The 52,700-nt window shown below is 35.8% G+C and carries 46 protein-coding genes; 23 read left to right on the top strand and 23 right to left on the bottom strand.

The window, feature by feature from the left end; genetic code table 11:
- Positions 1 to 253: 253 nt before the first annotated feature.
- Positions 254 to 814, top strand: coding sequence for a DUF2808 domain-containing protein (locus QNJ66_RS09720; protein ID WP_300505763.1), 561 nt, complete (start codon positions 254 to 256; stop codon positions 812 to 814).
- 106 nt (positions 815 to 920) lie between these two features.
- Here the strand turns inward: QNJ66_RS09720 and QNJ66_RS09715 are convergent, their stop codons facing one another.
- Positions 921 to 6,860, bottom strand: coding sequence for a translocation/assembly module TamB domain-containing protein (locus QNJ66_RS09715; RefSeq protein ID WP_300505760.1), 5,940 nt, complete (start codon positions 6,858 to 6,860; stop codon positions 921 to 923).
- Positions 6,861 to 7,213: 353 nt separating this feature from the next.
- On the opposite strand from QNJ66_RS09715, the gene QNJ66_RS09710 reads away from it, so the two are divergent.
- From QNJ66_RS09710 to QNJ66_RS09700, 3 genes are all read left to right on the top strand, one after another.
- Positions 7,214 to 8,029: an inositol monophosphatase family protein gene (locus tag QNJ66_RS09710; protein WP_300505758.1), complete on the top strand. Its 816-nt coding sequence runs from the start codon at positions 7,214 to 7,216 to the stop codon at positions 8,027 to 8,029.
- Complete coding sequence (locus QNJ66_RS09705) at positions 8,030 to 8,869, top strand: alpha/beta hydrolase (RefSeq protein ID WP_300505755.1); 840 nt, start codon at positions 8,030 to 8,032, stop codon at positions 8,867 to 8,869.
- Positions 8,870 to 8,972: 103 nt separating this feature from the next.
- On the top strand, positions 8,973 to 9,380 hold the full coding sequence (locus tag QNJ66_RS09700; RefSeq protein WP_300505752.1) for a response regulator: 408 nt from the start codon (positions 8,973 to 8,975) through the stop codon (positions 9,378 to 9,380).
- 2 nt (positions 9,381 to 9,382) lie between these two features.
- Here the strand turns inward: QNJ66_RS09700 and QNJ66_RS09695 are convergent, their stop codons facing one another.
- Positions 9,383 to 10,309 (bottom strand): tetratricopeptide repeat protein, encoded by a 927-nt coding sequence (locus tag QNJ66_RS09695; RefSeq protein WP_300505768.1) that lies wholly within the window; start codon positions 10,307 to 10,309, stop codon positions 9,383 to 9,385.
- Positions 10,310 to 10,559: 250 nt separating this feature from the next.
- Here QNJ66_RS09695 and QNJ66_RS09690 point away from each other — a divergent pair, with 250 nt between their 5' ends.
- Complete coding sequence (locus QNJ66_RS09690; protein ID WP_300505749.1) at positions 10,560 to 11,072, top strand: DUF1269 domain-containing protein; 513 nt, start codon at positions 10,560 to 10,562, stop codon at positions 11,070 to 11,072.
- A 51-nt stretch (positions 11,073 to 11,123) separates the two neighbouring features.
- Here the strand turns inward: QNJ66_RS09690 and QNJ66_RS09685 are convergent, their stop codons facing one another.
- The 4 genes from QNJ66_RS09685 to QNJ66_RS09670 form a co-directional block, all read right to left on the bottom strand.
- Positions 11,124 to 12,173 carry a leucine-rich repeat domain-containing protein gene (locus QNJ66_RS09685; RefSeq protein ID WP_300505746.1) on the bottom strand — a complete coding sequence of 350 codons (1,050 nt, stop codon included), beginning with the start codon at positions 12,171 to 12,173 and terminating at the stop codon, positions 11,124 to 11,126.
- A gap of 132 nt (positions 12,174 to 12,305) precedes the next feature.
- Positions 12,306 to 13,670 (bottom strand): mechanosensitive ion channel domain-containing protein, encoded by a 1,365-nt coding sequence (locus tag QNJ66_RS09680; RefSeq protein WP_300505743.1) that lies wholly within the window; start codon positions 13,668 to 13,670, stop codon positions 12,306 to 12,308.
- A gap of 18 nt (positions 13,671 to 13,688) precedes the next feature.
- Positions 13,689 to 14,939, bottom strand: a complete 1,251-nt coding sequence (locus QNJ66_RS09675; RefSeq protein WP_300505741.1) for an ABC transporter substrate-binding protein — start codon at positions 14,937 to 14,939, stop codon at positions 13,689 to 13,691.
- A 273-nt stretch (positions 14,940 to 15,212) separates the two neighbouring features.
- Positions 15,213 to 16,985, bottom strand: a complete 1,773-nt coding sequence (locus QNJ66_RS09670; protein ID WP_300505738.1) for a hypothetical protein — start codon at positions 16,983 to 16,985, stop codon at positions 15,213 to 15,215.
- A gap of 158 nt (positions 16,986 to 17,143) precedes the next feature.
- On the opposite strand from QNJ66_RS09670, the gene QNJ66_RS09665 reads away from it, so the two are divergent.
- Both QNJ66_RS09665 and QNJ66_RS09660 read left to right on the top strand, forming a co-directional pair.
- Complete coding sequence (locus QNJ66_RS09665) at positions 17,144 to 17,740, top strand: heme-binding protein (RefSeq protein ID WP_300505735.1); 597 nt, start codon at positions 17,144 to 17,146, stop codon at positions 17,738 to 17,740.
- 13 nt (positions 17,741 to 17,753) lie between these two features.
- A complete protein-coding gene (locus QNJ66_RS09660) occupies positions 17,754 to 18,704 on the top strand; it encodes an aldo/keto reductase (protein ID WP_300505732.1) in 951 nt (316 codons plus the stop codon).
- A gap of 154 nt (positions 18,705 to 18,858) precedes the next feature.
- On the opposite strand, the gene QNJ66_RS09655 is transcribed toward QNJ66_RS09660, so the two are convergent.
- On the bottom strand, positions 18,859 to 20,877 hold the full coding sequence (locus QNJ66_RS09655; RefSeq protein ID WP_300505730.1) for a mechanosensitive ion channel domain-containing protein: 2,019 nt from the start codon (positions 20,875 to 20,877) through the stop codon (positions 18,859 to 18,861).
- Positions 20,878 to 21,036: 159 nt separating this feature from the next.
- On the opposite strand from QNJ66_RS09655, the gene QNJ66_RS09650 reads away from it, so the two are divergent.
- On the top strand, positions 21,037 to 22,677 hold the full coding sequence (locus tag QNJ66_RS09650; RefSeq protein ID WP_300505727.1) for an amidase family protein: 1,641 nt from the start codon (positions 21,037 to 21,039) through the stop codon (positions 22,675 to 22,677).
- Between the two features lie 21 nt (positions 22,678 to 22,698).
- Here QNJ66_RS09650 and QNJ66_RS09645 read toward each other — a convergent pair whose 3' ends face one another.
- Together QNJ66_RS09645 and QNJ66_RS09640 are read right to left on the bottom strand one after the other, a co-directional pair.
- Entirely contained in the window at positions 22,699 to 23,040 is a 342-nt protein-coding gene (locus QNJ66_RS09645; protein WP_300505724.1) for a type II toxin-antitoxin system PemK/MazF family toxin, read from the bottom strand.
- A 4-nt stretch (positions 23,041 to 23,044) separates the two neighbouring features.
- Positions 23,045 to 23,296 (bottom strand): AbrB/MazE/SpoVT family DNA-binding domain-containing protein, encoded by a 252-nt coding sequence (locus QNJ66_RS09640; protein ID WP_300505721.1) that lies wholly within the window; start codon positions 23,294 to 23,296, stop codon positions 23,045 to 23,047.
- Between the two features lie 589 nt (positions 23,297 to 23,885).
- Here QNJ66_RS09640 and QNJ66_RS09635 point away from each other — a divergent pair.
- Together QNJ66_RS09635 and QNJ66_RS09630 are read left to right on the top strand one after the other, a co-directional pair.
- The gene (locus tag QNJ66_RS09635) at positions 23,886 to 24,212 is read left to right on the top strand and encodes a DUF433 domain-containing protein (protein WP_300505718.1); all 327 of its coding nucleotides are present in this window, start codon (positions 23,886 to 23,888) and stop codon (positions 24,210 to 24,212) included.
- The gene (locus QNJ66_RS09630; protein ID WP_300505716.1) at positions 24,209 to 24,568 is read left to right on the top strand and encodes a DUF5615 family PIN-like protein; all 360 of its coding nucleotides are present in this window, start codon (positions 24,209 to 24,211) and stop codon (positions 24,566 to 24,568) included. Before QNJ66_RS09635 ends, QNJ66_RS09630 begins: the two co-directional genes overlap by 4 nt.
- A gap of 251 nt (positions 24,569 to 24,819) precedes the next feature.
- Here QNJ66_RS09630 and QNJ66_RS09625 read toward each other — a convergent pair whose 3' ends face one another.
- The 3 genes from QNJ66_RS09625 to QNJ66_RS09615 all read right to left on the bottom strand — a co-directional run bounded on the left by QNJ66_RS09625 (position 24,820) and on the right by QNJ66_RS09615 (position 26,114).
- Positions 24,820 to 25,389 carry a hypothetical protein gene (locus QNJ66_RS09625; protein ID WP_300505714.1) on the bottom strand — a complete coding sequence of 190 codons (570 nt, stop codon included), beginning with the start codon at positions 25,387 to 25,389 and terminating at the stop codon, positions 24,820 to 24,822.
- Between the two features lie 223 nt (positions 25,390 to 25,612).
- Entirely contained in the window at positions 25,613 to 25,891 is a 279-nt protein-coding gene (locus tag QNJ66_RS09620) for a putative toxin-antitoxin system toxin component, PIN family (protein WP_300505711.1), read from the bottom strand.
- Positions 25,872 to 26,114, bottom strand: a complete 243-nt coding sequence (locus QNJ66_RS09615; protein WP_300505708.1) for a ribbon-helix-helix domain-containing protein — start codon at positions 26,112 to 26,114, stop codon at positions 25,872 to 25,874. Before QNJ66_RS09615 ends, QNJ66_RS09620 begins: the two co-directional genes overlap by 20 nt.
- Before the next feature lie 315 nt (positions 26,115 to 26,429).
- Here QNJ66_RS09615 and trmFO point away from each other — a divergent pair, with 315 nt between their 5' ends.
- The 3 genes from trmFO to QNJ66_RS09600 are packed head-to-tail and all read left to right on the top strand — an operon-like array spanning position 26,430 to position 29,235.
- A complete protein-coding gene (gene trmFO / locus QNJ66_RS09610) occupies positions 26,430 to 27,803 on the top strand; it encodes an FADH(2)-oxidizing methylenetetrahydrofolate--tRNA-(uracil(54)-C(5))-methyltransferase TrmFO (RefSeq protein ID WP_300505705.1) in 1,374 nt (457 codons plus the stop codon).
- 16 nt (positions 27,804 to 27,819) lie between these two features.
- Positions 27,820 to 28,398: a Uma2 family endonuclease gene (locus tag QNJ66_RS09605; protein ID WP_300505702.1), complete on the top strand. Its 579-nt coding sequence runs from the start codon at positions 27,820 to 27,822 to the stop codon at positions 28,396 to 28,398.
- A gap of 42 nt (positions 28,399 to 28,440) precedes the next feature.
- On the top strand, positions 28,441 to 29,235 hold the full coding sequence (locus tag QNJ66_RS09600; RefSeq protein WP_300505700.1) for a DUF4058 family protein: 795 nt from the start codon (positions 28,441 to 28,443) through the stop codon (positions 29,233 to 29,235).
- Positions 29,236 to 29,248: 13 nt separating this feature from the next.
- Here the strand turns inward: QNJ66_RS09600 and QNJ66_RS09595 are convergent, their stop codons facing one another.
- Both QNJ66_RS09595 and QNJ66_RS09590 read right to left on the bottom strand, forming a co-directional pair.
- Positions 29,249 to 30,175 (bottom strand): hypothetical protein, encoded by a 927-nt coding sequence (locus QNJ66_RS09595; protein ID WP_300505697.1) that lies wholly within the window; start codon positions 30,173 to 30,175, stop codon positions 29,249 to 29,251.
- 12 nt (positions 30,176 to 30,187) lie between these two features.
- Positions 30,188 to 30,640, bottom strand: coding sequence for a DUF29 domain-containing protein (locus tag QNJ66_RS09590; RefSeq protein ID WP_300505694.1), 453 nt, complete (start codon positions 30,638 to 30,640; stop codon positions 30,188 to 30,190).
- A gap of 144 nt (positions 30,641 to 30,784) precedes the next feature.
- Between QNJ66_RS09590 and QNJ66_RS09585 the strand changes: the two genes are divergently transcribed.
- Entirely contained in the window at positions 30,785 to 32,386 is a 1,602-nt protein-coding gene (locus QNJ66_RS09585) for a S8 family serine peptidase (RefSeq protein ID WP_300505691.1), read from the top strand.
- A gap of 112 nt (positions 32,387 to 32,498) precedes the next feature.
- On the opposite strand, the gene QNJ66_RS09580 is transcribed toward QNJ66_RS09585, so the two are convergent.
- On the bottom strand, positions 32,499 to 33,590 hold the full coding sequence (locus QNJ66_RS09580; RefSeq protein ID WP_300505765.1) for a metallophosphoesterase: 1,092 nt from the start codon (positions 33,588 to 33,590) through the stop codon (positions 32,499 to 32,501).
- Positions 33,591 to 33,652: 62 nt separating this feature from the next.
- Between QNJ66_RS09580 and trmB the strand changes: the two genes are divergently transcribed.
- The gene (gene trmB, locus QNJ66_RS09575) at positions 33,653 to 34,297 is read left to right on the top strand and encodes a tRNA (guanosine(46)-N7)-methyltransferase TrmB (protein ID WP_300505688.1); all 645 of its coding nucleotides are present in this window, start codon (positions 33,653 to 33,655) and stop codon (positions 34,295 to 34,297) included.
- A gap of 244 nt (positions 34,298 to 34,541) precedes the next feature.
- Entirely contained in the window at positions 34,542 to 36,773 is a 2,232-nt protein-coding gene (locus QNJ66_RS09570; RefSeq protein ID WP_300505685.1) for a SulP family inorganic anion transporter, read from the top strand.
- A 419-nt stretch (positions 36,774 to 37,192) separates the two neighbouring features.
- Here the strand turns inward: QNJ66_RS09570 and QNJ66_RS09565 are convergent, their stop codons facing one another.
- From QNJ66_RS09565 to QNJ66_RS09550, 4 genes are all read right to left on the bottom strand, one after another.
- Positions 37,193 to 37,534, bottom strand: coding sequence for a hypothetical protein (locus QNJ66_RS09565; protein WP_300505682.1), 342 nt, complete (start codon positions 37,532 to 37,534; stop codon positions 37,193 to 37,195).
- 287 nt (positions 37,535 to 37,821) lie between these two features.
- Complete coding sequence (locus tag QNJ66_RS09560) at positions 37,822 to 38,853, bottom strand: CHAD domain-containing protein (protein WP_300505679.1); 1,032 nt, start codon at positions 38,851 to 38,853, stop codon at positions 37,822 to 37,824.
- Between the two features lie 155 nt (positions 38,854 to 39,008).
- Entirely contained in the window at positions 39,009 to 40,736 is a 1,728-nt protein-coding gene (locus QNJ66_RS09555) for a succinate dehydrogenase/fumarate reductase flavoprotein subunit (protein ID WP_300505676.1), read from the bottom strand.
- A 90-nt stretch (positions 40,737 to 40,826) separates the two neighbouring features.
- Positions 40,827 to 41,468, bottom strand: a complete 642-nt coding sequence (locus tag QNJ66_RS09550) for a hypothetical protein (protein WP_300505673.1) — start codon at positions 41,466 to 41,468, stop codon at positions 40,827 to 40,829.
- Positions 41,469 to 42,058: 590 nt separating this feature from the next.
- Between QNJ66_RS09550 and QNJ66_RS09545 the strand changes: the two genes are divergently transcribed.
- Positions 42,059 to 43,645, top strand: a complete 1,587-nt coding sequence (locus QNJ66_RS09545; protein WP_300505670.1) for a glucose-6-phosphate isomerase — start codon at positions 42,059 to 42,061, stop codon at positions 43,643 to 43,645.
- An 85-nt stretch (positions 43,646 to 43,730) separates the two neighbouring features.
- On the top strand, positions 43,731 to 44,315 hold the full coding sequence (locus QNJ66_RS09540) for a Uma2 family endonuclease (RefSeq protein WP_300505667.1): 585 nt from the start codon (positions 43,731 to 43,733) through the stop codon (positions 44,313 to 44,315).
- Between the two features lie 160 nt (positions 44,316 to 44,475).
- Here QNJ66_RS09540 and secG read toward each other — a convergent pair whose 3' ends face one another.
- Positions 44,476 to 44,715: a preprotein translocase subunit SecG gene (secG, locus tag QNJ66_RS09535; protein WP_300505665.1), complete on the bottom strand. Its 240-nt coding sequence runs from the start codon at positions 44,713 to 44,715 to the stop codon at positions 44,476 to 44,478.
- 38 nt (positions 44,716 to 44,753) lie between these two features.
- Positions 44,754 to 46,352: a 2,3-bisphosphoglycerate-independent phosphoglycerate mutase gene (gpmI, locus tag QNJ66_RS09530; RefSeq protein WP_300505662.1), complete on the bottom strand. Its 1,599-nt coding sequence runs from the start codon at positions 46,350 to 46,352 to the stop codon at positions 44,754 to 44,756.
- A gap of 291 nt (positions 46,353 to 46,643) precedes the next feature.
- Here gpmI and recQ point away from each other — a divergent pair, with 291 nt between their 5' ends.
- The 5 genes from recQ (at position 46,644) to QNJ66_RS09505 (ending at position 51,871) form a co-directional block, all read left to right on the top strand.
- The gene (recQ, locus tag QNJ66_RS09525; protein ID WP_300505659.1) at positions 46,644 to 48,776 is read left to right on the top strand and encodes a DNA helicase RecQ; all 2,133 of its coding nucleotides are present in this window, start codon (positions 46,644 to 46,646) and stop codon (positions 48,774 to 48,776) included.
- Between the two features lie 261 nt (positions 48,777 to 49,037).
- Entirely contained in the window at positions 49,038 to 49,943 is a 906-nt protein-coding gene (locus QNJ66_RS09520) for a hypothetical protein (protein WP_300505656.1), read from the top strand.
- Positions 49,944 to 49,987: 44 nt separating this feature from the next.
- Positions 49,988 to 50,173 carry a helix-turn-helix domain-containing protein gene (locus tag QNJ66_RS09515; protein ID WP_300505654.1) on the top strand — a complete coding sequence of 62 codons (186 nt, stop codon included), beginning with the start codon at positions 49,988 to 49,990 and terminating at the stop codon, positions 50,171 to 50,173.
- A gap of 205 nt (positions 50,174 to 50,378) precedes the next feature.
- Positions 50,379 to 51,347, top strand: a complete 969-nt coding sequence (locus QNJ66_RS09510) for an acyltransferase domain-containing protein (protein WP_300505651.1) — start codon at positions 50,379 to 50,381, stop codon at positions 51,345 to 51,347.
- A gap of 74 nt (positions 51,348 to 51,421) precedes the next feature.
- Positions 51,422 to 51,871 carry a hypothetical protein gene (locus tag QNJ66_RS09505; protein WP_300505649.1) on the top strand — a complete coding sequence of 150 codons (450 nt, stop codon included), beginning with the start codon at positions 51,422 to 51,424 and terminating at the stop codon, positions 51,869 to 51,871.
- A gap of 86 nt (positions 51,872 to 51,957) precedes the next feature.
- Here QNJ66_RS09505 and QNJ66_RS09500 read toward each other — a convergent pair whose 3' ends face one another.
- Complete coding sequence (locus QNJ66_RS09500; protein ID WP_300505646.1) at positions 51,958 to 52,233, bottom strand: photosystem I assembly protein; 276 nt, start codon at positions 52,231 to 52,233, stop codon at positions 51,958 to 51,960.
- A gap of 210 nt (positions 52,234 to 52,443) precedes the next feature.
- On the bottom strand, positions 52,444 to 52,584 hold the full coding sequence (locus QNJ66_RS09495) for a hypothetical protein (RefSeq protein ID WP_300505643.1): 141 nt from the start codon (positions 52,582 to 52,584) through the stop codon (positions 52,444 to 52,446).
- Between the last annotated feature and the right edge of the window lie 116 nt (positions 52,585 to 52,700).

The raw sequence follows: 52,700 nt of genomic DNA, 5'->3' as shown, positions 1-52,700 counted from the left end.
CAGAGTGTAAGGCTGCCTGGAGGTTCGAGTTTGTTGGCTTGTCCCATAGACTCAGGGCTACAGAAAGCCCACGCTATAGCGACAGCTTAGCGTGGGAACCTTACACAAAATTAGGATTTTATTTGAAGGTGCAAGATGTCAGTTAAGCATTTTTTTGTTCTGCTATAGTTGCCAATGATTTGCTATGCTTGAGTTCAGGAGTGAACAACCATTGCTCTATCATAAAAACGAGTGGTTCTAAAACAAAGTTAATATGAATAAAATCAAAACCTTAGCAACCGGACTATCTAAACGGTTTATGGCTACTCTAGCCCTATCTGGATGTTTATTAAGCGGTGTGCAAACTTTGTCTCTGGCGAATGGTAACCCCGGACTGGTTATTTTTAGTGGTGTTGAAGAACGTAGTGACATCCTTAACTATAAATTAGATTTTAATGGACGACCCAGATTTTATGGGGAACGGATGAGACTGCGTATCTCCAAGAAGAAGTTAACTCAAGGGGTGAGTAAATTTTTTATTTCTTATCTCAAAGATCCCGAATTTGATGGTAAGTTTAACACTAATTCCGTAGAAGTACGGGTTGATGGTGAGTCTCTTCCTTTAAGAGAAGTTTTTTGGGATAAAGAGAGTCGTGTGGTGGAAATTGACTTAGAAGAACCTCTGGAAGCTGGAAATTCGGCTGAAATCGTCTTTTCTAACATCAAAAATCCCAGCGCGGGAACTTATTACTTAATTGGTGATGTTCTAACCTCCGGACAAATTCCTTTACGGGTTTATGTGGGTACTTGGATTATTTCTTTCTCTCGTACGTAGAAGGTTAGATTTCGTGGGGCTTAATATTATTAAGCCGCCACATTATATTAATACATTCGGTGTAGGGGTCAACGGTTGTTGACCCCTATAAAGATCAAAAATACTATTAAAATCGTTTCTCATAACGAACACGGAACTCATTGAAAGCATAATCATAAGACAGACGAACAAAACCTTTATCTTCCACTTCATAAATGGTTTCTAGGAAAGGAACGATTCGGAAATCTGTACTATTTATGGTCTCACTGACTGCGGTTTCTGCATCGTAGATGATGGTTTGAAATACCATCGGTAAAGCTAGTTGAACAATTCCAAATTGGATTAATTGTTCTGTACTTTGTCCTTGCAAAGCTTCTGCTAATACCAGAACTTGTTCACCCAGTAAACGGACTATTTGTCCTTGACTTCTGGGAGGACTACTGGTTAAGTTAATCAAGGAATTACTTAATAGTTGTTCGTCGGTATTTCCTTGGTTAGCTAGGGTTTGTAAACAGGTACTTACCTTATCTAAATCATCTTGGGATAAACGAGTTGTGGTTTGAATTGGTTTCAGTGGATCTTGTAGTTGACATATTTCGTATCCCTCTCTTCCTAAGTTGGGAAGCAGTTGAGAAAGAGGCCCATTCAGACCTAAGTTAATATCGACCCGTTGCACCTTATTAAGACTATCATCAGGAATTTCGGTTGTTTCTACTGCACGGAATTTTTTGCTACTATCAGGAACTTCTGAAACAATTGTTCTCATCGCTAGATTAAGGGTAGGATTTAATAAGCCTTGATCTGGAGTAAATGTTATAGTATTTGGGCTACGTCTTTCGATAAAAAAGCGAGTTTCTAAGAAGTTTATTAATCCTCTTGTTACGACAATTTCACCATCGGGTTGAAGGGCAGTTAAATCGTTTAAAGTACCGTTAACAGCAACATCTCCCCCAAAATCGAACCTAAAGAAAGGTAATACTTCTATATATAGGTTTTCTAAGCTAACGGCAAAGTTGTCTAGTTTTGGCATAAAAGGTATGGGTTCATTACTAGCAACTTGTCCACGATTTGCTGGTAAAACCCAGTCGTTAATTTCGCTAACAATTTCCTCTCTACTTTGTACTTTAACGGGAATAAATACTTGACCATTGGCTAATTTTACATCTCCTCCTACCACTGGCTGAATAGCAGAACCAGTGACTTTAATTGTACCATCGACTAAACCTCGATATAATCCTTCTAGGTTAATTTTACCTCTTTCTATGGCAACGGTTAGGGGATTTTCTAAACTATTTTCTGGTTTAAATAAGGGTAAAATTCCAGCAATGTTGATGGTACTATCAGCAAAGTTTCCTTGTATTTGTTCGACATTGATAGCTTGATCGTTAATAGCAACGGTTCCAGTGACGGTTAACGGTTGTGGTAAGGCTGCACTTTGGAAAATTGTTTCATTTAAGGTTATTTTTCCTCCAGCATTTAAGTTAGAAACTACTAACCCTTCTGATAGGTCTAAATTTCCACTAACCTGACCATTAATTTCTCCTTCTCCACCGGTTAAGAAAATCTGTTCACCTGTGAAGACACTGACTAATTGTAAGGCTTCTGTATTTAGGTTAATATTGATATCAAAGTTATCATTTTCAGTGTAGATGGGAAAGGGAAGATCAACAGCAGCAGCAACTAGAGAATTTTCATTTGTGGCCAGTTGAAAACGTTGCTCTTGATAACTAAATTGTCCGGCAAGATTGGCTGCAAAAGGTCTTCCTTGAAATGTGGTATCTATTAAAGCGAACTGTCCTTGTATTTGTGGTTCTAAGGGACTACCACTGATGCTTCCTGATGTGTTTAATGCACCGGTCGCATCTAAAGGAACTTTGACAAAGTTATTAATAGTTGCCAGTGATAAATAGTCAACTTGCCAATTCAGGGCAATTTCTTCTAAAGAAGCGTTTCCTTCTAATGCCATTCGAGTTCTATTAATTTGTAGTGCAGCCTTATCTATGGTCAAAGTATTATTATTTACAGCAGCATTCAAGGTAACTTCATTAATAGGAATGAAAGACACATCTCTGATTACTAAACCCACGGGTTCTATGATATCGGCGTATGGTTTTTGGGGATGCCATTCCCAATTTTTCCCACTTAAAGCAACACTAATATTGGGTTTATAAATAGTACCGCCTAAAATAACTTCTGTGTCAAAACTACCTCTTAGGTCAAGTTCCGTCGGTAATCCTCCTTGTTCCCGTTCTTTGGCTAATTTTCGGATTTCTTGGTCAATAACAGCTAATAAATTAACTTGATCGGCAATGTTTCCGTTGGCATCTCCTACGGACTGAGGGGGTATAGAGGCAGCGTTTTGGTAGTCGATGGGTTTAATCTTCAATAAGTCTAGTAACCGTTCTATATTGGACAGTTTCAGGGCAATGAAGAGATCCTGTAAGCGACCTTCTTCGATGTTTAATCGTCCGGTCACTTCCCCAGAGTCTAGGTTGAGTGATCCTTGCACTGCATATAAGCTTTGTCCTAAGCTGAGGGTGGCGTTTTCTAATCTGGCAATATTGTCTCGATAAAGGACATCGGCGGTTAATTGGGTAGCTTCCACAAAACCAATACTGGGTTTATCTATGACCAGTCTTCCTCTTCCTTCTAGGGTGAAGGGGTTGATAACTACTTCGGTTTGTACGTCCCCTGACAAAAAGCCAGGAATACCAAAGTTGCCTCCTGGGGCAATTTTGAGGATATCTAAGGGGATTTGCTCGATTTTAGCGACTAATTCTTCTCCTTTTAGGCTACCACTGATAGCAATGGGGGGCTGATCTCCTGCTTGTTGTCGCAACTCAAAGGCCACGGGTAGATACGGGGCCAGACAGTCTGGACGGGTACAGGGTTGCAAGGATGCAGCAATGACATCTTGTTTACCTCGTAAGTCTATGGCTATGGTTTCTCCTAATGTGGCGTTAACTTTGCCGGTTAATAGGGGTTCAAAGGTGCGATCGTTAAAGGCGAAGTTACGTAGGGTTAAGTCTCCTAGTAGTTTGATATTGCCTGGAAGAGTGGGGTTAGTCAGCAGGTTTTGTCCGATCACTGTTCCGATGAAGGTTCCTACTCCTTGTAGTTTTAGTTCTTCGGGGAGAAGGTCTCGTTGTAGAGGTACTAGGGTAATGAGTTGGGTTAGGGGTAAGTCATCTAGGGTAGACGTTGCTTCAACTGATAGGTTAACTTCGGCATCGGGGAGGGTGAGGGGGTTGGAAACAATAATATTGCCTTTGGCTTTTAGGCTTTGTCCATCGGCCTCAACTGTGATATTATTGGCATTGATAGGTAGAATGGCATTCTCGTCGAAAAGGCTGGATATAGTACCTGAAAGAGAAATTTCGGCGTTTATGTCATCGATCTCTATTTTCGGCACTTCTGGAGCGATTTGGGCGAGAATCAGATTAGGTTTGAGGTTGGATGCAGTGACTTCGGTTGTCCATTGATTATTTTGCAGACGGGTTTGGGTGTCGATGGTGCCATCTGCTGTTGCTAGTTGCAGGTTAACGGTTGCTTTTGCGGTACTGAGATCGGGTTTGGGGGAAAGTAGGGGCAGTACATCACTGGAGACGATGGCTTGTCCATCGACTAATTGGGCGTTAATGGGCAAGTTTGGCACTATCTTGTCTAAGGATAGGGTGGATAGGTCTACTACACCGCGAACTTGACCACTGCCTAAGTCGCCGACTACTCTCACGGGACTGTCATCTACACTCAATTTTACATCAGCGTTGCCCCGAAAGCTACTAATATCCGGGGTGTTTCCTAAGGAGGAGATAAGGGAGTTGAGGTTTCCTGTTAAAACTAGATCGCTACTAACTAAGGTAGATTGTACGGGTAGGTTAGGAATGATAGGGTTAAGGGCAATGGTTCCTACTTGGGCTATGGTGGTTAGGATACCGTTACCCACTTCTATGTTGGCGTTGATGGGACTACCATTAACGATTAATTGTGCATTACCATTGACGTTGAGACGATTAATATTTAACTGTCCCCCTTGAAAAATATTGTTGAGGGAACCGGAGAGATTGATATTGCTTCTACTGAGTTGAACTGGAACTGCTAGGTTAGGTATGTAGGGATCGAGGGGTAAACCAGATACTCCGGCCGTTGCTGTAATATTGCCTCGAGATAAGGCTGTTTCTAGAGCGATCGCACCTTGTCCTATTTGCAGTTGTAGGTTACTTTGACTTTGAATGCTATCTAGGGCAAAGTCATCTAGTTTTCCACTAACACGAATGTTGCCACCTCTGAGGGTAACAGCTTGGCTAAATATTTCCTGGGGACAAGTTGTTAAGGAACAGGCTAAGTTAACAAAGGGATCGAGAGAAAACTGGTTAGCTGTGATTAGGGTTTGCCATTGTTTCTTTTCGATATTACCTAATCCTTGAATAGTAATATTACCTTCAGTGGAGGTTAAAATAGTGTCTTGAATTAAGATATTTTTGCCACCGACAAGAATTGTACCTTTACCTGAAATATCTTCTCCGGAAACGCTTATAATACCTGGGGCAGACCATTCTATTTTTCCTCTGGGATCTGCTAATTTTCCGCCTATTTTTCCTTGTGCTGTTATGGTTCCGATACTAACATTTTGCGGAGATCGATAATAGGGTTGAGCTAATTTCTCTCCTGGCAAGTTGGCCGCAAATTCTAAATTAACTGGCATTTCTTGCCAGTCTATTGTTTTGTTTTCTTTTAAGGCTTTTAAGATACCTAATTCAACTTTTCCTGTAGCAGTAATATTGCCTCCTGCTATTGGTTTAAGCTGAAATTCTTTGAGTTCAATCTTATCTAAGTCTGCTTGAAAAACTGTTTTTAATTCTTGGATTCTTGTTTTGTCAATTAATAATGGCCTACTGTTGTTAATAGTCCCAGTTACAACAGGATTTATTATGTCTCCTGTTAACCTAATTTTCCCTTCTATTTCCCCTGCTAAATTAATGGGTATTTTAACCGCTAAAATCTTAGATATATCCCTCAGTAAAAAAGGATTAATATTAACATCAACATTATAGCCATCTTGCCAATTAATCGAACCCTCAACATCAGTTGAAAACTCACCTAAACTTAAACGAGTATTTTGAAAGTTTAAACTTTGACCTGCAAAATTAAGACCTACATCAAGCTTAATTGGAACTTGCAAAGGTTTTAAACCTGCTTCGATATTTGAGATTTGAAATTCTCCGTTTCCTTCCGTTCCTTCTATATCCTCTAATGAAGGGAAATTAATGTTTAAATCACTCTCAATTAAACCACTCTTTAAAGTGACAGGTAAATTAGGAATTAATCCAGCTAACTCAGGTAAAGCTAATTGAGATATCATAAATTGTGCTTCAGTTTGGAAAGATTTTATATCAGTTTTCCCTTCAACTGTAATCTCACTGTTTAATAAAGCAACATCTAAATCATAATTAACCTCTTGCTCATCATTAGACTTATAACTATACCCTGCTGTTCCTCCTGCTTCTACTTTTATCAGTTCCTTAAACCCATTAGGTAATACAGAAACTTGAGCATTATTTAAGTTAATTTTGGCCTTAATATCAATAGGCAAATTTAACTCTCCTCCTTCTTCAAACTTCGGTAATGTTACCCACTCACCCGACGTATCTTGTTCAATATATAAATCAGGATCATCGATAGTTACATTAACGTCCAACGGTTGACCAATCAATACAGGTAAAACATTAAACTCAACCTTTATCTCCTCAACATCAACCCGATCACTATCCGTTTCTGTCGTAGGAATAGAAGATGTACCAATAACAATATGATTAAAAGAAAAACTTTCAACCTCCCCAACCCTAACCTCTCTTTCTAACGCTTTACTCAACTCTCTCGACAACAAAGGAGATAACCTTTCATAGACAAAATAATTAACTCCTACATAACTTCCTATCCCTAAAGATACTAATACTCCACCTGCGATCAAAGTCGAGGGTTTCTTGAGAAAGTTAACTAATTTTGTCAATACGGAAGAACTACCAGGCGAGGGGCCTGGAGGTGGGTTAGGAGGTAGACTCGTCATAATTCCCTCTAAATATACATATTAACTTAATTAGTGTGTGAGTAAGTAGTTGCGTACTAATTGAAGATCCTTAACTACGATGGTAAACGATCCAAGATAAATTCTTCAACGTATGAAAGTTTCTGTCTTCTTTAACGCCAAAATTAAGTTATTTATGCCCTATTTTTCGTTTAAAATGACTTTTTTATAGACTAAAATGAATTTTAGTCCACATAAATTAAACATTTATCAAAAATACTCCCTGTGTCCCCCTCTCCCCGTCTCCCCCTCTCACCAAACTTCCCACAATCAATTGAAAATTGCTGTAATCCCGTCTATGCTTGAGAAGATAATATGAATAGGGGGTTTTTCTCTTGGATAACAGAGAAAAGTTTTGGTCTGAAGTTTTAGCCTTCTGTCAAAATACAACCAAGGCGATCGCAGAGACTTTAATGGAAAAAGCAGGGAATGTTTCCCCCACCAGCAAAGAAGACGGATCTCTAGTAACAGAGTCCGATCGCTGGGCCGATCAAACCATCCGAGAAGCGATCGCCGCACAATTTCCGGAGCATGGTATTCTAACAGAAGAAACCAGTCACGTTTTTCCCGAACAAGACTGGTGTTGGATCGTCGATCCCATCGATGGAACCACCAACTTTACCCGAGGAGTTCCGATCTGGGCCATTTCTCTGGGTTTAACCTATGGAGGAACCCCCGTCTTTGGTTTTGTTTATCTCCCCCCCCTAAAACAGTCTTTCTACGGTTATTGGTACGGGGAAACGGGACTAAGCGGACCCACTGGGGCCTATCGCGATGGTCAACCCATTACCACCTCCGATCATACCCCTAGCAAAAGTCATTTATTCAATCTTTGCGCCCGTAGTATAAAAATATTACAAAGACCCTTTCCCTGTAAAATTCGCATGATCGGCGTAGCCAGTTATAATTTATTGTTAGTAGCTTCTGGTGTTGCCGTGGGCGGAGTCGAAGCAACCCCGAAAGTGTGGGACATTGCCGCAGTTTGGGTCATTGTTCAAGCGGCTGGAGGAACGTTTATTTTCTTAAAAGATCCTCAACTTTTTCCCTTGACAATTGGCACAAATTATGGTAAAAAATCCATTCCTTCTTTAGTAGTTAATCAGGAAAAATTTGTCCTATTATTGAAACCCTTAGTTGAATGTATTTTGTAGATGCTTGAACGAAAAAGTATTAAATTATCAACAGTAGAATTGTCCTATTTAGAATGGAATCAAGGCACAGAACCTTTATTGTTATTACATGGGTTGGTTGATCATGCTCTTGTTTGGTCAAATTTAGGGGATTATTTAGCCCAAGATTATCATATTATTGCCCCGGATCTACGAGGACATGGAGACAGTAGTAAACCAGAAAACGGTTATAAATTCACAGATTATATCACTGATTTAAACGAATTTATGGATCACTTGGGCTGGAAATCTGCTCATATTGTATCCCACTCTTGGTCAGCAAAACTAGCAGCTATTTGGGCAACGCAGCAACCAGAAAGATTCAAAGATTTAGTATTAATTGATCCATTTTTTATCGATAAAATGCCAGGATGGTTTAAACTAACTTTTCCCATTCTCTACAAAACCTTACCTTTTTTAAAAGTAATTGGACCATTTAATAGCTACGAAGAAGCAGAAAACTTAGCCCGTGGGTTGAAACAATATCAAGGATGGAGTTCCTTACAAGAACAAGTATTTAAGTTAGGGATGGAAGAAAAAGAAGACGGAAAATGGGGCAGTAAATTTATTAAACAAGCGAGGGATGAAATTTTTGAAGAAGTAATGAAATATGCAGGACTCACCCAAGATATTAATATTCCCACCTTATTCGTTAAACCAGAAAAAGGACTGAATCGAACCGCTTGGCAACTTAAACCCTATAAAACCTATTTAAGACAGTTAGAAATTGCCGAAGTACCTGGAAATCATTGGGCTTTTTTAGTCGAACCAAACCCTTTTAATGAAAAAATTAAAGGTTTTTTAGCAATGAATGATGGATAATTAATTAATATTGTTATGTTTGGGAACTAATCAGGGTAAAATAGGTATGAAAATGAGAGTTTTTCGTAACTAATAATAATAACAAGAGGTTAAATAAATACCTATGGCAACAGTTTTGATTGTAGAAGATGATCCCATTAATCTCCGTGTCTTCTCGAAAATTCTTACTAAACGAGGGGGTTTAACCGTCAAAGGGACAGAAGACGTAGACGAAGTCATGAAAATTGCTCAACAGGGAGAAGTTGATATTATTCTCATGGATGTTTCTCTCTCCCATAGTGTATATCAAGGAGAAGCGGTTGATGGCATCAAAATAACTCAATTCCTCAAAAATGACCCAAAAACGGCTAATTTACCCGTTATTTTAGTCACGGCCCACGCTATGGAAGGTGATCGCGAACACTTCCTAGAAAAAAGTGGAGCTGATGGTTACATTTCTAAACCAGTTGTAGATCATGAAAAATTTGTTAATCAGGTTTTAACTACTATCAGTAACCATCAGAAAAATTAAAGTTAATTATCTCTTGTTTGTTGCTGATCTTCTGCCATACTAGAAGAGTCTATTTCTAGTTTAGTAAGAACAGCTTGCATTTGAGGGGTAGCAAAGAAAGTCTGTGTATCTTTGACTAACTTTTCTCCCCAAAGATTGTCTATAAGGTGTTGTATTTCTCCATAACTACTATCTAATTGCAGGGCTGTTTCTCCTAGTTTAATACCCTCTTCTTTTTTTCCTTGAACATATAAAGCAACCCCTAAAGCAAGTATAGGTTCTGCTTGTTCTTCATCAATTTCTAGGGCTTTTTGCCAATGCTCGATCGCTGAGGAAATATTGCCTTGTTCATATTTAATTAAACCAATATTATTCACCGCCGGCCAAAACTCTGCTTGTTGATCAATAGCTTTTTGATAAACAGCGATAGCTTCTGCCATACGTTCTAATTTAAAATAAGCATTTCCTAAGTCAAACTTAGCAGAAGGAACATCGGGTTTAATTTCTAATCCTTCTTCTAATTCCTTAGCTGCTTGTTGATACTTTCCTTGTTGAAAATAGGCATTACCCAAGGTAAATTTAATACCGACTTCTTCTGGTTCTAGAATCAACGCTTTTTCCAAAGCCTCAACCCCAGGTTCTAACTCCTGTTTAATGATATATAAAGTTCCTAAAATAAACCAAGGTTGATATTGATTAGGAGCTAACTGAGCAGCTAGTTTTGCCCGTGATAAAGCTAAATCATGTTGTTGAAAGCGAATAAGTTGGGCTGCTTCTTGAGCCACTTCTAAGCCTTGTTGTTCCAGTTGTTCGCTATTGAGTTGAGGGCTATAAGGTAGAAGCATTTGTGCCATCACAGGAACACTAAACTGCCAAACTCCCACACTCACCAATAAAGAAAGTAACCAATTACCTTTAAACACAGTTTGTTCTCTAAATTTGTTTAATATTATCCATCTTTCCTAGTGTAGTGGAAAAAGATACCTTTCGTGGTAGTTATCAGTTATCAGTTATCGGTTTTTTAATCTCCCCAAACTCCCCCATCTCCCCACACTCCCAGTCTCCCAGTCTCCCAGTCTCCCCACACTACCGAAGGGATGTTATATTTTTCTTAACTTAAGGACTAACCACTCTTTGCTACAGTTAATTAAATGTCGCGAGAAGTCTAACCTAGCAGTTAACGCCGAGGTGTTATGAATTATGAGTGAATTAATTGCGATCGCTTACGACGATGAATTTAAAGCCGAAGAAGTGCGTCTTACCTTAGCTAAAATGCAAAAACAGCATCTCATTGAACTCGAAGATGCTGCCATTGTTATCAAAAATGCTGAGGGTAAAGTTAAACTCAACCAAGCTATTAATTTAACTGCTGCTGGTGCTGCTAGTGGTAGTTTTTGGGGACTTTTAATCGGGACTTTATTTCTTTGCCCTATCGCCGGTGTTGCTGTGGGGGCAGCTAGTGGTGCTTTAAGTGGTGCTATTAGTGATATTGGGGTTGATGATGATTTTATGAAAGAGTTGGGAGAAACCCTAACTCCGGGTACTTCTGCTTTGTTTGTTTTAATTAGAAAAGTAACTCCAGATAAAGTTCTTCAAGAAATTGCACCTTTTGGGGGCAAAGTGTTAAGAACTTCACTGAGTAAAGATGATGAAAATCAATTACAAGAGGTTCTCGATAATAGAGGAATTAAACCAGAAGAAATTACTGCTTAGTATTTGAGTTAATTTCTAATTTAAACCCCGTCTTTAAGGACGGGGTCTTATTTAAAATTTACAAATTGAATCGGGTTCAACGGGACAATTTAAGTTATTAAGTGGATTATTGGCAATATTGAGATGGGTTACTTGGGTTAACAAATGGAGTGAGGAAGGATCTTTTATTTGGTTATCCCTGAGTTGAATATAGGATAATTTAGGGAGAAAAGATAAAGGAGTAATATCGACAATATTATTATGAGATAAATAAATTTTCTCTAAATCAAAAAGGTTAGATAAGGGACTAATATCCTCGAGTAAATTATTGTCGAGAATTAATAAATTTAATTTTGATAATTTGTGTAAAGGACTTAGATCGTTAATGCGATTATCAGCAGCAAGAAAAGTTTTCAAGTTTTGTAGATTTTCTAAGCTACTGATATCTTCAACTTTATTTTTTATTAGAGATATACCTATTAACTTATTTAGACGAGATAAAGGAGAAATATCAGAAATTCTATTATTATCAAATATAATAACTTCTAGGTTTTTTGAGAAAGCAATGGGACGAAGATTAACAATATTATTATTAGGAAGATAAAGATGGGTAATATTATTTAATTTGGCTAGAGGTTTCAGACTACTTACTTGATTATTCCACATCCAGAATGTTTCTAATTTTTTCATATTAGCTAGAGGACTAAGATCACTAATACTATTATTAGATAATTCTAATTTTTCAATTCTTTTTAATGATGAAAGGGGAGTAATATCTACTATTTGATTATCAGCTATGTATAGTTCAGAGAGGTTTTGAAATGAAGATAATGGGGTTAAGTCTTTAATTTGTGTAGCTGATAAATCTAATTGATCTAATTGTGATAGATTACGGCCTGCTATTTCACAGTCAGTATTTTTAACTTTTTCTAATAAAATTGATACTGTGTATTGCACTTCTTCTGACAGTCTTTCTTGATTTAAACATAATTCTGTAAAGGTTGTGGTTGCATTTAAAGATGTATGATTTAACCAAGTTTCGCTTAATAAAACAAATAATAATAAACCGAATAAAAATTGAACAACACGAGAAGAAAGAATAATTTTTTTAAAACCTAACATGATATAAATATCCTTAAGTACCAGCAAAAATAGCAAATAGCAACCGTACAATCCCTACTATAACACAGGGGTTATATCAGCAAATAATTTATATTATGCAGTGATCTAGGTACTCAATTTTGTTGTTCTTGATCACAATTTTGCGATATTAATTTCTTGATGATTGTTATTTTCAAGACCATTAATAATATGTAAATCTCTTTGAGGATAAGGAATTTCAATACTATTCTTTTTAAATGCTTTCCAGATATCGCAAATTAAACTACTGGTTACTCGTTTACCAATTAATGGATTATCCAACCAATATTTTAGTTCAAAATCAATACTAGAATCGCCAAAATTAAGGGCAAAAGCAACAGGTCTAGGATAGTCTAAAATATTGGGATTGTTATCAGCAACCTCTAGTAACACTTTGATAACTTCTTGTGGATCACAATCATAGTTTGCCCCGACAACAACAGAACGATAGACTAATGGATCACTCCCCGTAAAAGTGGTTACTTCTTGTGTAAAAAAGGTCTGGTTAGGAATAATTTTTTCGGAATTATCTCTAATTACTTGTACAGTTGTTGCCCGAATACCAAATTTTTTAACCTGACTCATCTCGTTATTAATACTAATGACATCATCGGGTTTTAATGCACCTTCAAATAATAAAAATAAACCACTAATAAAGTTACTAATAACTTCTTTTAAACCGAAACCAATACCCACAGATAAACCTCCTGTAATGGCAGCTAAGGCAGTGGGACTAATACCAACGTAACCAAAAATTAGGGTAATTCCTAAGCCAATTAAAAAGTAACGAAGAATCAGAGAAATTGATTGCACAGCCCTTTGATCTGTTCGTATCTCTTTAGAAAAAAGATAAATTAATACCTTTTCAAAGAGAGAGCATCCTGTGATCCAAAAATACAGTCCACCCACGGTGACAACAATATCTCCCAAGGTTACAGACTGATCAAATAATTGGAAAAAGGAAACACGAAATATGGTATCAAAATCAGTAAAAATATTGATAATGTGTAAAACAATAAAGGTAGAAAACAAGGGAGCAAAAAAGCGATAATGATAGTGTTCAACTCTTTTATGGCTCAACGAAGCATAAAGGCAAACTAAAAATACACGATAAAAAATATAGAGCCATAAAAGATTAATTGTATCAGTTAAATAACCAGCAAATAAGCCTTGCTGTAAGAATATTAATCGTAGTAAACCAATAGTAATTAAACTTAAAATTGGAAATGTAAGATAGCAAAATAAAGCCGCACAGCACTGCTGATAATATCGTTCTTCATTTTTTTCTTCAAATTGACTGATATCAGGAAATCGCTGTTTAAATTTACCCCATATCCATTGTGAAATGAGAAACATAACAATAAGAGATACAGCAATCGTAAACAGTTGAAGTTGAACAGCAGGACGTTGTAAAATAATCATAGTTTTTAACCATTCTTCCCAAAAAACACTGGGAGCAAGTACAATTTTTTGATTCATCAATACTCCTCACAATTTTTAATTAAATTGATTATTAACCGCTTGTTTTATTTTTGAAGCAGCTTTTTCTGGTGTCATTTCTCCAGCCATAACTTCGTGATAAAGAAGATCACCATATTCAAAGATAGCTTTATTTTTCTCCAGTTGATCTAAAGAGACAATAATCCCATTTTTAGATTGTTCAAATAATACCGCTTGCTTGGGAAATAAACTAGCATCAACCTTAGAATTTTTATTGACAGGAATGAGAAAGGCTGCTTTAACCTGTAATTGCTGTTGATATTGAGCATTGGTAGAAAACTGGGCAAATTTTAAGGATAATTGATGTTGATTTTCACTAGAAGCACGATTAAAAATAAAACCAACTGTCCATAAAGGAGGAGTAGCCGGTTGATTTTTTCGACCAGGTAATAAAGCAACCCCTAAATTCTTGCTTCCTAATGCTTCGCTGAGCAAAGGTATCCAACCGGATGAACAAGGCATATAGGTTAACCGACCTTGGATAAACGCTTCTTGTAGGGTTTCCACATCCTCAATGAGATAAAAGTTAGGTTCATTCTGAGCATTTTTCAGCCATTTCATCCACTCTATCCAACCTTGATTATCCCCTAAAATAACGCGCCCCGACTGATCTAATAATTTTCCTCCAAAAGCCCCAGTTCCCCAAATGGTAGCACGAAAATTAGATTGCATTCCCACCGAATAACCCCGACGCGCTTGTAGAATTAACTCATCTAACGTTTTGGGTTTGGGGGTTTGTTTGACCTTCTTTTTGTTGTAACAAAGCACTTGGGTTGCTAAACGGACAGGAATGGCATACAGTTTATCGTTATAGCGAACTTGTTCCAGGGTTTCTGGTCGAAACTGGGATAAGTCAACATCGTCTTCATTGATACTGTCTAAGTACCCTAAACGAATCAGTGAGGCAATTTTATTGTTGGTTAAAGAAACGGCAAAAACATCTGGACCGGCACCTCTGGCAATCTCTCGGCTAAAGTTTGATAAATTTTCATCAGGTAAAACAAATTTCAGGGATAGTGTCACATCAGGATTGAGTTTATCAAACTGGATTGTGGCATCATTAACAATTTCTTGATAATAAGCACTTTGTTTTTCTGTTAGTCCTATAGGAACTTCTGCCCAAACTAAAATTTCTCCTTTTAGAGGTGTTTTTGTAGTCTGAAAAGTTTCGATTTCATTACTAGCACAACCGTTGATTAGTAATAGACTGATTAAGAGGATATTTAAGAACCAATTTTTAATCTTCATTGTTAATGATTTCAGTGGATAAGAACTCAGCCTTATGGGCTATAAAAATTATAGTAATAAGTTATGATATCTGAGAATTAACAAACTATAATTACATAATATATAGATTAGCAAAATTTAGAACTATAGCAATTAGTAATGATATGTGAGAAGCGAGAATATATAAGGACATAATACTATTATGTACCTAGGAATGCTTACTTGTAGGGGTTTAACACTTTGTTGTACCCAGAAAGCTGATGTTCTCACAACTGAAAGCTGATTGCTATAGATTCAGTTGGCTTTTTTCTCAGCTACTTTAAAAATATATAGCTCAAACCATTTATCAGGTAGAGGATGTAAATATTCTAGTATCTTAATCATCCATTGCAAATCAGATGAGTAAGGATCGTAATGATATATTAGTTGATAATTATCTTTAAACTGTTGAATATCTTCTGATAATAATCCATTTGGTAGTTGAGGTAAAATAACAATGCGATCGTTTATCTGTAAGGAAGGGCTATAGTAACACTTTAAATAAGATATATAAGGAACACAATTGTCTTTTGGATTCTTTTGTTGTATTTTTATCATTGCAATTGAGCTAGACATAGAAGATTGAGAAGGATACTTTTTGTGAGGAAATAAAGGGATATTTTTATAATTCATAAAAGCAGAAAATTCCATCACATCATAATTACGATTACCAGGAAAAACTAAGTTAGTATAATCGAGATATTTTTCTGCTTTTAATTCCTTTTGAATAAATTCAACTGCTTTAATTCTTCCATCTGCAAATAGTTTTTTTGTAACTATTATATAGGAGCTATTATATATTTGGTAAGAACTTAAAAGGGTTATTAAAAATAATAAAATCAGAGAATTATACTTATTGATATTCAAAAATTTATCAGCTATTATAGAACAATATAAAATAGCGATAAAATCCACTGGTGCTAGATAATACGTGGCGTAAAGGTTAAGCACAATATAAGCTAAAAAGTAAAATAATGCTCCTATTGCTAAGGAATCCCATAATAAATCAAATTTGATCTTTGATTGAGATACTAAAATTATTCTTGAACTTATAGTTAATAAGAAAATGCTTAGTAATGGGCTAAAAGATAAGTATTTTGTTAAAACCATTAATCTTGTTAGTTCATTTCTCTGTTCTACATAGGATGAAGTTATATTGGGTAAAATAGTTATTATATAAAGAAGCACAAATAAAGCGGATAAGAGTAATAATGATATTTCTAACCAATTCTGATGAATAAAATTTATAATATTTTTTATTGATTTTACAGTTTGTTGCCTCTCGATAAACTTAATTAGCAAACGACTGAGAGCAAATCCACTGATGAATAAAAATGAAGGTTCTTTATAGTAGATAATAAATTGAGATATAGTAACTATGAAAATAAAATTATAAAGAGATTTTTTAGAGTCAAATCTTTGTATAAATAATATAAAAAGTGTTAGCCAGAAAATAAGGTTTCTTTCAGGAATAATTAAAGAAAAATAAGATTGAACAAAGCTGGGAGTCATCAAGATCAGGATAATAACTAATACTTTATTATTTATTTTTTCTTTTGTAAATATGTAAAAAACACTAAAAACAACAACTATAATTTGAAAAATTGGGAATAAATGATAACCAAAAGAAGTTTTTGTGAATAAACTAATTAAGTTAAATTCTTGATGACCTAACGGAAAAAATCGACCTTCATGGGACCAAATTGGGAGACCAAACAATCTACCTCTCAAAGAAAATAAGGTAATTTGAGAATAGTCATTACCAACAAAATCTTCTTTGTAAAGAATCAGTAAACTATATGAGAAAATCAGCAATAAAAGAAATATTATCTGAAAAATAATAAGGTTTTTATTATTCAAATTACCTTTATTTTGATCCAGCTTTATCGGGGAAGATGATGGATAAAGTTGATTAGAAATTGAATTGAAATTAATTAATTTTATCCCATAGATAATTAAAAAACACGGTGCTAAGACCCAAATAAGCCAAAAATCCCAATAACTGTTAACGTAAGTTGACCATGTCATGTTAAAAGTTTCCTATTGATAGTAATATCAAAAATAATGTTATCAATAATTATAACTGGGTTCTGTAAAATAGTAGAACATTTATCTGTTACTTCTTACCTGAGTTTGCTCTACAATATCTATGTTACAGTTAATGAGTATAATTGGTATTTGTAACAATGAAACCTCACTATTTATTCTTACCTATAGGTATTATAGCGATCGCTTGGTTTGCTTTTGGTATTTATCAGGCCAATAGTGCGCCTTTACCTGTTGGTTTTCCTGCTCCCACAGCCCCTGATAAAATCGAAATTAAGCAATATCCTGCCTATCGTGCTGCTACTTATAATTATTCGGGAAATCTCTCTGAAGCTGGCAATCAGGCATTTTCTTCCTTATTCCAACATATTAGCAGCAATAACATTTCTATGACAGCACCGGTAGAAACTCGTTATCCCTTGAGTACCCTAGAAAGTAATGAAAAAACAGGATCAGCAACGGTGTCTTTTCTTTATCGGAATACGGATATTTATCCCCAAGAAATAGCTAATAATATTACGGTTGAGGACATTCCTGCTATGACAGTGATAAGCTTAGGATTACAGGGTGGTTATTCCTACGAAAGTTATCAACAAGGGTTAGAAAAACTGAAAAATTGGCTATCAAAAAATCCTGGTTATCAAATGGTAGGTAAACCTCGTCGTTTGTTCTACGATGGCCCTTATAAACCTGATGCTGCTAAACGTAGTGAAATTCAAATCCCCGTCACACAATAAAGGTTAATTACAGATGAAAACTTTAACATTAAATAACGGAAACACGATTCCTCAGTTTGGATTAGGAACCTGGAAGTCTGAACCAGGACAAGTTAAAAATGCAGTTAAATCTGCTTTAATTCTAGATTATAAACATATTGATTGTGCGTCGATATATGGTAATGAAAAAGAAGTTGGAGAAGGTTTAATCGAGTCTTTTACTAACAATGTTGTGAAACGCAAAGATATTTTTATAACATCTAAACTCTGGAATAATCGACATTACAAAAATGACGTTGTTCCAGCTTTAAAACAAACTTTAAAAGACTTACAAATAGATTATCTTGATTTATATCTTATTCACTGGCCAGTTGCTTTTAAACCAGAGATAAATTTTCCTGAAGATGCTTCTGGTTTATTATCTTTATCCGAAGTTCCTTTAATAGAAACATGGCAAGGAATGGAACAAGCAGTTAATGAAGGATTAGTTAAAAATATTGGTGTTTCTAACTTCAGTATCAAAAAAATTGATAATATTTTGTCCAGTTGTAGCATAAAACCTGCCATGAATCAAGTAGAATGTCATCCTTATTTACAACAAGATGAATTACTTGCTTACTGTCAAAAAAATGACATAGCATTAACAGCATATTCTCCCTTGGGTTCCAAAGATCGTCCTGATTTTCTTAAACAAAAAAATGAACCTATATTGTTAGAAAATGAAGTCATTAAGAACATAGCGAAAAAGTATCAAGTTACCACAGCACAAATTTTAATTCAATGGGCGATCGAAAGGGGAACTGTAGTTATTCCTAAGTCCGTTTCTCCTGAAAGAATTAAGCAAAATTTTGCGGCACAAAACATTAATTTAGACGCAGAGGATATGGAACAAATTAAAACCCTTAATTGCAATTATCGTTATGTTGATGGGTCATTTTTTGCCATTCCTAATAGTAGTTATACCGTAGAAAGTATCTGGGGGTGATGGGGAGACGGGGAGTGTGGGGAGACGGGGTGAGGGGGAGTGTGGGAGAGTTGGATGTCTCGTTCAAAAAATCATAACTCCGAACTCCGAACTCCGAACTCCGAACTCCTAAAACTAGAAAATACCGTACCTCACAAGTATGAGTTAATAATTATTAGTTATCCATTGATAAATCTGAACTGTTTTCTATTGATTTATCTTTCATTGCAAAGGTTCCTAAATCATAGCTAGAGGGACTTTGAAACACTCTTAAATCAAATTGAGGAACCATACAAAGAAGATGATCAAAAATGCCTGACTGTACTTCTTCGTAATGGGACCAAGCCGTGTCATTACTATAAACATAAATTTCCAGTGGTAAACCCTGTGCAGTAGGATGTAATTGACGGACTAAAAAATAAGGGCCTGGACTAACTTTAGGATGTGCGTGTAAATAGGCCATTACATAAGCACGAAATACCCCAATATTGGTTAAAAACTTATCATCAATAGGTTCTAAATTATTACTACTCAAATGTTGTTTAATATCTTCTCCAATATATTTCATTTTAGAAAATTTTTCTAACATTTCTTGATCACAAAATTTAATCGAAGTCATATCAATATAAATCGCACGTTGAATTTTTCTACCCCCAGATTCAAACATAATACGCCAATTTTTAAAAGAATTGGATATTAAAGCATAGGTAGGAATAGAGGTAATTGTATTATCCCAGTTTAACACTTTTACCGTGAATAAATTGATTTCATTAACAAAGCCATCAACACCATAACTAGGCATTTCAATCCAATCTCCTAAGGCCACCATCCCATTAGCGGCTAACTGTAAACCTGCGGTAAAACCCATAATAGAATCTTTAAAAATAAGCATTAAAATAGCACTACCAGCACCTACTGTGGCTAAAATATTAGTGAGGGGTTGATTAATAGAATTAGCAACAATAATTAAGATAAATAAACTAGCTAATAAAATATAAAAAAGTTGTACAAAAACTCGAATTGGAACTGCTTTTAATCTTTCTTGGGACTCTCCAAATCTAACAATAAGATCGAGAATTCGACTTATTAGTAGAAAAGAAATAATTGCTATAGAAATAGTAAAAGTATTATCTAATAACCAACGACCAATTTCATAAGAATCAGGAAAACCTTTCAAAATAAAACCCATACCAGGGAACCAAATAATTGCGTGTCCTATTAACAGTAATTTTCGATTCCAAAACATAGATATTTTGGAGTTTTTGCGTGGAACTAAATATTTTTGTGAGGCTAATAATAACCAACTAGCTATGATCATTAAAAGAAAAATAGCAAAAGAAATAACCCCTTTTTGTAAAAGGGAATGGGGTTGACGAGATTGCCATGCTACCTCTAAAGCTTCATGAACTATGTGAGAACTAATTGTAGCCAAGACAGGAATGGGAATACCATAAAGTCGAGAATCTGCTGCTGTAATGGTCATTAATAACCATGTTTGTTTGATCCCAGTATCAGATATTCCTAATTGATTTTTAGGAGAAATAACTATTACTGTTTCCTGATTAAGAATAGAAGGATAAACAATAATTTCATTAGGGTTGATATTTCTTTTTACAATTTCATCAAGGGTATTTTCAATAGTTTTAACACGAAGTTTTAATATATTTTTATCCTCTTCAATATTAACAGCAACCGGCATCACAATACGTCCATCCAGTTTAACAGCTTGATATTGAAGATTACCTAATTGTCCTGATGATAAACTAAATAAACCAAGACTATCTAATTCTTTCTTTTTATCTTTAAGTTTAATAGCTTCTTCTACTCCAATATTAAAGCGTTCCATTAATTCTTTAATTTCGGGATCTGTTTCAGCTTCTTTTAAGCGAGAATTAACAGGAGGAATACTATTACTCGGTTCAACTTCTTGGGGTTCCTCAAGATTAGGACTAGGAGAAATAACAGGGGTTTGTGCTAGGGTTAAAGACGATAAACTAACTGATAAAAAACAAGTAGTTAAACTAATAATGATACACAATATTAAAGAGGAAATAGAAGATAATTGCAGCGTAACTATTTTTCTTAATCGGTACATCATCGAATTAATTAGGTAAAAAATTAATAAGTTTACAATGTTAACACCATCTTCACTAGCTTGTTGTTTATTTTTGTTCAACCAACTATAATCACTCATAGTGTTTACATTTGAGCCTTAAATAGTCTAACACAAGCATACTTCGACACGCTCAGCATAATTCTTCCTGCTTACAGCCTAGAAGTCCATGTTACTGCTTGCAGATTCAATGTAAATTCTATAAATTAAAGTATTCTTAAAATGGTGAAAAATGAGGAGATGAATCAAAAAAAATTAAAGCTATCTAACCTGATTAAACAAACCTTTGCTTCTCTGTCAGCTATTAGTATTAACTTCCTTCCTGCTGCAAGTGTGGCCCAAACTTTACGCCTCACAGAAACAACACTGACAGAAGTTAACCAAGCCTTAGAAAAAGGTGCTGTGACTTCCGAACAATTGGTTAAACTTTATCTCAAACGCATTGAAACCTACGAAGATCAAGGACCGAAAATTAATGCGATTATCTCCGTTAACCCCAATGCTGTTGCAGAAGCAATCGCTTTAGACAAAGAACGTCAAGAGAGCGGTCCACGGGGTCCCCTACACGGCATCCCTATTATCGTTAAAGATAACTATAATACAAAAGATATCCCCACCACAGCAGGTTCTATCCTCTTAGATAACTCTTTACCCCCTGATGATGCCTTTACCATCAAAAAACTGCGCGATGCAGGGGCAATTATCATCGCTAAAGCCAATATGAGTGAGTTTGCTGAGTCCTATGGTTGGCTAGGCTATAGTTCTCTGGGAGGCTTAACCCTCAACCCCTATAAATTGACCCGTGACCCCTCCGGTTCAAGTGGAGGCAGTGGGGCAGCGATCGCAGCGAGTTTTGCCCTTTTAGCCACAGGTACAGATACGTCCGGTTCTATCCGTGGACCTGCTTCCGTAGCTGGTATCGTCGGTATTAAACCTACTCAAGGGTTAGTCAGTCGGGATGGTATTGTTCCTCTGACCCTCTCCTTTGATTCCGCAGGGCCTATGACCAACACAGTCAGAGATGGAGCGATCGCTTTAGGGATTATGGCTGGAATCGATCGCAACGATCCTCGCACTTTAGATAGTCAAGGAAAATCCTATCAAGATTATACTCAATTCCTCGATAAAGACGCTCTGAAAGGGGCTAAAATTGGCGTTGTCATCGATTTCAACGGAGGTAATGAGGAGGTTGACGCTTTAACCCAACAAGCCGTTGCCAAGCTCAAAGAATTGGGGGCAGAGATGGTGATAGTGGACTTACCGACACAATTAGAAAATCTCTGGCCTTTGATGGAAGAAGTCACAGAGGCTGAGTTTGAACCCCAACTGGAAAATTACCTACAGACTTTAACTGCTTCTGTCCCGAAAAGTCTGGAACGGTTGATTAACTTAGCTTTATCTAATAATATTGCTCAATCTTCAAATGCGTTAAATCCTGGGCGTATTCGAGGGGCGCAAGCTTCTGTTGAGCATAAAGGACTGGCAGACCCTCGTTATCTCTATATTACTCAATACGAGTTTCCGAGAGTGCGTCAAGTTCTGACTTCTATTATGGAGTCTCAGGAGCTTGATGCCATGATTTTTCCTACTATGAGGTGTCCTGCTGGCCCCCTTTATACCATCGAAAACGATCGCACTTATGAATGCAACATCGATGATCCTTATACTCCAGGATACTTGGCCAATGTTTCTGGTTTTCCAGGAATTTCCGTTCCTATGGGTTTTACTAAGCAAGGATTACCGGTTGGTTTAACTTTCTTCGGTTTGGCTTACAGTGAACCTACTTTATTAGGCTTTGCTTACGCTTACGAACAAGCGACCCAATTTCGGCGATCGCCTGCTTCTACTCCTCCCTTACCAGGAGAAACTATTAATTATTGATGCCAACTGTCGAGGACAAAATTAGTTAATAATAACTAAAAAAGTTTCTGCAACATAATCAACAAAGTCCTTGGGCAGAATTTCTCCTGTGGTTTTCCACCAACGAGTATTCAAATCAACTGTTCTAATTTGTTCTGCAATAACTGAACCGTTGATTTTGAATCCATCGGGAATCTCAATCATCATTTTAACTTCTGGTTTGATGGTACTTGTAATGGGAGTTACCACTACTATTCCTTGACGAGCTAAATTGTATTCAGTATGACTGAGAACTAAACAAGGACGTGCATTTCCTGATTGTTCTCTTCCTTGGGTTGGGTTGAGATTAATTCTAATAATTTCTCCTCTGGAAATATTTAGCATTTTTCTAAATTAATTCCCTTCCTTCAGTTTCACTTTCAACAAAGTCAAGAACATCATCAGGGTAGGCAAAATTAGGGGGAATACTAGCTAATAATTCGTCAAGATTACTCACTTTTCTTTTCTTGGTAATTATCAGAGCATTGTCTGATTCGGTTAACTCAATGACAGAGTTTTCTTCAACGCCAAAACTTTCAGCCACTTTATAGGGTATTCTTAAGCCTAGACTATTTCCCCATTTTTTCAGTTCTATTTCCATCGTTTAACACTCTTTATTACAAGATATTATACATTGTATAACTTTTGACCCGTCATTAGTAGGGTGGGTTATACAGCAAAAATCTAGGTAATTATTAAAATCTTATTATCCGTCTTAACAAACCATTTTCGTGTATTAATTAGTTTAATTTTTTTAAAATATCTATTTTGCTAACATTAACTTCAATTTTCCCCTTAATTAATCATAAATCACTGTGACTATATAGTTTGTGTCAAGTTTTCCTGACATTTACTAAAAAAGAGCAAAAATCTTAATGTTTTCTTTATGTGTACGCCTTTTTGGTCCACAAAACCCAGTGGGGTATACCCTCGAAAAAAAATACAAAAATGTGTTATTATAAATTTGGAGAGTAAAATAGAGATAGAGTGCGCATATATAGAGTCACATAGATCCAAGTCTATGGACAACATAGAAACAGTAGTCTTAACACAACTTATAGACAGTACATCTTAACTCAAATCGTAGGGTGGGTTAGACGGCTAAAATATAGTCAATTATTCCAATCCTATTATCCGTCGTAACCCACCAGAATAAATATTTTATTGAATTAACAAGGAGACAATCAGTCATGCAATTAGAAGATTATTTTATCTTCATTTCTGAAGATGATATCAGAATTAAAGGTCATCGAATTGGAATAGATAACGTATTATTCTATTTCTTGGAAGGATATAGCCCAGAAGAAATTAAAGCAAATTATCCTGATTTAAGTTTAGAGAAAATTTACGCTACAATTACCTATTATCTCCAAAATAAAAAGGAAATTGATGCTTATCTCTTACGGATAAAACAGTGGAAAGAATCTCATTATCAAGAATCTCTTGAAAACCCATCTCCTCAAAGACAAAAAATGCAACGAATCAAACAGCAAAGACAAAATTCATTAACGGTATGAAAATTAAATTCTTACTAGATGAAAACTTGTCTCCACGTTTAAAAAATGCTGTGATAAGATTAAATCCAGACATAGATATTTTACGCATTGGAGATACCAATACTCCCCCGTTGGGAACTCTTGATCCCGATGTTTTGCAATATTTAGGTTCATCTCAACGATTATTAGTTACTGATAATCGTACCAGTATGCCTGACCATTTAGAAGAGTATTGGCAGAATAATCAACAAATGTGGGGTTTATTTTGGGTACGTCCCCTAACAACGATGGGAGAATTAGCTAAAGAATTAATTATGATTTGGGAAACAAGCGAAGCAGAAGAATGGATTAATGTTGTTGATTGGATTGCGTTTTAAGATATCGTAGGGTGGGTTAGACTGCTAAAATTTAGGTAATTATTAGAATCTAATTATCCGTCGTAACCCACCATTTTAGTGAAATAGTACACTTAGAAAGGTTTTTAAAAACGAATGAATGACAAGGTTTTGAGGTTGGATATTAGTATCTAGAAAATAGTCCATCGGTTCGTCATACATAGTATCTATGTGTAAAGCTTTGTCTGTTTTCATTGTTTATACTCCTTTAATATAACATACAGTAAAGTTTTTTATTTACAGTTACCGTTGTCATCTATAGCACTTATAACAATTGTAATAGTTTGTACCCATTCACCTGTCTTCGGATCTTTGAAAGGTTTGTTATCAGGTTGAAACTCAAGTTTCAGTCCAGGTTTAGTTACCTTGTTTGTTAATAGCTCTTGTAGTTTCTCGGCTGCGCTTGTTTCATCAAAAGGTGCTTTTTGATAGACAATTAGGTTACTTTTTTTCTTCAATAAAGACTGTAGCTCTTGACTTTTTTGTATTCTTTTCTCTCTGTAGAGTACAATATTATAAGGAATAGAAGTTTCTTTTTTTAACTCTTCTTTTAAATAATCTTTAATATCTTGTGCTTTATTTGAACAGCTATTACTATAAGCAATATCTATTTTAAATCGTGACCAAGGTATCTTCTGGAATAGCGTAATTTTACAATCTAGTAGATTGCAGATAATTTGAACAGTTGTTATACAACCGAATATGATTGTAAAGATAACCCCTATAGCCTCCCAATTAATTTTTCTTTTTCGTGATTGACTATTTGATTGTTGATTATTAGGATTTTGATTAGAAGAAGTCATGATCTTATCTCCTTTTAATATTTAACCCTTGACAACTGATTACCACTGTCATTGATCATCTTGACAGGAATTTGTTGATGTTATAGTCCCTGAAAATATGTACTCTATAATCAATTTAGCGTATCTAAAAATATTTTGTTGTCGTTGCTTAACAAAACTAAACTGTCACTAAATAATTTTCAGCAATGATCCTATACAAAAGTTTAACTTGATTGAAGAATTATCAAAGCTTGACGTGCGGTAATGATAGGAATATTCTCAACCCTATTGAGTTTGAGTAAATCAGATTTATCCCTACTAACATTTTCCTTGCTTCTTCAGGGGTAAAGTAACGCTTTAGCTTAGGATAAGACATAACTCTCTGTAATTCTTCGAGTTGTTTATCCGAAGTAACTAGATCAAATTGACCCTCACGCCATTGTTGATAAAGTAAATACGGGGGTGTATTTTTTCGTAACAATGCTGAAATAAGAATATTAGTATCAAGAACGAGACGGATCACGAGTTTTTCTAATAGCCTCCTCTATATCTGTTTCAATTTCTTCTTGAGAGTAACGTAAATTACGTTCTTGAACATAATCAACAGTTTCCTCAAAATCTAATCTTTGTTTAACTGCTTCTTCAACATATCGAGATAAGTTATCTTCAGCGATTCCTTTTTGTTCTAAAAAAGCTCTTAACCGTTGATCAATTTCTGAAGATACACTTAATGACCAATTTGCCATAATATGACTACCCTTAGTATTTCAAATGTTATGTACTAATTTATCTTATCAAAGATAAGTAGTTTTCATTTTTAGACTAAACCGAGAACAATCAATTAAACTATACTAAAATAAAAGTATTCAAACTAAACAAACACGGAATCTCCTGAGATTGTGGTGGAAAATGGACAAAAATACACAAAAAACCTGTGATGGGTTACGGCGCAAATCAAAAGTTATAAGGTTTCCCGAAAAATCATCCCTGCGCCTAACCCATCCTACGAATCTAAAATAAAAGTATTCAAACGAAACAAAAACGAAACTAAAACCTAATTAATGACAGAATCAACCGCAAAAGTTCAAGTAATTGGTGGAGGGTTAGCTGGAACCGAAGCAGCCTGGCAAGTAGCACAAGCAGGTATTCCCGTGATACTGCACGAAATGCGCCCTATTCGTACCAGTCCCGCCCATCATAGCCAAGAATTAGCCGAATTAGTCTGTAGTAACTCCTTCGGGGCCATGTCAAGCGATCGCGCAGCCGGCCTACTCCATGAAGAATTACGTCGCCTCAACTCGATAATCATCCAAACCGCCGATAAACACTCTGTACCAGCCGGTGGTGCTTTAGCGGTGGATAGAGGTGTGTTCAGCCAACAATTAACCCAAACTTTAGCAACACATCCTTTAATCGAATTAAGACGCTCAGAAGTCCAGGAAATACCCTCAGAAGGTATGGTTATTTTAGCCACTGGCCCCCTTACCTCCCCCATTTTGGCCGAAAAGTTACAACAGTTCACCGGCATGGCTTATATGAGCTTTTTTGACGCAGCCAGCCCTATTATTGTTGGGGACTCCATCAACCGAGACATCGCCTTTTTAGCCTCCCGATACGACAAAGGAGAAGCAGCTTATCTCAACTGTCCCTTTACTAAAGCGCAATACTTACAGTTTCGTGAGGAACTTTGTGCAGCACAACAAGCGGAATTAAAAGATTTTGAGAGAGAAACAGCCAAATTTTTCGAGGGATGTTTACCTATCGAAGAATTAGGCCAACGGGGAGAAGATACCATGCGTTATGGTCCCCTGAAACCTGTGGGGTTATTTGATGCAAGGTTAGGAGACTTTCGTGATCCTGAAAACAAAGAAAAACGTCCCTACGCTGTTGTCCAACTGCGACAAGAAGATAAACAGGGTAAACTCTGGAATATGGTTGGTTTTCAAACTAATTTAAAATGGGGTGAACAAAAACGGGTATTTCGTCTCATTCCTGGTTTAGAAAATGCCGAGTTTGTGCGCATGGGTGTTATGCACCGCAACACTTTTATTAACTCTCCCCAGTTACTCAACCCGACTTTACAGTTCAAAAGCCGTCCCAATGTGTTGGCCGCAGGACAATTAATCGGCACAGAAGGTTATACCGCAGCAGCAGCCGGAGGATGGTTAGCAGGAACCAACTCTGCACGCATAGCACTAGGGTTAGACCCCATTACTCTGCCTTCTACCATGATGATGGGTGCATTATTTGATTTCATAAGTAGTGCTTCCCCGAAACATTTTCAACCCATGCCACCGAACTTTGGTATTTTACCCGATTTACCCGTCAGAATTCGTAATAAACGGGAAAGATACGGAAAATATCGCGATCGCGCTTTAGAAGCATTAGATTCAATTGTTTCAGTTACCAGCGATCGGTTATCAGTTGTTAGTTAATACATGAGGTTTAAATATGGTTGCTGCAAAAGAAAATTTCGATATGACTCCCGAAGAATATCTCGAATGGGAAGACAAACAACCCCTGAAATATGAATATATGGATGGGGAAGTTTATGTTATTTCTGATAATACACTCCCCCATAATACTCTTGCTTTAAATTTAGCTTGTATGCTTAAAAATCATCTAAAAATGAAGCAGGGAAAAGTATTAATATGTGGTGCTAAAGTACAGGTATTAGAAACAGGGCCTTATCATTATCCTGATGTGGTTGTCAGTTGTGACGAAAGGGATCAAAAAGCATTCAAGTTTCTGCAATATCCTTGTTTAATTATTGAAGTGCTTTCTCCCAGTACAGAAGGATTTGATCGAGGTAAAAAATTCAGAAATTATCGACAGATTGAAACACTAAAAGAATATGTTTTAGTTAGTGCAGATCAAAAATTAGTTGAATGTTTTCGTCTTAATGATCAACAAGTTTGGGAGTTACACAGTTTTAGCGAAAATGAACAATCAAAATTAGAATCACTCCATTTTAATTTTCCTGTAGAATTGATTTATGAAGATGTTATATTAACCGACGAAAACGAATAGTATTATAATGTCAGATTAATCTTTAAATTAAGGAGATAATTTATGCCTTCCCCCTTTCCTGGAATGAACCCCTATTTAGAACTTCCTCAATTTTGGTCACAAGTTCATAACCGTTTAATTGTTGAAATAGCTGACGTAATGAATCCTATCTTGCGTCCTAAATATCGTATGGAACTTGAACAAAGAGTTTATACTCAAAATGATAATGATGATAGTTTAGGATTAGTAGGTATTCCCGATAATGTTGTTTTTTCTCCTAGTTCAAACCCTAGTGAAACTTCATCTAATGTTGCTATTGCACCCCCAAAAGTTGAACCCTTAACTGTCTCCATTCCCCAACCGAAAACCGTTAAAGAATGGTATTTACAAGTAAAAAATGTAGAAACCAAAGAAGTAGTAACAGTGATTGAAATTTTATCACCTAAAAATAAAAAAGTAGGAGAAGGAAGAAACAAATATCTAAAAAAAAGAGAACAGGTATTAATGAGTTTAACCCATTTAATAGAAATAGATTTATTAAGAAAAGGTGAGATAATGCCGATGAATATTGATCAAAAAATACAATCAGATTATCGTATTATAATTAGTCGTAGCGATCGCCGTCCACAAGCAGAATTATATGCTTTTAATTTAGTACAAGAAATTCCCTCTATTCCTTTACCATTAAAACCAGAAGATCAACAACCTTTAATCCCATTACAAGACTTATTACACAGTATTTATGAAAAAGGAAGCTATGATCTAGCTATTAATTATCAAAAACAAACCTTAGAAGATTTATCCGAAAATGAACAACTTTGGATTAATAATTTATTACAAGAACAAGAGTTAATCTAAATTCAATCTAGTTTTATTTTTCTACTATTTCATTAGTAATAAATTGACGGGAATAAGGGATTAAGTGACGATATCTCTTTTCTAACTGTTTACGACGCTTTATATAATCAAAACACTTTGAGATATCAATCCTGAGATCCTCATCATACTTATTTAAGTTTTTAGTTACCAATAAGCTTTCATTCTCTGTAAATTGTTTGTATTTTATATAATCATTATCAATAGTATCCATCATAATTTTCTCCCATTTCTCTAAATTTAATTTTAATACTTTTCGTATTTCTTCATGGATTTTACCAATTGACTCAAGATATTTTCTTATGAGAAACATTAAGTCAATCTTTTCCGAAAAAGTGTTTTTAATATCATTTAATAGTTCTTTTGAAACGTTTCTATTGTTTTCTAGAGAAGCAACTGTAATACAAAATTGGAGGTTATATTTATATTTTTTACCATCATTAGTTTCAACTGATTTATAATTGAATTTTGTTATCTCAATTGGTAAATCATAATGCTGAGTATGATTTCTAATAATAGATATAGTACGATAAAATAAATCAGGATTATTATATTCTGATGAAAATTTATTTTCAATAATTTTATATTCACCAGAATGCCTTCCGTAAATTGATTTTAATGTCGATTTTACCGTATCTTCATAAAATTTATGAATTGATAGAAACTGAAAAACTTTCAACTTTAAACTATTACTGACATGAAGATATTCATACCCTTTATTATGTGTCATCATATAATCTAAAGTTAAACTAAAAGCTTCTTTTTCTACCTCTGCATAATTCATTAAAAGGAATTCTAATTTTTCTTCTAAAACAAAAGCAAGAACTAACTTATTTTTTGCTTCTTGTAATTGTTGAAATTCATCTTCATTAATTTCTTTACAGTAATTTTTTTTAAAATTATGAATAAAATATTGATCCATAGTTAAACCGCTTTAATTTCCCCAAAACTTAGTTAATAAAATATCTTCAATAGTTTGACTATAAGGCCAAACTTCAGGGAAACTAACCTCAGTGTATTCTAAAGAAACCAACTCAAAAGCATCCTGATAAACTTCAGAAAAAACAGAAATAAAGTAATTATGTAAACTAGGAGATTGTTTAAGTAAACGTTGTAAACGGTTACGTTGTTCTTTAATTGTTAATTCCCATCCTCGATAATCATTAGGACTTGGCACAAATAAACGCTTAAGAATGTGAGATAACAAAACTTCTAAACGACTTTCTAACTCTCTTCTATCCCTTCCAGCCAAACCTTCCAACTCCTCAATTAAATGTTCAATATCCAATTGCTTTAAATCACCTTGTTTCAATTGTTCAATGGTGTTGAGTAACCATAAATTCAAGTCTTGTTCATACAAAAGTTTTGAGGTAATTATTGAAGCCATAATCTGTTACCTTCTAACAAGTATCCCTGCCATTATAACCATAATTATCAATTATTCATTATCTTTAGAAAAATTTTACAGCTAGAATCTAATTTTTCATGTATAAGATAGAGAGCAGTCAAAAAAAACAATTAATATCTTTATATGAAAAAAACCGTTGCTTGGGTTATCAGTAGTTTAACAACCATCACAGGCATTATCACCCCTAGCCTAGCCCTAAATACCTCCACAGGAGAAACAGGCATTTATGCAAATCGCTTACATCAACAACCCCTCAATTTAACAGGGCGAAAAATAGCCATTGGACAAGTAGAAATTGGTCGGCCCGGGGTCTTTGGTTTTGATAAAATAGCAGCATGGAGTCCCACCTTTAAACTAGCAGGAGTCTACTATCAAAATCGGGCCGTCAAATCCAACGGCAACCTGGATAACCATGCAGCTATGGTAGCAAGCGTCATGGTTAGCAAAGATAAAAGATTGCCAGGAGTTGCCCCAGACGCAAGATTATACGCTTCTGCCATCGGTGCTATCAAAGGCGGTGGCCAACCCCAAGAATGTCTGGCCAGTCAACATATTGCCCAACAAAATAGCGGAGATGTCAGAGCGATTAACTTTAGTTTTGGAGAATCCCTCTCCCAAGATCGTCGCATGGATGCAACGCTAGACGGTAACGCACATTTAACCCGATGTATTGATTGGTCATCACGGGTTCACAATACCTTATATGTCATTGCCGGGAACCAAGGAAGAGGAGGTATTCCCATCCCCACAGACCACTATAACGGCATTACAACAGCCTACAGCACCAAACAGGAAGGAATTTATAGTAAAGTGGACTTTGCCAACCTTAGCGCGCGTCCTGTGGGCATTGGCCGCAGTTTAATTAAACGAGAAATCAACGTTGGACCCAGACGGGCCATTACTTTAGTGGCCCCAGGTAGTAAAGTAGCGGTTTATGACTTAGCCGGAACCATGCAAAAAGTCAGTGGCACCAGCTTTGCTGCCCCCCACATTACCGCATCTGTAGCCCTACTCCAAGAATTCGGCGATCGCCAACTGCGTAACCAAGAACCCAACTGGAGTCTAGACTCTCGCCGTCATCAAGTCAATAAAGCTGTTCTGCTCAATTCTGCTGATAAAATGGAAGATCGGGGCAACGGTTTATTACTGGGGATGATGCGCACTATTTTTAGTAAGTCCCATTATACATGGTTCGATTCTGAGGCTTATCGTAACCCCGAGATCCCTGTAGACATAGAAATGGGGGCCGGCCATCTCAATGTCCTGCGAGCTTATCAACAGTTTAGCGCGGGTCAGTGGAAACCTGGAAACCCAGTTCCGGAGATGGGTTGGGACTATGAAACCGTGAGCAAAGATAATTATAAAGAGTATGTTCTTGCCGAACCTTTAAAGGCCAACAGTTTTGTGGCTATCACCTTAGTTTGGGATAGATTGGTAGAACTGAATGATAACAATAAGAATGAACAATACGACGTGGGGGAAACTTTTGAGGATAAGGGTCTCAATAACCTTGATCTTTATTTAATGTCCACCGATACCAATAACACCTCAGAAAGTACCTGTCGTTCTATTAGTAAGGTGGATAATACAGAACATATTTTTTGTCCTGTTCGGGCCACTGGTAACTATAAAATACGGGTGCAATATCAACAACAAATCAATGAGGAGACTCAACCTTATGGGTTAGCTTGGTGGACTGCTAGTGGAACTTCTAATCAACCCTAGTGCCGCTACGCAAAAGTCAAAAGGCAAACTTATAAGTAATTATATTTAAAAACAGAAAGATTTGCTTCTTTCTGTTTATTTATGTTTATTTAAAGGATAAAAAAATTTAATTTTATAAGTTAAGGATGGCTTGATTATCAATTTTAGACACTGTACCGTCAGCTTTGACGGCACTAAATCTCTGAAAATAATCACGAATTTCTACAGGGAAATCAGGAAAATAAAAAATACCATCTCCTGCGGCAACATCTGACCAAAAATATCGTAAAGATGGAGCCAATTTTTCTGCTTCAGCTAAGGATAATTTTAGGGGTGATGCTGTTAATAATTTCACCATAAAAGGAAAAGATCGCTCGGCTAACCATTGACGAGAAATGTCCTCTAAATCATCCCATCCTGGTACATTTTTAACCCGATGAGAGGTTATATTGAGGCTCAATGAACCGTTAACTGGTCGTTGCACTTCAATAATACGATAAGGATGAGGATAACTAACTAATGAACCCGTTGTAATTTCATAAATTCCTTGCTGTTCGGCAATATCCTGTACATGAAGATGTCCAGTAAAAATTAATTTACAGTTAGCAGAACTCAACATTTTCAGTAACAGAGAAGCATTATCCAACATATATCTTTTCCCTAATTCATGGTTACTTTGGTTGGGTAAATGTTCGATTACATTATGATGAATCATTACTAACAGTAGTTGATCTTTCACTTGGGGTAATAAGTTTTCTAACCAAGTTAATTGTTCATTATCTAAACAACCTAACTGTCTTCCTTCTTCATTAAATTGAGTGGAATTTAAACCAATAATTCTCACCCCTGGTAAAATTTCTTGAGTATAATACAATTGTTGACTGTTGTAACCACAATGACCGTAATAACTCGGAAATTGATGCAGGCCAATCTTAGTTGTTGTGGGGTTAATACTGGTAAGATCATGATTACCCGGAACCACAAAAACGGGGAAAGGTAGCGATCGCAAGCGTTTCCCTAACCAATCATGGTTATCTGTTTCTCCATCTTGGGTTAAATCCCCTGGCAAAAGAAGAAAATCTAAGTTAAGCTGTTGTAAGTGGTTTAATACTTTTTCTAGGGCAAGAATACTGACTTCAACTAAATGGAAACGGTTAGTATGATCGGGAAGGGTCTGAGGAACCGCTACATGGGGATCACTAATAATAGCAAAGCGAAAATTCATCATAAAAAATTCTTTAACTCAAGCACATCTTTATCATTGAGCATAGATAGGAGAGAGTCATTTTGGCAAGAGTCCGTGTCCGTCAACACGTTAACCCTTTAAGTAGAAAATACCGTCAACCTTTGATTTTACCTGAGTGGGACACTGTTTATTCTCATCTCGATAGACCCCTTCATTTAGACATTGGTTGTGGTAGGGGCAAATTTTTGTTGAAGATGGCTCCATTATATCCTGAAATTAATTTTTTGGGCATAGAAATTAGAGAACCTTTGGTGATTGAAGCGAATGAACAACGGGATAATTTACAGTTATCTAACCTCCATTTTCTTTTTTGTAATATTAATCTCTATATTGATTCAATATTAGAGTCTTTTCCCCCTCAAGTTTTAGATTGTGTTACCATTCAATTTCCTGATCCTTGGTTCAAACGGAGTCACCAAAAAAGACGAGTTGTCCAACCGGGTTTAGTTAATGCGATCGCTACTTATTTAGTGAGGGATGGATCGGTTTTTTTACAATCAGATATTAAAGAAGTTGCTGAAGAAATGGCAGATAATTTTTTGGCTAATACTTGTTTTCAAAAGCAACATTCAGAAACTTGGTTAAAGGAAAATACTTTTCCTATTCCTACAGAAAGAGAAATTGCTACGTTGAATAAAAATCAACCTGTTTATCGGGTTTCTCTTCAACTTACTGCTGTTAGTTAAAGTTACACATTATCGTAGGGGTCAACGGCCGTTGACCCCTACAGCGTTAAAATTTCTAGTCTCCGTTGATGAAAGTAGTATAATTCTAAAAATAGCAAGCAAGATGCTTGCACTACTTATACTTCATCAAATCTAATATAACCCCAAAATCCAAAATTATCCATTGTCCATTATCCATTGTCCATTATCCATTGTTTAGGTTATAATAATGCACCAAAGTTTATAAAATTTATATTTAAAAATTGTGTCCGATTCTTCTTACTTTTCAAAAGTTTCTACTTTTATCGAAAAAGAGTTTCATCCTCTACGTTTTTTTTCTAGTTTTACTGCTAGTTTAATAGGGGCAACTCTTTCTATTATTTGGGCAGTTTCTTGTAGTAATTTAATTTTCTCTGGTTCTTTGTCTCCTTATATTTCTATTGGTATTGCTTTAATTTTAATTAGTAATATTGTTACAGGATTATTTATTGCTTCTAGAACCTCATTACCTGGTATTATTCCTTCTATTCAAGAACCTCCTGTAGCTATTTTAAGTGTTATTGCTAGTACCATTGTTGCCCCATCCTCTCTTGATAATATCGAGACGACTTTATTAACTCTTATTGTTATCATTATTCTTACGGGAATTCTCAGCGGAATTGTTTTTTTTACTCTCGGTTTTTTTCGTTTAGGTAGTTTAGTTCGCTATGTTCCTTATCCAGTTATTGGGGGATTTTTAGCGGGAACAGGTTGGTTATTAGTATCAGGTATTATTAGAAATTATGCAGGAATTGAACTTAGTTTAAATGATTTTAGTCAATTATTTTCTTGGGAGATTTTATCCCATTGGTTGCCTGAGTTTATATTTGCTTTTCTATTATTGATAACCTTACGTTTTGTTAGACATTGTTTAGTGTTACCAGCTATTATGTTTCTGACAGTAGTTGCTTTCTATTTATTCTTAGGAATAACAGGAATTTCTATCGATGAAGCGAGAGTGATGGGATTACTAATGCAACCAATACAACAAAATACTTCTTTACCAGCCTTAACATTTGATACTTTAAAAAATGCTGATTTATCTCTTATTGTTCATCACCTACCCAAAATGTTTTCTATTATTCTTTTGGGGGTGATAGGACTGCTTTTAAATATTAGTGGTATCGAGGTGGCTTTACAAAAAGATATCGCCCTCAATCATGAGTTAAAAATAACAGGAATTGCTAATATTTTATCTGGCTTAATGGGTGGAGGTTTAACCAGTTATGTATCATTAAGTCGTTCTGTTCTTAATCATCGTTTAGGAGCTTCTAGTCGTATTGTTGGGTGGTTATTGAGTGGATTTTGTGCTTTAGCTTTGTTTGGAGGAATGTCAATTTTATCTTTATTACCTGAAGTTTTAATCGGAGGATTGACTTTATTTTTAGGCTTAAATTTTTTAGTAGAATGGCTTTATGATGGTTGGTGGAATTTGTCAAAACCTGATTATTTTTTAGTTTTATTGATTGTAGTTTGTATCGGTTTTTGGGGATTATTACAGGGACTTATTGTAGGAGCAATTGTGGCAATGATTCTCTTTGTTTTTAAATCTAGTCGTCTTAGTATTATCAAAAATAGTGCGTCTTTATTTCACTCGCTTTCCCATGTACAACGTTCATCTTTAGAAACTAAAATTATCAAAAAATATGGTAAAAATGTTTATATTTTAGACTTACAAGGTTGGTTGTTTTTTGGAACTGCTAATCAATTATTTAATACGATTCGCAACCGTTTATATGATGGGAATAAAACTTCTATTAACTTTGTATTATTAGATTTTCGTGTGGTTAATGGTTTAGATTCTTCTGCCTTGATTAACTTTATTAAAATCAAACAATTACTGCAAAAGTACTCCGTTAATTTAATCCTCACTAACTTAACTAAAAAAGCTCAAGAAAAGTTAGAAAAACAAGTTGGTTTAGAAGATAATTTTATTCATGTTTTTGAAGAAAAAAATATTGGTTTAGCTTGGTGTGAAGAACAATTACTTGAACAATATTATCCTAGTCATAAAAGTTGTCAATTATTGGAAACACAGTTAAGTAACTATTTTCCTCCTTCTGTAGATATTACTAAACTGATTAGTTATCTTAAACCGTTTAAATTATTACCAGGAGAAGTTTTATTTAGTCAGGGACAATTAAATTTAGGAATGTATTTTTTAGAGTCAGGACAACTACGTGTTATCAAAGAAATAACCCCCGATCAAACTAAATGTTTGCGAACCTATAAAAGCGAGACAATTATCGGAGAAATGGGGTTTTATAGTCAGTCTAATCACTCTGCTTCTGTTATAGCTGATGAACATAGTTCTGTCTATTTTTTCTCAAGTCATGCTTTTAAACGCATGGAAAGAGAAGAACCTAAACTAGCATCAGCGTTCCACAAATTTATTGTTAAACTATTAATAGAAAGATTGCACTATCGAGAACAAGATATGCAAAATATTCTTTCTTAACCTGCTTTTTAGTTCTGAAAAAATTACTACAAAATTATTCATTTGAATTACCTCCCATTAACGATTTAAGAGTTTCCTCAATCTCTAAATATTTCTTCCAAATAGCTTCATTTTTATCCTCTTCCTTTTGTTTACATCTTTTTATAGCTTCATAAAGACGCTTAATTTCTTTTTAGCTAATATCAACTCTTGAACCTCTTCTTAGAATGGAATTTGCGGTCCGGAAAAGTTCTATATTTCCAATATTCAACTTTGAAACAGTGCTAAATATTATACAAATTGTTACAATTGAATATCTAAAAAACTCCAATTTAGACATAACCAAGATTCCATAGAAAAAGTTTATATTAGTCCTCTAGTTACCAACTAGAGGACTAACAAGCATTATGGCAAACAATAGCACACAATCCCAAAACCTATTAAAAATCAACCACAGGAGAACGATAAGTTGGACGTTGATAGTCTCCTAACTGATTATCAACATCTTGATAAGCTTCATTGAGATTTCTACGTTTAATTTCGTCAAGACTGATAGTAGGATCAGGTCTAAGAGGATAAGGTGTAAGACCAGGTATGGGTTCAATACTTGGTCCAAATGCCCATGGCCAATCTTCTATGCTTCTGGATTCAACTCTTCCTAAATCTTCGCTAGATGTGGTTGCTAATGTGTTAAAATCAGAAGAACGACGAACTTGACCAACGGCGTTAGGTGCAACCAAAAGAACACTAACAGTAATCAAAACCGAGGGTATAATTTTCATGGCATTCCTCAGAACTAGAATATGATTTCTCTCTCCTCATGCCACACTTTGCTAATTAATAACAAAGACATTAAGGGAACACTCCCTTGATAAATATTATAATTTGATTTTCAAGCCATTAGAAAAAAATAACATCTTATTTGATAATTATTTGGTTTTCGTTACACATTAGTAAACTTTTGTTGTTATTACGAAATATTTGTAGACATAGCATTCGCCAAAGCTATTAGGACATTTTTCTGTTCCCTTAAAATATAATTTATGTGTCCTAATTAGCCTGTCTATTGCTATACTATTTCCTCTACAACCTTGTGAGAGTTCCCTTGACTATCCTCTATTTTATGCTCAATAATAGAAGGTTCTAAAATAGTAAGATGCAGGTTTTTTCGAGTTTGATGATTGAGAAATTTTCGCTGTAATTTTTCCCATTCTTGCCACTTCTTATAACGACTATCTTGTAAAATTTTGCAAAAAGTTGGCATATTACTGAGAATATTATCATCAAAAATCTGATCAAGATACTCTACTAAAACAAAGCTATCTTGAATATCTCCTAAGATACTTTGAATCTTTTTAATATCCTTGACATAACTTTGATAAGTATCGCCATAAAACTGGGTAAATAACTCCATATTATAACGAGTTCGTTTCGCTGCTTTCCTTAAATCGTGTAATATTAATCCTTGTTTATCTAATAAAAATTCTACTGATTTTTTAGATAAATTATCAGGAAAATTGATGATTCCTGATTTAAACTTAACCCCAATCACCCACCCTGGATGTAACATTAATTGACTAACTTCTGGTAAGAGAAGATCAGCCAAAATTATCTCAATAGAAACTTCTGCAATATCATGATATTTAGGATTTTTTAACCACTCATCAAAAGCTTGTTTCAAATTAAAATAGTTTTGACTATTTAAAGTCTCTTTTACTTTTTTAAATGCTTTTTTTCGTTCTTTTTCTAAACGAGATAATCCTTGTTTTAATTGTTTCTGTTCATCTTTAGGTAAATTAGGATAATATTGATTATTTAAGCTATCTTCCAAAACATCTAAATCTCGTAAATTTCCCAATGCTTTAGCAATTTTACCTACTTTTTTACCCTGTCCATTTTCAGGTAAATTTAAAGCAGAAGTAAAGCCATTAATTGCACTTCTTAAGCGTCGCATTCCCACACGCATTTGATGTAATTCTTCGGGATCTTTATCTTCTAATACAGCTAATTCATGAGATAAGAATTTTTTATAGTGTTTAGCAACAGCTAAATAAGCCCAATCTCCAAACGTTTTTGCTTCGTGATCTAATTTATATTTCATCTCATTATGTCCAACTAGATAGAACTATGTAAGAATAAACTTTATTCTAAACCTATTTTAATCAATAGAATTACTTACTTTAACAAAAGCTTAAGAATTATTAAAAAATTTCCCTGTAGGGTGGGCAATACCCACCTTACAAGGTTGTCTAATTATTAATATTTTCGTTCTTTCGGTTCAAACATATTAACCACCACATTCATATATTGAATATCCAAACCAGCAGAAGAATAATAAGCCAAAGTATGCTTCAAAAAGTTGGGATCATCCCGTTTTGTATAATCTTCCCGTGAATGGGCCCCACGACTTTCTTTACGGTTTAAAGCAGAGGTTAAAATCATTTCTCCCACTACCATAATATTACGTAATTCCATAGCTTCAATTAACTCTGTATTCCAACAACTTCCTTGATCATCGAGATAAATGTTGTCGTATTGAGCCTTAAATTCTTGGATTTTATCAATACCTTCCTGCATTAATTCTTCAGTCCGAAATACCCCACAATGTTCCGCCATAGAATCTTGAAACTGTTGACGTAATGCCCCAAGACGAATGCTTCCTTCTTTATTTAAAAGTCCAGAAATACGCTCTTTTGCCTCCTGTAAATAAGCTTCCCCATCCAACTGAGAAAACTTCCTATCTTGCACATAATAAGCAATATTTTCCCCTGTAATTTTGCCATAAACCACACATTCCAATAAAGAATTACTGCCCAAACGATTGGCTCCGTGTACAGACACACAAGCACATTCTCCAGCAGCAAAAAACCCTTCTGCGAGGCGATCGCTGCTTAACCGGACTCTACCTTGAGTATTAACCGGAATGCCACCCATGCAATAATGTGCTGTAGGACGCACCGGCATCGGTTCATAAACCGCATCAACTCCCACCAAACGGTGTGCTTCTTCCCAACAAAAAGGAACCCGACTCATGATCTTTTCTTTACCCATGTGACGCAGATCCAAATATATAAAAGGGCCTCCTGCGCTACCATTAGGATGTACACCCCGTCCGGCGCGTATTTCTAGGGTAATGGCGCGAGAAGTGATGTCACGGGGGGCTAGTTCCATGCGTGACGGGGCATAATCTTCCATAAACCGCCTTCCTTCGCTATTAATAAGGTATGCCCCTTCCCCTCTCACTGCTTCGGAAATTAAGACACCAACAGGATATAAACCGGTAGGGTGAAACTGGACAAACTCCATGTCTTCTAAGGGAACTCCAGCGATGGCAGACATGGCTAAACCGTCTCCTGTGGAAGCATAATCATTAGAAGTAGTGTTAAATACCCGGCCGTAACCTCCTGTTGCAAACATCACCACTTTACTTTGAATGATTTCCAGGGTGCCATCTTCGATATGATACATAACGATACCTTTGGCTTCCCCATCTTCGAAGATCAACTTCATCACATACCATTCATCATAAATTTTTACGCCGTTGCGTCGGAGGTTATTAACTAACTCATGGAGGATAGCGTGGCCGGTTTTATCCGCAGCGTAACAGGTGCGATCGTGGGTGTGGCCACCAAAGGCCCGTTGCGCAATTTTTCCATTGTCTAAACGGGAAAATAACACCCCTAAATGTTCGAGATCGATGATCACATCGGGGGCCTGTTTGGTGAGTAAAGCGACTGCATCTTGATCCGCTAAATAGTCCGACCCTTTGACTGTATCAAACGCATGAGACTCCCAACTGTCTTCAGAGTCAACATTTTTCAGACTGGCCGCGATCCCTCCTTGGGCCGCAACTGAGTGCGATCGAATGGGGTGAGTTTTGGCAACGACGGCCACATCAATACTTGGGTTGAGGCGTTTAATTTCTAGGGCAGCGCGAGATCCCGCTAAACCACCGCCCACAATGACTACATCGTGTTGTAACATACTTTTATCAGCTAGAGTTCTCCTCTTTTTGACTCTAACTTATCAAGGCACTAACACCCCTAAACAACCCTTAAAATTTTATAAACGATTTTATAATTCTTGATCTTTTGCGATCGCAGATAAATTAATATCCCACTGTGTCTCTGCTAATACGAGTAAACTCACCACCATGATCACTGCTGTGGCTAAAAATTGCCAACCCATGACATAAGGTAAAATAAAAATACCCAATAAATGGCCTAACCCTACTAATAATAAAGCACGGGAATTTAACCCCAACGCTGTGATAATATACCCTAAGCTACACAACCCTAACCAAAGATGAGATAGGTTAGCCAGAATAATACCCAATCCAAAAAAAATACCACAGTCAGTCAACGCGACACCACTAACCATCAAAATAACCCAAGCGTACAAGATCCAATTAAGTTGTCTTTGCTTTACCCAAAAATGAGTCAGAATCATCATGGACAAGGTTCCAGCCACTGTTAAAATTGACCAAGCGATGGCCTGAGTTGTCCAGCTAATGGGAGAAAATTGAGCCGTTAAAAAGATAAAGGCAACAATTAAGCCCCAAATAATGCAAACTTGATCTAAACAGCTATATAAACCAGAATATAGCGTTTTACCAGCAATTTTGAGATAAAGACTTACTAAAGATTGATATTCTTGACAATAGACATCCCTCTGCTTTCGTCTTAAAATGGGTTTCCTTTGATCTAATAAATTCATTGAAAATCGACTAATGCAAATATTAAATCTTAAATGTAACGTATTTTTAATAAACTTTACAAGGATCTATCTTTTTTTTCAAGGCTATGGTAACGTGAGTTCGGAGTTAGGAGTGAGGAGTTAGGAGTTATAATTTTTTTAACCAGAGAATGAAGGTTTGAGACTTCTGATTTGAGTCAGTTTTCTCGAAATTTCCTTATATCGAACTCAGGTATGGTAAGGAGTCAACTTCTCTACAATAATTAAGAAAAGATTATAAATATTAGTTATTAATGATTATTGTGGTAGTTAATCTAAATTAGAAATTGTCAAATAAATAATTGTCATTCCGAGGTACGAAGAATCTTGTTAAAGTCTTGATCAGAATTCTTACTACAATATTATGAATTGTTAACAAAAGAGGAAAAAATAAGATAAATTTTGAGAAAAAAATCAAACAATCTAACTAAGAAAAAAACAAGTACAAACTGTAATCATTTCCGTAAAAAATAACGAAATCTTAAGCCCATTTTCCTAGCAGATATATCTATGATTATTTGAGGGAGTGTCAAAAAATCCCCCCTGTGTTAAAAACTTGTGCAATAAGTCCTATGGATAAACAACAACTGTGGCAACGTTACCAAGATTGGCTTTATTATCATAAAGGATTGGGTGTTTATGTTGATATTAGCAGAATGCGCTTCGATGATAGCTTAGTTACACAACTAACCCCAAAATTTGACAAAGCCTTTGCAGATATGGAAACCCTAGAAAGTGGGGCGATCGCCAACCCGGATGAAGGACGCATGGTGGGACATTATTGGTTGCGGGACCCAGAGTTAGCCCCCAATGATGAAGTGAGAAAGGAAATAACCGAACCTTTGGCTAAAATTGGCGAATTTGTGCAAAAAGTACACGCAGGAACCATTAAACCCCCCACAGCAGACAAGTTTACCCATGTCCTTTCCGTAGGTATTGGTGGATCAGCTTTAGGACCACAATTTGTGGCCGAAGCATTATCGGATGTTTCCCCTCCCATGGCGATTCATTTTATTGATAATAATGATCCGGCTGGTATTGATCGGGTTATGGATCAAATTGGTGATCACCTCAAAAACACCCTAGTCCTCATCACCAGCAAGTCAGGAGGAACCCCAGAAACCCGTAACGGGATGTTGGAAGTAAAAAATGCTTACCGTAGCAAGGGATTAGCTTTTGAACCCCATGCGGTTGCTGTTACCATGCCAGGCAGTAAAATGGACAAAGTAGCAGTGGATGATAACTGGTTGGCTAGGTTTCCTATGCAAGACTGGGTTGGGGGCAGAACTTCTGAACTATCTGCCGTGGGTTTATTACCGGCTGCCCTACAAGGGATCAATATTGATGAAATGTTGGTTGGGGCCAAGGAAATGGATGAAGCAACACGGGTTAAGGATCTCAAAACCAACCCGGCTGCTTTATTGGCTTTGGCCTGGTATTATTCGGGGGATGGTAAGGGAGAAAAGGATATGGTAGTTCTTCCTTACAAAGATAGTTTACTGTTGTTTAGTCGTTATTTACAACAGTTAGTCATGGAATCTTTGGGTAAAGAAAAGGATCTTGATGGCAATACTGTTTATCAAGGAATTGCTGTTTATGGGAATAAAGGATCGACGGATCAACACGCTTATGTACAGCAACTAAGAGAGGGTGTTCCTAACTTTTTTGCTACCTTTATCGAAGTCTTAGAAGATGGCAGAGATACCATTTTTGAAATTGAACCTGGAGTGACTTCTGGGGACTTTTTATCGGGTTTTTTGCAGGGAACAAGACAAGCTTTATTTGAGAATAATCGTGACTCGATTACTATTACTATTCCTCAAGTTAATCCTCGTATTGTTGGTGCTTTAATTGCCTTGTATGAAAGGACTGTTAGTTTCTATGCTTCCTTGGTTAATATTAATGCTTATCATCAACCTGGAGTGGAAGCAGGGAAGAAAATGGCTGCCTCTATTTTGGATTTACAAGCTAAGGTACAAACGGTGATTAAAGAAACTTCTGAAGCGTTAGATATGGCAACTTTGGCAGAAAAAGCTGGTTCTCCTGATGAGGTGGAATCTGTTTATAAAATTGTCCGTCATCTCGCTGCAAATGGTCGCAGTGTAAGCTTAGAGGGTGAGTTAACTAATTTGAAAACCTTGAAAGTTTCTGCTAGTTAATTAATTGGGTGGGCAACGCCCACCTTAGTTAATCTTAAATTGTTAAACTAGAATTATGCGTATTTAAAAAATTGAGAAAAAAATTATGACCATTGCATCAGAAAAACAAATTTATACCCCAGAAGAATATTTACAATTAGAAGAAAAATCAACAGAAAAACATGAATATCGTAACGGAGAAATTGTTCTAATGACTGGAGGAACAACTAATCATAACCGTCTTGTTCTTGAGTTTTGTACTTACTTAAACTTTGCTTTAAGAGAACAAAATGCAGAAGTATTTGCAGGAGATGTTCGTTTGTGGATTCCTGATTATCGTGAGTATACTTATCCCGATATTATGGTAGTTCAAGGCCAACCTGTTTATCAATCCCCAGGCACAACTACTATTACTAATCCTACTATTATTGTGGAAGTTTTATCCAAGTCAACTCAAGCAAGAGATCGAGGGGATAAATTTCGTTTTTATCGGTCTGTCCCTGAGTTTAAAGAATATATTTTAATCGATCAATATACTGTCTTAGTTGAACATTTTGTCAAAACATCTGACCATCAATGGATGTTAACAGAATACGAAGCAAAAGAAGCTAATTTATCTTTAAATTCGGTGAATTTTGAGATTAGTTTAGAGGAGTTATATAAACGAGTTAATTTTGATGAGGAAGTTTAAAAGGTTATTATATAATCAAGTCGTTTTTTCACAAAAGTTATGCAGTATTTGTATCAATCTTTTCCTGCAAAAAAAACAATGGGGGCTTATAATATTAAGCCCCTACATATTATTAGCTCCAGTTCCCCTCCTGGGAGGGGTTAGGGGTGGGTTAACTTCCTTACCCTTGAGGGGTTAACCAACCTGCACTCAAAATGATAGTTAAGGAAATAAAAGTGATACTAAGACCCCAAGTAACTTGATTTAAGGTTTTCTCAGCACTTTTAGCAGAAGTAAATAACTGTGCTTGTCCTCCAATACCTCCTAAACCGTCTCCTTTGGGACTGTGTAAGAGGATGAGAACCACCAATAAAACCCCAGATATGGTCCAAATAATTTGCAGTAGTTGTGGTAGTGTCATCGTTTCTTTAACAATTGTTTATGTTTTCCCATCTTACCCTAACGACCGATACGAACAGGAGTACGATTGGCTCGAATTTCTACTTGTGTCGGTTCAATCAGCGATCGCCCGGTCATTTCTGAGGGTGTATCCAGTTGTAAAATTTGCAGGATAGTCGGGGCAATATCTGCCAGTTTGCCATCTTCTCTGAGTTCCACTAAACCCCCGTGGCCGGGAATTTTCCGTTGTTCTCCTTCTATTAAAATCAAAGGAACCGGGTTGGTGGTGTGTGCGGTCCAAGGGTTGCCACTGTCGTCTTTCATGGTTTCGGCGTTACCGTGATCAGCAGTGATGAGAACAGTTCCCCCCAGTTTACTAACACTAGAGAGTAACTTCCCTAAACAATTATCTACGGTTTCGATCGCCTGGATGGCCGCCTCTGTATTGCCAGTATGACCCACCATATCGGGGTTAGCATAGTTAATGACAATCAGGGAATAAACGGCTTTATCTATGGCTTTACAAGCAGCTTTTGTCACTGCTTCAGCAGACATAGCTGGAGACAGATCATAAGTCGCTACCATAGGACTTTGAATTAATTCGCGATCTTCCCCTTCTAAGGGTTCTTCTAAACCCCCGTTGAAAAAGTAGGTGACGTGGGGGTATTTTTCTGTTTCTGCTACACGAAACTGTTTTAACCCCTCACGGGCCACAACTTCCCCTAAAATATTGTTGAGATTTTGGGGTTCAAAGGCTACTTTAACAGGTAGTTTGGGGTCGTATTGGGTAAAGGTGACAAAACTCAGAGGAGTGATTAATTCGCGCTCAAAGCCGTCAAAATTAGGCACAGTCAGGGCAGAACAAAGCTGTCTGGCGCGATCTGGTCTAAAATTGAAGAAAATTACCCCATCTCCCGCTTCTATGGCACCTGGGGCGATACGAGTGGGGGGAATGAATTCGTCTGTTTTCTCTTGAGAATAAAAATCTTTTAGCACTTCAACGGTGGAACGTCCATCACCATCCCCGTCTTGGGTGATTAAATCGTAGGCTAGTTTAACCCGATCCCAACGGCGATCGCGATCCATGGCATAATAACGCCCACTGACGGTGGCAATGCGTCCGATACCCAGTTTTTCGATGTGATCCTCGATTCTGGCGATCGCTTTTATCCCGTCCGTTGTGTTGGTATCTCTGCCATCGGTGATTGCATGAATGCAAACATCCTGGAGATTTTGCTTTTGCGCTAGGTTCACAAGTCCTAACAAGTGGTCCAAATGGGAGTGAACGCCACCTTCAGAACATAAGCCAATCAAGTGCAGTTTCCCGTTGCGAGAAGCCACTTCTTGGCAGAGGTTAACCAGGGCTTGATTGTCGTAGATAGAACCATCTTCCACTGCATCGGATATTCTGACTAACTCTTGGGGAACAATGCGCCCGGCACCAAGGTTGAGATGTCCTACTTCTGAGTTGCCCATTTGGCCTTGAGGCAAACCAACTTCTTTACCCGATGTTTTAATTAGGGTTCTGGGATAGGTTGTCCATAGGCAATCCATTACTGGAGTGTTTGCCATGAAAACTGCGTTATCTTCTTCTATGGAACGATAACCCCAGCCGTCTAATATTACCAGCACCACTGGAGATACAGGTGCTTGTGCCATATTAATTTACCTACGTTGTATTTTCCATGCTGTTCAATTATAACATTTTTCCTGTACAATTATCTAGTTTTGTCTGTATTCTGGGTTACTTTTTTTCTATGGTCATCATACTTATCTTGTTTCTTTGATAATAGGGATATTTTTAGGTGATAAAGCAGCAAATAAACGTGTTTTTCTGGTTTAAGATTTCTCTGATCAACTTTTTGGGCTTTGTTCACTATTTTTTGCTAGACTTTAAGATAAGATTATGTTTCTAAAGTCATGAAATCATAAAAAATAGGCTTTTTGATTATGGTATCTCAGTTTAATTCGTTAGAAAATGCTCTCAAAGAATACTTTGGTTACGATCAATTTCGTCCAGGTCAAAAACAGATTATTACTGAGGCTTTAAATAATAAGGATTTATTAGTAATTATGCCCACAGGAGGAGGAAAGTCTTTATGTTTTCAACTTCCGGCATTACTCAAACCGGGGTTATGTATAGTGGTATCACCTCTTATTGCTTTAATGCAGGATCAAGTTGATTCTTTACTGGATAATGGTATAGGCGCAACTTTTTTAAATAGTACCTTAAGTAGAGAGCAGTTAAAGTCAAGAGAGAATGCTATTTTAAACGGTAAGATTAAGTTATTATATGTTGCACCTGAGAGGTTATTACATGACAGTTTTTTGAATTTTTTAGATTTTTTAAATCAAAAAGTAGGTTTATCTAGTTTTGCTATTGATGAAGCTCATTGTGTTTCTGCTTGGGGTCATGATTTTCGTCCAGAATATCGAAAATTAAAACAATTAAGATTTCGTTATCCTACTGTTCCCGTAGTGGCTTTAACTGCAACAGCAACTAAACGGGTTAGAGAGGATATTATTGAACAATTAGGATTAGAAAAGCCTTTCGTTCATCTGGCTAGTTTCGATCGTCCTAACTTATACTACGAAGTTCAACCAAAATCTAGAAGAAGTTATACTCAATTATTAAATTATATTCGCAGTCAAGAAGGTTCAGGAATTGTCTATTGTTTAAGTCGTAAAAATGTTGAAACAGTTGCTTTTAGACTACAAAAGGATGGAATTGATGCTTTACCCTATCATGCTGGAATGTACGATGATGAGAGAGCAATAAATCAAACCCGTTTTATTCGGGATGATGCGAGAATTATTGTAGCAACTGTTGCCTTTGGAATGGGTATTAATAAACCTGATGTTCGCTTTGTTGTTCATTATGATTTACCCAGAAATTTAGAGAGTTATTATCAAGAATCTGGTCGTGCAGGAAGGGATGGAGAACCAGCAAATTGTGCTTTATTTTTGAGCTTTGGTGATCTAAAAAAAATTGACTATTTAATCGATCAAAAAAGTAGTCCAAAAGAGCAAAAAATTGCTCGTCAGCAGTTACGACAAGTTGTAGATTATGCCGAAGCTAATGAATGTAGAAGAACGATTATTTTAAGATATTTTGGACAACAACATAAAGGAAAGTGTGATAACTGTGATAATTGTAAAAATCCTAAACCAATCGAAGATTGGACAATTGAAGCACAAAAATTCTTATCCTGTGTTGCCCGTTGCCAAGAAAAATTTGGCATGACTCATATTATCGATGTTTTAAGAGGATCTAAAAAGAAGAAAATTGAAAAATATGGACACCATTTACTCTCAACTTACGGCATAGGTAAAGAGAGAAGTACAGAAGAATGGAAGATGTTAGGACGTTCATTAATACATCAAGGTTTTGTAAATGAAACTACCGATGGATTTCCCGTTTTAAAATTAAATAAATATAGTTGGGAAATCTTCAGAAACGAGCGAAAAGTAGAAATTGCTGTTACAGAATCATTAAGTTCAAAAGAATTAAATGATTATAACCCCAGAAAAGCAGAAAGTGATTTATTATTAGATAAATTAAGAGAGTTACGTAAACATTTAGCAGATCAAAATCGTATTGCACCCTACGTTATTTTTGCCGATTCTAGTTTAAGATTAATGGCACAAATTAAACCCCAAACTATAGAAGCATTTAAAAAAATTTCTGGGGTAACTGCTTATAAAGCGGAACAATATGGAGATAGTTTTGTTTCAGTAATTAGGGAATTTTGCCAACAGCAAAGTTTACCCACTCCCTTACCTACTAATACAAATATGACCACCTTACAATTGTATCAACAAGGATTAACTATTCCAGAAATTGCCGAGAGAAGAAGCTTAAAACAATCCACTATTTATGGACACATTGCGGCCTTAATAGAAATGAATCAACCTATTGATGTTGATACCTTGGTTTCAGAACAGAAAAAAGCCATGATTATTAAATGTATTCAAACCATTGGGGATGGTGCATTAACCCCTTTAAAAAATCATTTAGGAGACGATTATAGTTATGGGGAAATAAAATTAATTCGTGCCTGGTATCGACAGGAAAATAAGTAGTTTATTTGGGTAAGAGAACTTTCCTGAATGTCAGAGAATCTTAACATTACTAGCGAAAATATAATGGGGGTGATTATATCATTAAAAATGTTACAAAATGTATATATCTTTACAATTAATCAGTCTTTTTGCCTATTATCGAAGTAAAGCTCCTTTAGACACAAGTGGCATAAAAAAGGTGATTAAACTCCTGAATGTGTCTATGGAAGCATAGAAGATAAAACAAGTTTTATCTCAAGATAGTTAGGAGGGATGGTTATTATGAGAACTGAAACTCAAAATCGTCAACAAAATGGTTCAAGTTTCAGAGAACAAACTGGTTTGAGCTTGAAAAATGAAGAAGTTGAAAACCAGGAGACAGGAGGTTTGAAATTGGAGGAAGGTTCAAAGGACTCCCAACTCAAAATCACTGTTAACGATGAAACTTATACCTTTTTTAGTGGGAAACCCCCGAATTACTTACCAATAAAATTGTCCGAAACAATTGGGTTAAACCGTGATCAGAAGATTCAGATAGCTGGAATAGTTGTTACTCTTATTACGGCTATAATTGGGTCAAACGGTCTTACATACTACTTGACGAACAACCAGATTTCTGTTTTAGGAGAAAATCTAAACAGTCAAATAGCAGTAGTTGACCAAACAGTAGAAATCAATGTTCAACAACTCGATCAATTGACGACCAAAGTGCAAAATGTTGACAGTAATGTAAGGAAATTGAAAGTAACAAACGGGGAGATTACTGTCGTACCACCACAACCTTTTTCCATAACACAAGGATGGACTGCTTATGGAGGTTTAGAAGTTAAACGTGATCCTACCAGCCAAAGATTAACATTTAATGGTAACTTATTAGGTGGATCAGGCGGATACGTCAAAGAACATTCTAGTTTATTGTCTTTTAGTGGTAGGAAACTTACTCTAACCGTTGTAAACTCTGGTAATTCTTCATTTGATGCCAATAAAATGTTTAAATTGGAAGCTAATGGTCAACCGGTTATCCCTCAAGAACAGGGACGAATTAATACTAACGATACCAGTTTTGTTAATGCTGGTAATGGGACTATTAGCTTTAAATTACCCAATGATCTAACTAAACTAGAATTTGTTTTTTGGAATACGAATCTTAACGATTTAACAATTTCTGGTATAGTTAGTGAGCCATAAACACCTATCAGGTGGGCAAAATCAATAATTATTCTCAGCAAGAAATGAGGTTAAAAACTTTGCCCACCCTACCTACTGACTTAATAGAAATGAATCAACCTATTGATGTTGATAGCTTGGTTTCTGAACAGAAAAAAGCCATGATTATTAAATGTATTCAAACCATTGGCGATGGTGCGTTAACTCCTTTAAAAAATCATTTAGGTAATGATTTACTTAAGTTAAGGTAAGGTAAAAATATAATTAGATAGGGTTGGTTTAATTTGATATGTAAAATTTTCTCAATAAATTGAAAATTACTCAGTACAGTAACCGAGAAAAGTATAAAGATAATGTTTGAATAAGATCCATAAATATACGGTAGTTTTTATACAATTTTGTTTTTATTCTTTAAAAGATTCTTGAAGAAATAAAATTCTTGAAAAATTAGGTGATATGACCTTATCAACAGCTTTACCAAAATCTACAAAAATCAGTGTCTGGGTATTTCCTGGCCAGGGTTCTCAAAAATTGGGAATGGGACTTGATTTGCTAAAATTTCCTTTAGCAAAACGAAGATTACAGCAGGCCGAGAATATTCTCGGTTGGTCAGTTTCGGATGTCTGGAACACTCAGAACATAAAATTATCCAATACGCAATATAGTCAGCCGTGTCTTTATGTTTTTATGACACTTTTAGCTGATTTAATGAAGCGATCGGGCTATGAGCCATGTGTGGTTACTGGTTACAGTTTTGGAGAATATGTGGCTTTGTACGCAGCCGGAGCTTATGATTTTGAAACTGGCTTAAGATTAATCCAAAAGCGAGCGGAAATTATGTCTCGGTTACCTAAAGGTTCAATGGCAACTTTAATTGGGTTTGAGGCAGATAAACTACGAGAAGAAGTTGTCAAAACTGCCGATGTTTGGTTCGCCAATGATGATCCCAAATATGCAGTTATCTCTGGAACTTCTCAAGGAATCGCATCAGTTTTATCCAATGTCTCAGTTGAGCGTGTAATTCCGTTAGAAGTTAGTGCTGCTTTTCACACACCTTTAGTAGAATCGGCTGCCCAAGAATTTCAGGCAGTTTTAGAGACTACCCCATTTAAACTGTTATCTATTCCTATTTTTTCTACTACAGATTTTGTTTTTAGTCTCAACAGAAATCAACTTAAAGACAGTTTAATTCGACAAATTACTCGACCTATAAAATGGCAAATAATTTGCCAATTATTGGTAAGTCAAGGTATCACAAAAGCAATTCAAATCGGCGGTGGTAAAGCACTACTGAAACCAATGAAAAATCTTAATCCTGACTTAGAAATTAGTAATATTGGATCTCCCGCAGATATTGATAGTCTGCTCATTCGTGATCAATTGAGAAAACTATCCATTCTCAATCCAAAACTTATTGAAAGATAACTTGGTTCGACTAAAATTATTCTATGTATGCTATTGATTCCTATTCTTTTTATTTATTTTTGAGAGAGAAAATCATGACAGTAACAATTACTTTTCAATACCCCAAAGAAACACAATGGCAAGAAAACTATCAAATTTTAACAGAGCAAATTGAAAATTTACGCGCTTATTTAGTGTTACCATTAGGAACAAGAGTTACTGATGGTACAAAGATCGGAACAATTATTGATAAGAAAATATCTTTGACCGATCATCCAGAATTTGTTGTGCTTTGGTCAGAAAACTTAACTAAAATAGAAGAACCGAGACGACTCAAACTAGAACCTATTATTAATCCCACTATTGGGATCGGAGATATGATTATTATCAATAATAAACATCAAACACAAGTAGGAGAAAGCTTTGAAATTAAGGAATTTCAAGGAGATGGTTGGGTTTTAACAACCACTGAGCAACGGTTTCATAGTGACTATTTTTATGCTTTTAGAATGATCAATGACCAAACATTGAACATTAAGCATTGAACATTTTGGTTTCAAGCCTACTTCCAAACGAATGATAAATGATAAATGAAATGACCAATAATAATCCCCAAATTTTATGATAGGATTTAGGATGACTGAAGAGTGGTTTTAATTTCATTAATTTGTTGTTTGATCCAATGATTAATTACTGATAACTTATCATTGTATAATTCAGTGCTGATGGCAAAAATATGATATATTTCGTCTATTAGTTGGTGATATTCGGATTTTGTAATCTCTCCTGTAACTAAACGAAGTCTAGCAGATACACACCCTAAAGCAGCTTTCTCATCGATTCCTTCGATGGTAGCTTGTAATCGAACTTTAACGATAAATTGATCAATGGTGCTTTCTGTAAACATTTTTTATGATAATGGTAGATTTTCTATTATTATTATGCCCAGTTTTTTTTTGAAAATCTGTGATATTTATGAAATTATACCTTGATCTTGATCACATTTTATTGAATCAATGGGAGTTTTCCCTTAATAGAACACTAGAAATATGCAGCTAGTTGACTTCTCCCCGTGATAAATCAACGGGGATTCTAAAAGTAAAAAATATCAAAAAGTCTAATTTTCTTGCTCATTCTGGTTTTTAGATGTTTGATTAGCGATCGCTAAATCTCTCAGGGTTTGAGAGCATCCCAAAGTTGCAAATTGTCCTTGATTGATAATAGTTGATCTGATTAATTTCCCCCCGTCTCCTGACATCTTGCACCTTCAAATAAAATCCTAGTTTTGTTAGAGGCAGGAGTTGAAAGGCAGGAGGCAGAAGGAGTAATAGCTAGATATAATCTTAAATAGCCAATTATGAGCAATTTAAAAGC

Origin of the sequence: Crocosphaera sp., from assembly GCF_030064895.1 — a bacterium.
In the GTDB taxonomy this organism is placed as follows: domain Bacteria; phylum Cyanobacteriota; class Cyanobacteriia; order Cyanobacteriales; family Microcystaceae; genus Crocosphaera.
Note: the sequence above shows the minus strand (reverse complement) of the source record. Positions and strands in the feature narration are given on the sequence as shown.

What these genes read in the sequence shown, in the direction of transcription:
- trmFO (WP_300505705.1), top strand. Translation starts at nt 26,430, where the DNA reads ATGACAGAATCAACCGCAAAAGTTCAAGTAATTGGTGGAGGGTTAGCT.
- QNJ66_RS09590 (WP_300505694.1), bottom strand. Translation starts at nt 30,640, where the DNA reads ATGGCTTCAATAATTACCTCAAAACTTTTGTATGAACAAGACTTGAAT.
- QNJ66_RS09665 (WP_300505735.1), top strand. Translation starts at nt 17,144, where the DNA reads ATGAAACCTCACTATTTATTCTTACCTATAGGTATTATAGCGATCGCT.
- gpmI (WP_300505662.1), bottom strand. Translation starts at nt 46,352, where the DNA reads ATGGCACAAGCACCTGTATCTCCAGTGGTGCTGGTAATATTAGACGGC.
- QNJ66_RS09540 (WP_300505667.1), top strand. Translation starts at nt 43,731, where the DNA reads ATGACCATTGCATCAGAAAAACAAATTTATACCCCAGAAGAATATTTA.
- QNJ66_RS09500 (WP_300505646.1), bottom strand. Translation starts at nt 52,233, where the DNA reads ATGTTTACAGAAAGCACCATTGATCAATTTATCGTTAAAGTTCGATTA.
- QNJ66_RS09690 (WP_300505749.1), top strand. Translation starts at nt 10,560, where the DNA reads ATGAGTGAATTAATTGCGATCGCTTACGACGATGAATTTAAAGCCGAA.
- QNJ66_RS09630 (WP_300505716.1), top strand. Translation starts at nt 24,209, where the DNA reads ATGAAAATTAAATTCTTACTAGATGAAAACTTGTCTCCACGTTTAAAA.
- QNJ66_RS09605 (WP_300505702.1), top strand. Translation starts at nt 27,820, where the DNA reads ATGGTTGCTGCAAAAGAAAATTTCGATATGACTCCCGAAGAATATCTC.
- QNJ66_RS09660 (WP_300505732.1), top strand. Translation starts at nt 17,754, where the DNA reads ATGAAAACTTTAACATTAAATAACGGAAACACGATTCCTCAGTTTGGA.
- QNJ66_RS09675 (WP_300505741.1), bottom strand. Translation starts at nt 14,939, where the DNA reads ATGAAGATTAAAAATTGGTTCTTAAATATCCTCTTAATCAGTCTATTA.
- QNJ66_RS09655 (WP_300505730.1), bottom strand. Translation starts at nt 20,877, where the DNA reads ATGAGTGATTATAGTTGGTTGAACAAAAATAAACAACAAGCTAGTGAA.
- QNJ66_RS09625 (WP_300505714.1), bottom strand. Translation starts at nt 25,389, where the DNA reads ATGACTTCTTCTAATCAAAATCCTAATAATCAACAATCAAATAGTCAA.
- QNJ66_RS09615 (WP_300505708.1), bottom strand. Translation starts at nt 26,114, where the DNA reads ATGGCAAATTGGTCATTAAGTGTATCTTCAGAAATTGATCAACGGTTA.
- QNJ66_RS09505 (WP_300505649.1), top strand. Translation starts at nt 51,422, where the DNA reads ATGACAGTAACAATTACTTTTCAATACCCCAAAGAAACACAATGGCAA.
- QNJ66_RS09715 (WP_300505760.1), bottom strand. Translation starts at nt 6,860, where the DNA reads ATGACGAGTCTACCTCCTAACCCACCTCCAGGCCCCTCGCCTGGTAGT.
- secG (WP_300505665.1), bottom strand. Translation starts at nt 44,715, where the DNA reads ATGACACTACCACAACTACTGCAAATTATTTGGACCATATCTGGGGTT.
- QNJ66_RS09595 (WP_300505697.1), bottom strand. Translation starts at nt 30,175, where the DNA reads ATGGATCAATATTTTATTCATAATTTTAAAAAAAATTACTGTAAAGAA.
- QNJ66_RS09555 (WP_300505676.1), bottom strand. Translation starts at nt 40,736, where the DNA reads ATGTTACAACACGATGTAGTCATTGTGGGCGGTGGTTTAGCGGGATCT.
- QNJ66_RS09670 (WP_300505738.1), bottom strand. Translation starts at nt 16,985, where the DNA reads ATGACATGGTCAACTTACGTTAACAGTTATTGGGATTTTTGGCTTATT.
- QNJ66_RS09560 (WP_300505679.1), bottom strand. Translation starts at nt 38,853, where the DNA reads ATGAAATATAAATTAGATCACGAAGCAAAAACGTTTGGAGATTGGGCT.
- QNJ66_RS09640 (WP_300505721.1), bottom strand. Translation starts at nt 23,296, where the DNA reads ATGGAAATAGAACTGAAAAAATGGGGAAATAGTCTAGGCTTAAGAATA.
- QNJ66_RS09495 (WP_300505643.1), bottom strand. Translation starts at nt 52,584, where the DNA reads ATGTCAGGAGACGGGGGGAAATTAATCAGATCAACTATTATCAATCAA.
- QNJ66_RS09705 (WP_300505755.1), top strand. Translation starts at nt 8,030, where the DNA reads ATGCTTGAACGAAAAAGTATTAAATTATCAACAGTAGAATTGTCCTAT.
- recQ (WP_300505659.1), top strand. Translation starts at nt 46,644, where the DNA reads ATGGTATCTCAGTTTAATTCGTTAGAAAATGCTCTCAAAGAATACTTT.
- QNJ66_RS09515 (WP_300505654.1), top strand. Translation starts at nt 49,988, where the DNA reads ATGAGGTTAAAAACTTTGCCCACCCTACCTACTGACTTAATAGAAATG.
- QNJ66_RS09580 (WP_300505765.1), bottom strand. Translation starts at nt 33,590, where the DNA reads ATGAATTTTCGCTTTGCTATTATTAGTGATCCCCATGTAGCGGTTCCT.
- QNJ66_RS09720 (WP_300505763.1), top strand. Translation starts at nt 254, where the DNA reads ATGAATAAAATCAAAACCTTAGCAACCGGACTATCTAAACGGTTTATG.
- QNJ66_RS09700 (WP_300505752.1), top strand. Translation starts at nt 8,973, where the DNA reads ATGGCAACAGTTTTGATTGTAGAAGATGATCCCATTAATCTCCGTGTC.
- QNJ66_RS09550 (WP_300505673.1), bottom strand. Translation starts at nt 41,468, where the DNA reads ATGAATTTATTAGATCAAAGGAAACCCATTTTAAGACGAAAGCAGAGG.
- QNJ66_RS09545 (WP_300505670.1), top strand. Translation starts at nt 42,059, where the DNA reads ATGGATAAACAACAACTGTGGCAACGTTACCAAGATTGGCTTTATTAT.
- QNJ66_RS09635 (WP_300505718.1), top strand. Translation starts at nt 23,886, where the DNA reads ATGCAATTAGAAGATTATTTTATCTTCATTTCTGAAGATGATATCAGA.
- QNJ66_RS09565 (WP_300505682.1), bottom strand. Translation starts at nt 37,534, where the DNA reads ATGAAAATTATACCCTCGGTTTTGATTACTGTTAGTGTTCTTTTGGTT.
- QNJ66_RS09600 (WP_300505700.1), top strand. Translation starts at nt 28,441, where the DNA reads ATGCCTTCCCCCTTTCCTGGAATGAACCCCTATTTAGAACTTCCTCAA.
- QNJ66_RS09645 (WP_300505724.1), bottom strand. Translation starts at nt 23,040, where the DNA reads ATGCTAAATATTTCCAGAGGAGAAATTATTAGAATTAATCTCAACCCA.
- QNJ66_RS09650 (WP_300505727.1), top strand. Translation starts at nt 21,037, where the DNA reads ATGAATCAAAAAAAATTAAAGCTATCTAACCTGATTAAACAAACCTTT.
- QNJ66_RS09585 (WP_300505691.1), top strand. Translation starts at nt 30,785, where the DNA reads ATGAAAAAAACCGTTGCTTGGGTTATCAGTAGTTTAACAACCATCACA.
- QNJ66_RS09680 (WP_300505743.1), bottom strand. Translation starts at nt 13,670, where the DNA reads ATGAATCAAAAAATTGTACTTGCTCCCAGTGTTTTTTGGGAAGAATGG.
- QNJ66_RS09510 (WP_300505651.1), top strand. Translation starts at nt 50,379, where the DNA reads ATGACCTTATCAACAGCTTTACCAAAATCTACAAAAATCAGTGTCTGG.
- QNJ66_RS09520 (WP_300505656.1), top strand. Translation starts at nt 49,038, where the DNA reads ATGAGAACTGAAACTCAAAATCGTCAACAAAATGGTTCAAGTTTCAGA.
- QNJ66_RS09685 (WP_300505746.1), bottom strand. Translation starts at nt 12,173, where the DNA reads ATGTTAGGTTTTAAAAAAATTATTCTTTCTTCTCGTGTTGTTCAATTT.